The sequence below is a fragment of the Rhizobium indigoferae genome (genome assembly GCF_034554815.1).
Lineage (GTDB): Bacteria > Pseudomonadota > Alphaproteobacteria > Rhizobiales > Rhizobiaceae > Rhizobium > Rhizobium leguminosarum.
The window spans coordinates 172,452-229,740 of sequence record NZ_CP140636.1 but is presented as its reverse complement, the minus strand read 5'-3'; the positions used below and the strand labels follow the sequence as shown (position 1 = coordinate 229,740).

The following is a 57,289-nucleotide window of genomic DNA, read 5'->3' as shown; positions in this document are numbered from 1 at the left end:
TAATCCGAAAGCAAAACTGCCGCAAGACCGCTGGAACAACAAGTCTTAGCCTGAGTTTGCCCCCTGAACACAGGAGGTCATGATGCCAAATTACCCAACACCCCCTTTTCCATCCCAGAAACAGCCGATGCCTGGTTTCACCACGCAGATGGATCCTATTCCCGATCACGGCGAGGAGAGTTATCGCGGCGCCGACAGGTTGAAAGGCAAGCGGGCGATCATCACCGGCGGCGATAGCGGCATCGGTCGGGCGGTGGCAATCGCTTACGCCAGGGAGGGTGCCGATCTGGTGATCTCCTATCTCGACGAGGATGAGGATGCCGATGAGACGAAACGGCTCGTCGAGCAGGCCGGACGCAAGGCTATCCTCGTCAGCGGTGACATCCAGGATCCGGCCCACTGCCGGCAGATCGTCGAGACGGCGGTCAAGGAACTTGGCGGTATCGACATTCTGGTCAACAACGCCGCGCATCAGGCAAGCTTCAAGAGCATTGACGAGATCAGCGACGAGGAATGGGAGCTGACCTTCAAGGTCAACATCCATTCGATGTTCTACCTGACCAAGGCAGCCGTCGCCCATATGAAACCCGGCAGCGCCATCATCAACACGGCCTCGATCAATTCGGACAGTCCAAACCCGACGCTGCTTGCCTATGCGACGACCAAGGGCGCGATCCAGAATTTCACCGCCGGCCTTGCCCAGCTTCTGGCCGAGAAAGGCATTCGCGCCAATGCGGTGGCGCCGGGGCCGATCTGGACGCCGCTCATCCCTTCGACACTGCCTGAAGAAAGCGTCAGCAATTTCGGCAAGCAGGTGCCGATGAAACGGCCCGGCCAGCCGGCCGAGCTGGCGACAGCCTATGTGATGCTGGCCGATCCCTTGTCGAGCTACGTCTCCGGCACGACAATCGCGGTCACCGGCGGCAAGCCGATCCTCTAAAGCGGCAAGGGCCGCCGACAGGTTATGACGGCGGCCCTTGACGGGGGCAGGGAGAGATCCCCAAGCTTTTCAGGCGGCTTGTCAGCCGAAGCAGGGCATGGCGGGCAGATTGGCGCGGTTTGCGAGTGCTCCGATCATATTGCCCACCGAAGTCGAGCGCGGTTCGCGTTTGCGGGCGGCCGTCTCCAGGAGTTGCTTGAAGTCTTCAAGCTTCACGCCGTCGGCGCGCAACACCATGGCAATCAGGGGGTCGCGAAGGGCTTCGGATATCGTCAGGTCATCTCTGGTCTTTGTCATGGTTGTCCTCCTTTCGTGGGCGGTCGCCCGTGTTCCACTTTCCGCTGCCATGCCCTCGGCATTGACTTTCGCGTTAAGTGGTGTTACCGGTAAGTAACAATGCATTTGTTACCGATCGGTCACATTGATGTCAAGGACTACGTCCGCAAAAAAATCAGAAACTTCGAATGAAATCTCCGCAGCCGTTCCAGAAGATCGCATCCCGCCGCGGGAGCGTATCGTCTCGACCGCCTCGGAGCTTTTCCGCGAGCGCGGCATCCGCGGCATCGGCGTCGACGCCATTGCCGACGCGGCTCTGACCAACAAGATGACGCTGTATCGGCATTTCGGCTCTAAGGACGAACTCGTCTGCGAAACGCTGCGCCGCGCCTCCGAAAAGGCGGGTACCATCTGGCGCGATCTGGAAGCGGCCTATCCCGGCAATCCGCGCGCCCAACTGGACGCCTGGGTGGAACTGCGGGCGCAGTGTCTGAACGGCGAGCCCGCCGGCTGCGATCTCGCCAATGCCGCCATCGAGCTGAAGGGCGAGGGCCATCCCGCCCACGAAATGATCGAGCGGCACAAGGCCGAACAGCGTGATCGCTTGGCCGCGCTCTGTTCGGCGGCCGGCGCGCGCGAACCCCAGCTTCTTGCCGATACGTTGACGCTGCTGCTCGAGGGTGCCCGCGTCAGCCGCCAGGCCATGGGCGCTGCCGGCTGCTGCGGTCATTTCGCCAAGGCCTGCCACGCGGCGATCGCTTCTTTCGCCTGACCGCCCCCTCTACAGCGCCGCGCGTCTTTTCAGACGCGCAAAGGACGCAGTGCACTTTCAATCGCTGAATTATCAGCGGGGGAACCTTACCGCTTCCATGCCGTTTTCCCCTCACCGGGGCGATGTGGAGGCAGGGAGATGAACTACGTCTATCTCAAGCGCCTATATGACAAACGCGCCGAGCTTGAAGCCAAGCTGGAGCTTCATGATGCGCGCTATTGCTTCGGCGAGGAAGAGGTCGATGATGGCACCGACATCGATCTACGTCAGCGGTTGAGCGAGATCTCCGAGGAGATTGCTACGCTGGAGAGTAGGCCGGGCCGTTAATCCGCGCCAAGGATCTCTATCGTCCGCTCGTCGAATTTTCCCTGATAGAAATGCTCGATCGCCCGGTGGAAGGGCGAACCATGGTCGCTGATCGCGGCAAACAAGGTCATCGACGAGCGTAGCTTGAGGTCGTCGGGTGAGCCCAGAATTTCATGCGCCGAGCGGCCGCCGACGGACAGAATCGCCTCGACACAGCGCAGCAGCCGGCTTGAGAGAATGGGATCGGCGAGATAGGCGCCGGCTTCCTCGGCCGAGCGGATCGCATATTTCTCGGCCATCGCCGACGTGCCGAGGCCGGCGATTTGCGGGAAGATGAACCACATCCAATGGGAGGTCTTGCGCCCGGCTTTCAGCTCTGAAAGCGCCTGTTCATAGACGCCATTCTGAGCATCGATGAAGCGATCGAGATTATAATCGACATCACCGGCCATGGTTCTTTTCCCTTTCCCGCTGTCAATGCAGCCTGGGCTCAAGGTCTCCATGCCCGGCGATCTACAGCGCCGTGCGTCTTTTGAGACGCGCAAAGGACGCTGTAGCACTTTAAATTACCGCATAATTTTATCCTTAAATCGATTCCGATTTAAGGAATTATGCGGTGGCTTTCCTGTTAGCAGACCCTCTCAGCGTAGGGGCTGCTGTCGCGGCAATGGCCGTAGGCCGGATGCTGCGGCATGTTATCGCCGGCCGGGGCGGCAATGGCCGATGTCGTCATCGGGTCTGTATTGCCGGAAGAATATGCGGCAAAACCCGCAAAGCTCAAGAGAACCAGCGCTCCGACCACGACAATGCGTTCGAAGGCCGAAAGTTTCTGTGCGCGGACATGTTCCACATAATCGCGCTCGCCTAAACCGGCGGTTTGGTCCTCTTTTACATGAAGGGTCACCATATCCTGGCGACGGCTTAAAGTTTCACAATCTGTCATTTTAATTACTCCTGCAACACATGCGGCGCCGGTCTCTCTAGAGCAAACTCTCACCCTCGTGCCGAACCGCTTCCGCATGCGTGCAGCATGTGTGTCTTCGATCGTGGCAATTGAAGGGGCGATATTCAAACGCAGTGTTCAAAAAATCGTACCAATAAACGCAAAATATCGTGAAGCTCTGGTTCACCGGAATGATCCGGGGTAGTCCAGAGAGGAACATCTTTCTTCTGGATAGTCCCATGAGCAAATCCTTCGGCGCGATGTCGGTCGCGCAACTTTCGGTCCTCATTCAAGGTGGCGCGGCCGACCCGGTCGAGGTGGCCGAGGCGGTTTTCGATTCCATCGCAAACCATGCCGACAAGGCGGTTTTCACCACTCTGCTCGAAAGCCGCGGGATGGAGGAGGCGCGCGCTTCTTCGCGACGTCTGCGGGAAGGGCGCTCGCTTGGATTGCTGGACGGCATTCCGATCGCCTGGAAAGATCTTTTCGACATCGAAGGCTTGCCGACGACGGCGGGTTCCGTCGTTCTGGCAAAGGACATGCCGGCCAAGCGCGATGCGGCTGTTGTCGCTTTGCTCAAGCAGGCGGGCATGGTCGCCGTCGGGCGCACCAATATGAGCGAATTCGCCTTTTCCGGCCTCGGCATCAATCCGCATTACGGCACGCCGGTAAATCCGCGCGGCACCGATCTCCCACGGATTCCCGGCGGCTCGTCCTCGGGTGCCGGCGTCGTCGTCGCGGCCGGGTTGGTTCCGGTCGCCATGGGCACCGATACCGGCGGCTCGGTGCGTATTCCCGCCGCCTTCAACGGCATCGTCGGCTATAAGGCGACACGCGGCCGCCACGCGATGGCAGGCGTCTATCCGCTGGCAAAGAGCCTGGATTCGCTGGGACCGCTCTGCCGCAGCGTCAGGGACGCGGTCTGGATCGATGCGGCGATGCGCGGCTTGACGGCGCCTGATGTTGTTGCGCGTCCCCTGCAAGGGCTGGAACTCATCGTGCCTGAAAACGTCGTCTTCGACGGAGCGGAAGCCGGCGTCGTTGCCGCGTTCGAGGCAGCTTTGGAACGTCTTCAAAAGGCCGGCGCCCATGTTGCCCGCACCGTCATTCCCGCCTTTAACGAGATATTCGATCTGATGACGAGATATGGTCCGCTGGTGACGGCGGAGGCTTTCGCGCTTCACCGCGAACGCTTGGCCGGACCGGACGCGGACAGGATGGACCACCGTGTCGTCATGCGCACCCGTCTCGGAAGCAAGACGACACTGCCCGATTACCTGGCGATTCTCGAGGCGCGCAGTCGCCTGATCGCCGATGTCGAGCGCCTGGTCGGCGACCGGCTGCTCGCCTTTCCCACTGTTGCCCATGTCGCTCCACCGATCGGACCGCTGGAGCAGGATGACGAGCTGTTCTTCGCGACGAACAACAAGACGTTGCGCAACACTGCGCTCGGCAATTTCCTCGACTGGTGCGGCGTTTCCATTCCCTGCGGCACCGGCGAGGCTGGCATGCCGGTCGGTCTGCTGCTTTCGGCCACCGCCCATCGCGATGAAGCGCTGCTGGGGATTGCTCTTGCCGCCGAGCCGGTCATCCGCGACGATTTTGCCTGAATTGGCAATTGAACCGGCCGGATTTAGTTGCCATTGATGGCATGAGGAGATCCCGGAGGAAAGCAAGTGCAGGTTTTGCAAAACGGACGGTTCGCGGTTTCGACATGGTCGCTGCATCGGCTGCTCGGCGCCGTTTATGCCTATAGCCCCGATCCTGACAAAAGTGCTGCGGCGAAAGAACCCTATGGCCCCGGTGCGGCGGCGCTGATCGACGTGCCGGCGGCGCTCTCGGCACGCGGCGTCAACCGGCTGGAGGTCTGTTCCTTCCATCTACCGAGCCTCGATGCCGCCTATATAAGCGAATTGCGTGACGCAATGGCGGCCTCGAACGTGCTGTTCCAGACGCTGCTCGTCGAAGATGGCGACCCGAGCCATCCGGAGACGGCCGAACGCGACGTCAAATGGATGGAGGAGTGGATTGACATCGCCGCAGCCCTCGGGGCGCAGAGGATGCGCGTCATTGCCGGCAAGCAGAAGCCGACGGAAGAAAATCTTACCCGCGCCGCCCATCATCTGAACTGGCTGGCCGGAAAGGCGGAAGGCAGCGGCGTGCGCATCGTCGTCGAGAACTGGTTCGATCTGCTGCCGTCGCCGGTCGAAATGAACTGGCTGCTGGACCGGCTGGACGGCAAGGTCGGCCTCAACGGCGACCTCGGCAACTGGCCGGCGCCGGCCAAATATGAAGGCCTTGCCGACATCATGGGCCGGGCGGAAATCTGCCATGCCAAGGCCGATTACGGCGCTACCGGCCTCGATGCCGACGATTACCGCACGTGCCTGGAGATGTGCGAGAGGGCCGGTTACGCCGGTCCCTTCACGCTGATCTACGACTCGCCCTTCTTCCCGGATGAATGGGATGGCATCCTGCTGCAGAAGGCGTTCATCGAGGATTTCCTGGGCGAGGCGCGGGCGCGCAAGACGGCTTAAATCAGAAGCGATTCTTGCTCATTCCTGGCGAGGGAACCTTTGGTTTTCCTCCAGCACGTTCAGATCCATGTGGTTGCGCATATAGCGCTCCGAGGCTTTCTGCAGCGGCTGATGGTCCCAGGGATAATAGGCGCCGTTGCGCAGCGCCGCGTAGACCACCCAGCGGCGCGCCTGGCTTTCGCGCACGGCGGCGTCGAAATCAGCAAGGTTCCAGCGCCGACGTGCCTGTTCGACAAGCCGTGCCAGGGTGTCGGCGTGCGCCGGCTTTCCTGCCAGATTGTCGAGCTCCCGGGGATCGGCCTCGAGATCGAACAGCATCGGCGGATCCTTGTCGCAGAGCGAGAGCTTATAGCGTCCGTCCCGGATGCAGACGAGCGGCGCTTCCGAACCCTCCGCGGCATATTCCATCGGCACCGGGCTGCGGCTGCCGGCGCCCACGGCAAGGGCAGCGAGATCCTCGCCCTCGGTCCATGGTTTCAGCGAGGCGATATCGATGCCGGCAAGAGCCGCCAGCGTCGGCGTCACGTCGAGCGTGGAGACGGGCTGATCGATACGTCCCGGCTTCCAGCCGGGCACCGACATCATCAGCGGAACGCGGGCCGATCCTTCGAAGAAGTTCATCTTGAACCAGAGGCCGCGATCGCCGAGCATGTCGCCATGGTCGGACGCGAACAGGATGATCGTGTTTTCGGCCATGCGGATCCGTTCCAGGACGCTGAGAATATCGCCGATCTTCTCGTCGACATAGGAGATATTGGCGAAATAGCCGCGCCTTGCCCGCCTGATTTGCTCATCGCTGATGTCGAAAGCATCGTGATCGCAGGCTTTCATCAAACGCTGCGAGTGCGGGTCCTGCTGCCCGAAGGCAATCGGAGCAACCGTAGGGTCAAGTGCCGGGCAATCCTCATAGAGGTCCCAGAATTTGCGGCGCGCGACATAAGGGTCATGCGGATGGGTGAAGCTGACGGTCAGGCACCAGGGACGCTCGTCGTGTCCGCGCGCGAGATCGAACAGCTTGCGGGCGGCGTGGTAAGCGACCTCGTCGTCATACTCCATCTGGTTGGTGATCTCGGCAATCCCGGCGCCGGTGACTGAACCCAGATTGTGATACCACCAGTCTATGCGTTCGCCGGGCTTGCTATAGTCGGGCGTCCAGCCGAAATCGGCGGGGTAGATGTCGGTCGTCAGGCGCTCCTCGAAGCCATGCAACTGGTCGGGGCCGACGAAATGCATCTTGCCGGAAAGCGCCGTCTGGTATCCGGCAGCGCGCAGATGATGCGCATAGGTCGGAATGTCAGAGGCGAATTCGGCGGCATTGTCATAGACGCGGGTTCGGCTCGGCAATTGTCCGGACATGAAGGAGGCCCGCGCCGGTGCGCAGAGCGGGCTTGCCGTATAGGCGTTGGTGAAACGCACGGAACGTTCCGCCAATGATTTCAGATGCGGCGCATGAAGAAAATCGGCCGGGCCATCGGGAAAGAAAGTGCCATTCAACTGATCGACCATCAGGATGAGGATATTCGGACGCGCCATGTGACATTGTCTCCTGGGATCTCAAAGGTCGGGGAAGGTCCTGCTGAAGGGGCACCCCTTGCTATTTGCAGATCTTATCAAAGCCAGTATCATCATGCTTGTAAAGCTGGCTTTTTTCGATCGTTGCCTAAAGGAATTTTAATGTCAGACCGCCGGCCTGAGCTTGGGTGGATGCGCATCTTCGCGGAGGTCGCAAGGCTCGGCAGCTTCTCGGCCGCGGCGGCAGCTCTCGGCCTTACGCAGCCTGCCGTCAGCTATCAGATCCGGCGGTTGGAAGAGCAGTTCGGCGTCAGTCTGCTGCGCCGTCAGCATCGCGGCGTGGAACTGACCGGGGAGGGCGAGCGGCTTTTCCAGGTCGCGGCCAAGGCGGTCGGTGACATCGATGCCCTGGCGCGCAGCTTCCGCACTGAGGCTCAAAGGCCGGTCGTCAGACTGAGAACCGACTATGCCTTTTCAGCGCTATGGCTGATTCCGCGCATGCATGGCTTTCGCCAGCTTCACCCGGAAACGGATATACAGATCGTCGCGACCCAGAGGCTTGAGCCCGGCTTTCGTGACGATGGAGATGTGGTGGTGGTTTTCGGGAGGCGGGCCGAATTCGGTGCCGTCGGATCGCTTCTGCTGCAGGAAAAGGTCGTGCCCGTCTGCACCCGAGGATTTCTCGATCGCAACGGCCCGTTCGATGATCCGCAGCAGCTTGCCAGGGCGATCCTGATCCACCTCGATTCGCCGACGCCATCGCCCTGGTTCGATTGGCGAAGTTATCTTGCCGAATTCTCCGTTACACGCGATCTCCATGCCGGCCGCGGTGATGTCAGCTTCAACACCTACTCGCTGGTCGTCCAGGCCGCTCTCAGCGAGCAGGGCGTGGCGATCGGCTGGATGGGGCTGGTCGATACACTTCTCTCCACACATATGCTGGTGGAAGCCGGGCCGCCGCTGGAAGCAAGCGACCGCGGTTACTGGCTGATACCGCCGCGATCGGCAAATATTCATAGCGAGAGGCTCAGCACCTGGCTGGTGGATGAAGTCGGCAGGACCTGACATTCAGACCGAGGCCGGCCCGTCATTGCATCCGGAATATGTTCGCGTTCAGGAGAGAAGTCTTGTCATGACCGACGCCGATCGACATTGTGGCATCGATTCATAGGGAAGGGCCGAAGCATGTCGCGAACCGTCGGATACGTCGTTGGATTGCTCATGATCCTCTTGGGACTGATCTGGATCGCACAGGGAAGCGGTTATTTTCCCTATCCCTCATCCAGCTTCATGATCAACCAAAGCATCTGGGTTCTCTGGGGAAGCATCATGGCTGTCGCGGGGCTCGCCGTGACGGTCATCATTTCACGGCTGCGCCGGAGAGGATGAGCCGGCAACCCGTGCCTGGCTTTGAGGGAATTCGACATCGAAGAGTTCCCCGAGGTGAAATATCTGGCCGCTGGCGGCCTGTCGACTTGAGGAGAATGGCATGAGCGCAGGTGAAATCGACGGCTTTGCGGACCGGATCAGGCAACACCAGGGCGGGATGATCTCCGCCTGGATTGGTATTCCCGACGCCACGCTCGCCAATCATCTGGCGCAAGAGGCCTTCGACACCATCGTGCTGGATATGCAGCACGGCATGTGGGACATGCCCTCGGCAGCCAATGCCGTCGCCCAGGTGCGGCTTGCCGGCAAACCAGCGCTGGCGCGCATACCGGTCGGTGATTTCGCTTCCGCCTCGCGCCTGCTCGATGCCGGAGCCTCCGGCATCATCGCCCCGATGATCAATTCGGCCGAAGACGCGCAAGCCTTTGTCAAGACCACGAAATACCCGCCTCTTGGTGACCGCAGTTGGGGACCGTCGCTGGCACTCAACCATACCGGCCTGTCGGCCGATGATTATCTGAAAAACGCCAACGCGCTCACCGTCGCCATCGCCATGGTCGAGACCCGAGCAGCACTCGAGGCGATCGACGACATTCTCGGCGTTGCCGGCATCGATGGCATCTTCATCGGTCCCTCCGATCTTTCGATCGCCCTGTCGAACGGCGACCAGGTTGCGCCGAACGCCGCCGAGATCGACAGCGCCATGCAGCATGCGGTTTCGCGCTGCCGCGCCCACGGCAAATTCGCCTGCGCCTTCGCCGGGGACGGCGAGCGGGCCGGCGAGCTGCTGAAATTCGGCTTCGATCTGGTCATTGCCGGTGCCGAGACAGCGCAGCTGCGCTCCGGCGCTCGCCGTGCCATCAATGCCGCCCGGAGGATTGCTTCTTCTTGAACTTCATTTCGCCGGTTTGACGGCCAGCCAGATGACGTGGCGGGCGCCGCCGCGTTTGCCGTTGGCACGTGTGTTGACCGCATCGACGGAAAAACCGCTGTCCTTGAGACGCCGCGTGAAATCGGGGTCCGGACCGGACGACCAGACGGCGAGCACGCCGCCGGCGCGCAACGCCTCGCGGGCGGCGCGAAGGCCGGCGAAATCGTAAAGCCGGTCGTTGGATTTGCGGGTCAGGCCATCAGGGCCGTTGTCGACATCGAGCAGGATCGCATCATAGGCGCCTTTACCGGAACGGATCGCCTCGCCGACATCGCCCTGATGGATGCCGACGCGCGGGTCGTCGAGGCAGCCCTGGAAAACCTCGGCCATCGGTCCGCGTGCCCAGGCGATCACGGCAGGCACCAGTTCGGCGACGGTGACGCCGGCATCTTCGGGAAGGACGGTGAGGGCGGCGCGCAGGGTAAAGCCCATGCCGAGCCCGCCGATCAATATCCTTGGCTTCGGGTGCGCCTTGATTCGTTCCCAGGAAAGCGTCGCCAGCGCTTCTTCCGAGCCGCTGAGACGACTGTTCATCAGCTCGTTGGCGCCGAGCATGATCGAAAATTCGCTGCCGCGCTGCTTCAGCCTGAGTTCGCCGCTTTCACCGGGAATGGTCGCAGAATCGAGCTGGATCCAGGGCAGCATGACGGTTTTGCCTCATATGAAAGAGACCGTCCCCTAGCATAGGGCGCTAGATGAGGCCAGCAAGCCGGCCTCAGATCATCCGCATGAAATGATCCTGCTCGAATTCGACGATGTCGTCCTGCGGCACGGCCGAACGGCGGCGGATGTCCTCCACCTCGTCGGGCCTCAGCCGGGCCTTCGGGTCGTCGAAGCGGACATCCGGATCGGGTACGGCCGAGAGCAGCAGACGGGTATAGGGGTGCAGCGGATTATCGATCACCTTGGCGACGCTGCCCCATTCGACAATCTGGCCGGCATACATCACGGCGATGTCCTCGGCGACGTAACGGGCGGTGGCGATATCATGGGTGATGTAGAGCAGACCGAGATTCATCTCCTGCTTCATCTCGTTCAATAGGTTCAGCACGCCGAGGCGCACCGAGACGTCGAGCATCGAGGTCGGTTCGTCGGCGACGATCACCTCCGGCTTGACGGCCAAGGCGCGAGCGATGTTGACGCGCTGGCGCTGGCCGCCGGAGAGTTCATGCGGATATTTTGGCGCGACGAGATCGGGATCGAGCCTGACGCGCTGCAGCAGTTCGCGGACCGCGACGTCGATCTCGGCCCCCTTGATCTCCGGACGATGCAGCTTCAGTGGCCGCCGGAGATGATGGGCGATGGTGTGGGCAGGGTTCAGCGAGGCGAAGGGGTCCTGGAAGATCATTTGCACCGAGCGGCGGTAACGGGCGATCTCAGCGGATTTCGCCGCCTCGACAGGCCGGCCCTTGTAGAGAATCCGGCCGGATGTTGGCAGATATTCGCGCATCGCCATGCGGGCGCAGGTGGTCTTGCCGCTGCCGGATTCGCCGACGAGCGCCAGCGCCCGCCCGGCATGCAGCGAAAACGAGATGGCGCGCGCCGCATGCACGGCTCCGGAACCATGGCCGAAGGTCTTCGTCACCCGGTCGAGTGCGAGAATGGCGTCTGTCATAGCAGCACTCCTCCGTGCAGTGAGGGGAAGGAGGCCCAGAGCTTTTTCGTGTAGTCATGCTTGGGCGTCCTGTAGATCGCCTCGGCCGTGTTCTGCTCCACCAGCTTGCCGGCGAGCATGATACCGATGCGGTCGCAGAACTGCACCATCAGCCCGAGATCATGGGTGATGAACAGCACGGAAAAGCCGAAGCTGCGACGCAGTTCGTTGATGCGCTGCAGGATTTCGCGCTGGACGACGACGTCGAGCGCCGTCGTCGGCTCATCCATGACGACGAGCTTCGGATCGAGCGCCATGCAGATGGCGATGACGATGCGCTGGCGCATGCCGCCGGAAAACTGGTGCGGATAGTCTCGCATGCGATCCGGCGCGATATCGACGAGCGTCAGCATCTCGGCGGTGCGCTCGCGGGCTTCCGCGCGGCTCATGTTCTTGTGAGTGCGTAGCATGTCGTAGAATTGCGTCTCGATGCGCAGCACCGGGTTCAGCGAGTTCATGGCGCTCTGGAAGACCATGGCGACCTCGCGCCAGCGGAACGCACTGAGCGCCTGCCGGTCAAGGCTGAGCACGTCGCGGCCATCGAGCAGGATGCGGCTTTCCTTGCGGATCAGCGCCGGTGGCTTGTGCAGGCGGCTGATGGCAAAAGCGATGGTGCTCTTGCCGCAGCCGGATTCGCCGGCAAGGCCGAAAACCTCGCCGGGTGCGACATCGAAGCTGACATCCTTGACGGCGCGGAAATCCTTTTCCTCGCCGATATAATCGATGGTGAGATTTCTCACCGAGAGCAGCGGCTGCGTCACAGGCGGCCCTCCCCGGAACGGACGAGCAGGGACCAGCGCTTCAGATGATTGCCGGTGCGCAGCCGTGGATTGGCGATCTCGTCAACGGCGAAGTTCAGCAATGACATGCCGATGCCGAGGAAGGCGAGCGCGAAGCAGGGGGTGAGAATATCCCACCAGGCGCCGACCGAAAGGGCCGAGGCCTTCTGTGCGTTGTAGAGCATGGTGCCCCAGGAGATCGCTCTCGGGTCGCCGAGGCCGAGGAATTCCAACGTCGCTTCGGTGATGATCGCGAAGATGACGCTGCCGATGAAATTGATGCCGACGATCGAAATCACGTTGGGAAAGATCTCGAATGTCATGATGCGCCATTGCGGCTCACCCATCATCTCGGCCGATTTGACGAAATCCTTCTGCTTGACGGAGAGCGTTTCGGCACGGGTGACGCGTGCGCCCCAGGCCCAGGAGGTGGCGCCGAGGATGAGGGCGATGACGAGGGGGCTTGCCTGGCCGATGAAGGCGGCAAGCACCAAGAGCAGCGGCAGGTTCGGAACGACCAGCACCATATTGGTGAAGAAGCTGATGATCTCGTCAGTCTTGCCGCCGCGATAGCCGGAGATGATGCCGAGTGCCGTGCCGACGAGAGTGATCAGCAGGCCGGCGCCGAAGCCGACGGCAAGCGAGGTGCGGGCGCCGTAGATCAGCCGGGCAAAGACATCCTGGCCGATGCGCGTGGTGCCGAGAATATGGTCGAGTGACGGCGCCTGGTGAGGTCGTCCGGTGCGGGCGGCCGGGTCGTATTGCGTCAGGAGGGGCGCTGCGATCGCGACGAGGACGATGAAAGCGATGATGACGAGGCCGATCAGCGCCTTGCGGTTTTGAAGCAGGGTCTTCATCTCATGCTCCCTTCAGCCGCGGGTCGAGCAGCACATAGCTGACGTCGACGATAAAATTGGCGATCAGCATGGTCGCGGTCATGATGAGGAGCTGGCCCTGGATGACGGGATAGTCGCGGGCGAGGATCGCCTGATAGAGAATATTGCCGAGGCCGGGATAGTTATAGACGACCTCCGTCACCAGCGAACCGCCGAGGATGGTGCCGATGGCGATGGCAAGGCTGGAGACGGTCGGCAGCAGGGCGTTGCGCGCCGCATACCAGAGCATCACATGCCGGTCGGAAAGGCCCTTGGCGCGGGCCATGACGATATAGTCCTCACCGAGCAGGTTGATCATGTTGTTGCGCATGGTGACGGTGAAGCCGCCGATCAGCACGGTGCAGAGCGTCACCATCGGCAGGATGCCATGATAGGCGAGGCTGCCGATATATTGCAGGCTGAGGGCCGGATCGAGTGATGGGTCGGCGGCATAACCGTTCGGAAACCAGCCGAGCGTGAAGCCGAAGATGAAGAGCACGATGAGCGAGGTGACGACGGCCGGCACCGAGGTGGCAAAGATCGCGCCGACGGAGACGATGACATCGAACTTGCTGCCGCGACGCCAGGCGGCGACGATGCCGAGGAAGGTGCCGAGCGCGAAGCTCACGATGGTGGCCGTGCCCATCAGCCCGACGGTCCAGATGAGCGCATGGCCGAGCACCGAGGTGACGGGCAGCGGGAAATACTTGATCGAGCGGCCGAGATCGCCGGTGAAGATGCTGCCGAGATAGGTGAGATATTGTCGCCAGAGCGGACCGTCGACGAAGCCGAAGGTGAGCTTCAACGCCTGCAGGCTTTCCGGCGGCAATTCGGTGCCGGCGCTGGAGAACATGATCTGCACCGGATCGCCCGGCATCAGCCGCGGCAGGAAGAAATTGATCGTCGCTGCCGCGATGAAGGCTGCCATGTAGAAGACGAGGCGGCGAAGCAGGAAAGCCATGGGGACTCCGTCGTGACGGAAGCGGCATTTTCTACGCCGCTTCCGGAGATCGTGATGCTTACTTGACCGGCTCGAGAGCGAGCAGATTCAGCAGGCGTGCCGGATTGGTCCGCGAGATCGACGGATTGACGAAGGGGTTTTCCTTGGTCGACCAGCCGGTGAAGCGCTTGGTGTTGTACTGATACCAGTTCGGATTGTTGAACACCGGAATCATCGGCATGTTTTCGGCGACGATGCGTTGCGCCTTGTTCATCGCGTCCTTCTGCTTGGCAAGATCGGCGGTCTGGGTGAACTCGGTGACGAGTTTCTCGACCTCCGGGTTGAACCAGCGCTGCGCGGTGAAGCGGGTCTTGCCCTTATCCGAAGCGCTGAAGGCGCGCTTGTAGGGGTAATAGGGCGAGGCCGATGCCGGCAGGCTGTTGATCGCCGCATCGAAGGTGCCGTTGATGAGGTTGCCGGTCCAGACGGCTTCCTCCGGCGTTTCGATCTTGGCGTCGATGCCGACCGCCTGCATGCCTTCAACGGCGAGGTTGACGGTATCGATCCAGTCGGTCCAGGCGCTGGGGACGATGATCGAGAAGGAGATCTTGGTACCGTCGGGATTGTCGCGGAAACCGTCGCCGTCCTTGTCCTTGTAGCCCGCCTCGTCGAGCAGGGCCTTGGCGGCGTCGGCATTATAGGTTGCGAACTTGCCGAAGTCGGCCTTGACGGATGGGTCCGCCCAGCTCTTGTAGAGCTCGCCCATCAGGCCGGGGTCTTCGTTCAGCGTCGGATAGCCGTAGCCGGCGACGTCGATCATCGTCTTGCGGTCGAGCGCCATCGAGACGGCGCGGCGGAACTTCAGGTCGTTGAAGGCCTTCTTGTTGTTCTCGTTCGCCGTTTCCAAGTTGAACAGGAAGGCGACCATGCTGCTTGGCGAATACCAGTAGTGGAAATGCGCCGGATCTTTGGACACGTAGACATTGTCGATATCGGGAATGAAGGAGACACCCCAGTCGAGCGTGCCGTCGGCCGTTGCGGTCAGCATCTGGTTGTTGTCGGCAAGCTGCGGGAAGCGCATGCAATCGACCTTCAGATGCTCGTTATCCCAATAGTTCGGGTTGCGGCACTGGTCGTAGGTCTGGCCGGTGAAACGCGGCACTTCCGTCAGCGGGCCGCTGCCAACAGGGGTCTCGTTGGCGAAGGTGACCGGATCGGCGACATCCTTCCAGACATGTTCCGGAACGATCGGCAGCTGCGAGATCTGCTCGGCGGCAAGCGAGCTCGGGTTGGCGAGCGTGAAGCGCACCGTCTGGGCGTCGACCGCCTTGATATCGGTGATGAAGGTCCAGATGCTGACGAAGTCGAGCGCCGGAAACTTCTTCAGGTAATCATAGGTGAACTTGACGTCGGCTGCGGTCAACGGCTTGCCGTCCGACCATTTCAGGTTCGGGCGCAGCTTGAAATCGATGCTCTTCAGGTCGTCGGAGAGTTTGAAGCTTTCGGCCAGGCGATAGACCGGCTTGTTGCTGTCGAAGCGGTTGAAGATGACCAACGGCTCGTAGATGAAGTCGAGCGTGGACTGGCGCGACGAGGTCTGGTTGAACGGATTGAAGTTGCGAACCCAGGTCGTCGCCGGCTCGATATTCGCCGTCAGGATCGTCTGCGCCACGGCAGATCCCGAAAGCAGCGTCAGGGCAGCGGCGGCGAGAAGATATTTTTTCATGTGTTATTCCCCTTTTCTTATGTGGTGAGAGATGACGTGCCGGTCAGGAGACCAGCGCGCTTGCAAACATGTCTTCGACGTCTGCGTGGGCGGCGCGGACATCGACCTTGAGATTGCCGAGGCGGGCCTTGCCGGCGGCGATCCGCTGCAGGGCGGCTTCCGTCAGCGGACGGGCGGCTTTGGCGGCGGCTTCGCTTTCCGGAATGTCGCCATGGCTGTGGAGCGCAATGTCGAAGCCTGCGTCGAGCACCTGCTTGACGCGTTCCGGCAAGGTACCGGAGAGCGACTCCATGAAGATGCAGTCTGATATCAGCACGCCCTCATAGTCCATCTCCTTGCGGATCACGTCGTGCATAACAGGCGAGACGGACGCCGGCAGCTCGGCGTCATAGGCCGAATAGACGACATGGGCGACCATGGCCCAGGGCGTATCCTTCAGCGCCACGAAGGGCTTGAAATCGGTCGCGGTGAGCGTCTCGCGGCTGGCGTCGACCACCGGACGCTCCTTGTGGGAGTCGAGCGTCGCGCGGCCATGGCCGGGAATATGCTTGATGACGGGCATGTTGCCGGTCTCGAGCAGGCCATCGACCACCTCGCGGCCGAGGGCAGCGATGAAATCGGGATCTGGGCCGAAGGAGCGGGCGCCGATGACCGCACTCGTCGTCTCGAAGACGAGGTCGAGAACGGGCGAGCAGCCGCTGGAAAGGCCGAGTTCCGTCATCATCGCGCCCATGGCCTGGGAGGAAAGGCGCAGTGCTTTTTTGCCGAGATCGAAATCGCGGCGCGCAAGTTCGGCAAACTGGCCGAAACTGCGGAAGAGCGGCCAGGGGCCGGCATCGAGATGCTGAACGCGGCCGCCTTCCTGGTCGGTGAAGACAGGCGCGTCGTCGCGGCCGACGGCCTCGCGGAAGCGGTCGATCAGCCGCTTCGTCTGTTCCGGCTCGCGCTGATTGCGCCGGCCGACGAACAGGCCGAGCGGATTGGTTTCGCGAAAGAGGGCGAATTCATCATCCGAAATAGTGGGATTCGGGAGGCCGACGAAAAGGGCGAGCGGGGTCGAGGACAATTCTGTAACTCCGGGATCAGATGGTCATTTCGGCGTGCTTCTCAGCATGCCTTCGTAGATGCCCTTGTCGGGGGCGGGGATGACGATTGCGCCTGCGGTCTTGGCGTAGAAATCGACCGGGCCGGCGTCGCCGATGAAGGCATAGGCGTGACCGAGCGTCTTCATGGCCTGAAGGCAGGCGGAAAAGAGGGCGAGCCCGATGCCCCTGCCACGCGCTTCGGGGTCGACGCCGGTCGGGCCGAAGAAGCCGCGCGCCGTCGTGTCATAGCAGGCAAAGCCCAGCAGCTTGCCGCCGTCGACGGCGATCAGGCAGGCAACGGGCTGACGGGAGAAGGCGACTGTGACTTCGCTTGCCCAGTTCTCGCTGAACTGTTCGCGAACCCAGCTGACGATAAGATGCAGTTCCGGGGGGAGGGCCGGGCGGATGGAGACGCCGACATCGCCGGCCTTCTGTCTCAGGTCGGCGAGCTCAGTGGAATACAAGCTCACAAGCAGGTCTGGCACCTGTCATTCCTCCAGTTATTCCGTTATTGCGGAATGTATCCCCTTTTAGTGTCATAGATTTGGCCATCTGGCAGGGCTTGTCAACAAGGTTTTTCAACGAGAGAAAGGGACGCCCCGCCGCAGTCGCCGCGGTTTCAACGCAAAGTAGGTGCCGAACGAAAAAACGGCCCGGGAGGCCGGGCCGTTTTCAATTGGCGGCATGTTCGCTGAGCGAGTGCTTATATATCGTCTTTCCAGAGCGCATGAAAATGCTGCACCGGACCGTGGCCGGAGCCGACGGTGAGGTGTCCGGCAGCCGCGACCGCGCCGGCAAGGTATTCCTTCGCGATGGCGACCGCCTCCCGCGCCGAGGCGCCCTTGGCGAGCTCGGCCGCCAGGGCGCTGGAGAGCGTGCAGCCGGTGCCGTGGGTGTTCTTGGTCGGCACGCGCCTGGCTTCGAACCAGTGCAGGCCGGCGGCGGTGGCAAGCACGTCAGGGCTCTCGTCGCTGTCGAGATGGCCGCCCTTGACCAGCACTGCGGCGGGGCCAAGCGCGCGCAGGCGTTCGGCCTGCACCGCCATGTCAGCCCGGTTTGTCGCCACCGGCTGGTGCAGCAGCGCGGCGGCTTCGGGCAGGTTCGGGGTCAGCAGCGTGGCAAGCGGCAGCAGCCGATGGGTCAGCACGTCGACCGCTTCAGGCGCGAGCAGGGCGGCTCCACCCTTGGCGATCATGACAGGATCGATGACGATCGGAATGTCGCGGTGGTCAGTCAGCGCACCGGCAACGGCGTCGGCGATGCCGGCATTGGCGATCATGCCGATCTTGACGGCATCGACGCGGACATCGGCAAAGACGGCATTGATCTGGTCGGCGACGAATTGCGGCGGCACCAGATGCACACCGCTGACACCTTGCGTGTTCTGCGCCGTCAACGCGGTCAGCACCGCCATGCCGTAGACGCCGCGGGCGGAAAAGGCCTTGAGATCGGCCTGGATGCCGGCGCCACCGGAGGGATCGGAGCCGGCGATCGAGAGAACGTTGCGGATCATGCACGGGCCTTTCGGATTTCTGCGGCGATGCGGCGCGTGGCAGCTTCAGGGTCTGGCGTGCCGCAGATGGCGGAAACGACGGCAAGCCCTTTCGCGCCCGCGGCGAAGACTTGGGCGACATGATCCGCCTTGAGCCCGCCGATCGCGACCGATGGCACCGGCGAGGCCTTCACCAGCTTGGCAAGACCGTCAAAACCGATCGGCTGCTTGTGGTCGGCCTTGGTCGGTGTCGCAAACACCGGTCCGACGCCGGTATAATCGACCAGACCAGGATCAACGGCGGCGGCGAGCGGCGCGGTCTCGACCGAGAGGCCAAGGATCATGTCGGGGCCGATCATCGTCCGCGCTTTGTGTGCATCCATGTCTTCCTGGCCGATATGCAGACCGTCGGCGCCGATGGCGATTGCCGCCTCGACATCGTCGTTGACGATGAGCAGGGCGCCGGTCCCGTCCAATGCCTGTTTCAAGGCGCGGCCGGTCTCGATCATCCCGATGGTGCCGGCATGTTTGTCACGCAGTTGCACCATCGTCGCGCCGCCGGCAACGGCAAGTCGCGCCGTTTCGACCATGCCGATCCCGGCGCACAGATCGGGGTCGAGGACGAGATAGAGCGAAAGGTCGAAAGCCTTCATGCCGCCGATATCCTCGCCCTGGCGTCAAGCGTTTCGGGGTCGAGCGCAGCTAACGCATCGAGGAAACGCCATGAGAAGGAACCGGGGCCGGCCGCCCCAAGTGCGGCCTCTTCGCCGGCGATGGCGAAGGTTGCAAGTGCCGCAACCGTCGCGCCGAAGGTGTCTTCGGGTGCCGTCGCGGCAAAGGCGCCGACGAGGCAGGTGAGCGAGCAACCGAGCGCGGTGACTTGCGGCATCAGCGCCGATCCGCCTTCGATGCGCACGGCCTTCTCGCCGTCGGTGACGAAATCCACCGCACCGGTGACGGCGACGACCGCCCGCTGACGTTCAGCCAGCCATCGCGCCGAACCTTCCGCCTGTTCGACCGGGTCGCGGCTGTCGACGCCCTGGCCGCGGCTCTCTCCGCCGGCCAGCGCGATGATTTCGGAGGCGTTGCCGCGGATGATGGTCGGACGCAGCGCCAGGAGGTCGGCGACCGCGTTGCGGCGGAAAGCCGTCGCATAATGGGCGACCGGATCGAGCACCCAGGGTTTGCCGGCTGATGTCGCGGCCTTCGCCGCCGCCTGCATGCCGTCGATCCATTGCGTCGACAGCGTGCCGATATTGATTGTCAGCGCACTGGCGATCCCGGCGAATTCGCCGGCTTCCTCAGCGGCATGCACCATGGCGGGCGAGGCGCCTGATGCAAGCAGAACATTTGCGGCGATGTTCATGGCGACGTAATTGGTGATGCACTGAACGAGCGGCGGCTTCTCGCGCATCGCCTTCAGCATCGCTCCTGGTGTGGTCCCGGTCTGCATGTGGCCCCTTTCAGGCGGGGGCGGGCACGGGGCGGTTCGTGCGGGCTAAGCCGCGACCCCGAGCGACTCCCTCCGCCGGCATTATCCGGTTCAGGTTCGAAGGGTGCTTCTCAGCCCGTCTGTCGACGAACGCCCCTGTCTCTCATCGCGCTCTTTTTCGCAGAGAACGAGGCTGATGTCATCCTGAAAATGACAATTCTGCGATCGACGCGGCGCGACGATGGCTATGGATGATTTATGGGTCTGGATTGCCCTTCATGAAGGACGAGAGATCGCCGCCGATTCGTGTCTTGACCAGGTTTTCCCGAATGTCGTCTGCGGGTTCTGTTCCGGGCTGCCCTCGTCGTTGCCGTTTTGCCATGCGGCTGTCCTCTCCTTTTCGAGAAGAATAACAGTAGCAACCGTGGGTGCAATGAATTTCTAAAATACATCTCTGTATTTCTGAGGAGCATCGAGAAAAACACAGATGCCGGAGAGGCTCTTTTCTTCGAAGGAACGAGGCTCATCTTTTCAAGACTTCGCAGCAGTGTGGATGGTGCGGAATTATTCATCCTATCCGTTCATCTGTAGAATTTTCAATGCAAGCGGGCAGGTGGACAGCTTCGCGTAAGTTGCGCGTCGTCTCATGGTCTTCGCCAATCGGTTTTATTCGAGTGTTGAAATCTCTTGGCGAATTCGTTGAGGGCGAGTCTCAGCCAAGGCAAGACTTAATCTCCCAGAACGTGAAGTAAATATCTAACGGAAACTTTACCGTGCTGACACGCTTAGGTTGACTAAATGATGGATTGTAGCGATACGGCTTTACACGCGAATAAAATCTTCCTGAAGTTGTATTTTCAATGAGAACATTTTTGAGAATCGGCATGAAGCGGACTCGTCCGACTATCGCCCCTGTTTTGATATTCATTGCTTGTGCCAACCCGGCTTTTTCGCAATCACCTGTTCCGGCCGATCAAGGACCGGAACAGGTGCAGGCGCCCGCTCAACCGGCGCCGGCCATGAAATCCCAGAAATTCGACGACTGGTATTATCGCTGCACCGGTTCGGCAGGCGCTGAGGCCTGCGAAGTCGCCCAGGTCGCGCAAGTCACTAAAGACGGCAAACCCGTCAATATCCTGACGTTGGCGATCGCAGCTTCGCCGGCCGGTTCCCAGGGCAAGGGCGAAAAGGGCAAGGGCGACAAGGGCAAGCCGCGGCTGATGCTGACCGCCCTTCTGCCGCTCAACGTCTTCCTGCCCTCCGGCCTGTCGATCAAGGCCGATGGTAAGCCGGTCGCCAAACTCGACTATCGCAATTGCAACCAGTCCGGATGCTGGGCGCAGCAGGCGCTGGATACGAAGACGGCCGCGGCGCTGAAGAAAGGCTCGAGTGCTGAAGGGCTGGTGCGGCTGATGAACGGCCAGGACGTCAATATCCGTTTCTCGCTGAAAGGGCTGAAGCCGGCCCTCGACGAACTCCAGCCCACTGCCGTGAAGTAGCCGAATTTCAAAATGACGACAGACATTCGATCTTCCCTGGTTGTCGGCGCCGTCCTCATGATCGGTATCGCTTCCGCCCACGCGCAGTCGCCGGCCGACGATTTTAACCGCCGCCAGGAAGAGCAGACGCAGTCGCAGCGGCTGGATGCGCTTCGCCGTGCCACACCGGGCGGCAGCGCGGATGGGGAAAACGGATCTTTGCCCGCGGGCCCCGGAAATGGCGCCTGTTTCGACATCACGCGCGTCGAGATCGATGGGGCAAACCTGCTATCGGCACAGGAGATCGGCAAGGTGACCGCACCTTACGGCAACCGATGCGTCGGCCTTGCGGAGATCAATGCGGTGCTGCGCGATGTCACGCACCTCTATATCGATCATGGCTATGTGACCTCGCGGGCTTACGTGCCGCAGCAGGATATCGCCAAGACCAGGATCCTCCGCCTGCTCGTCGTCGAAGGCACGCTCTCGGACATCTATCTCAATGGCCAGAAAGTCGCCGGCAGCGGTTCGCTTGCGACAGCCTTTCCGGGCCTGATCGGCCGGGTCGTCAATATCCGCGATATTGAGCAGGGCCTCGACCAGATGAACCGGCTGCAGGCCAACGACGCCAAATCCGCCATGCTGCCCGGTCCCAAGGACGGAACGTCGATCCTCAATATCGAAAACCGCCCGGGCCGACCCTGGCATGCCTCCCTCGGCAACAACAATATGGGGCAGGAAAGCACCGGTTTTTCCCGGAGCTCGGCATCGCTGGGCTTGGATGACCTGCTTGATATCAACGATCAGTGGTCCTTCTCCTACGAGCATAGTGGTCCCGACTATCCGTGGCGCAATGACGGAAAGGGATATGGCAACAGCTATTCCGGCAGCGTCAGCGTCCCCTACGGTTACTCCACTGTCTCGCTGAACGGCTCCTGGTACCAATATGAAAGTGCGGTCGAAGGAAATTTCTCATCGCTCGAAACCTCGGGCAATTCCGGGCAGGCAGGTCTCGGCATTGATCGCGTCGTCTTGCGCGACAAGGATTCGATTACGACTGTCCGCAGCAGCCTGACCTATAAACAGACGAACAACTTCCTGCTCGGCAACCTCATCGAGGTCGGCAGCCGCCGCTATACGGTCGGCGAGATCGGTATTTCCCATTCCCGCCGCATGTTCGGCGGCATCTGGGTGTTCGATGCCAGCTACGACAAGGGGCTCGGCCTCTTCGATGCCGTGGAACCAGGCGATCCCGGCGCCGGCAACGCCGATCCGCGATTTTCAAAGTTCAACGCTACGATCAGCGTGACGCAGCCGTTCACGCTGGCCGGTAGGCAGCTCGAGCTAACCTCGCTGCTCAGCGGTCAATATTCCCCCGACAATCTCCTTGGCGCGGAGCAGATCTCGCTTGGCAGCTACAGCAATGTCCGCGGCACGCGCGAAAGCGTGCTGTTCGGCAATAACGGCATGTTCAGCCACAACGAGATCGTCTGGAGAACGAAATCCAACGAAAGCGGCGATGCAGTCGCGAAGGTCCTCGGCGAGCTGCGCCCTTACCTCGGCCTGGACTACGGCCATGTCTATTCGCAAAAACGCTTCGACATGACGGGGGGCGATCTCGCCAGCTGGACGGCCGGTATCCGCGCTGTCGGCGGCAATATCAGCGCTGACCTCGGCTATTCCGACATCGTTGCAAGCAGCCTCGACCAGGTCGACGGCGGGCTCTTTTATTTCAGCGCATCCACTCATTGGTAACGGAAGCAAAAATGACCACCGGCAATATTTCGAAGAACAAACTCACTCAGACCTTTTCAACATCGACAGCGCTGATCCTTGCCCTTTCCATCTCGCTTGCCGGCTGCGCCGGCCGGGAGGCCCGGCCGGTCGCTTCGACCAACCCGACCGACAGCGCCTTCGATTGCGCCGGCATCGCGCGTGAATTCGAGGCGAACGAACGGCAGATCACGTCGACAGTGAAGGAGCGGACGGACGCGCAAGGCAAGAATATCGTCCTCGGCGCGACCGGCGTCCTGCTGTTTCTGCCTGCGCTGTTTTTCATGGATCCGAAATCCCCCGAAAAGGTCGAGATCGATGCGTTGCGCAACAGGAACAATGTCCTGACCAGCATTGCCAAATCGAAAGGGTGCCCCGCGCCCAAGTCCCAGTTGACCGAGCTCTACAAGCATCTCGACGCCAAGGCCAAGCCTGCATCGTCGTCGGACAACAGGAACTGAATTTCGCTGACACTCGAACCCTATGCCTGAATCCCGGAGTTTCTCTATGCGTATCGTGCGTTTTCTAACCCTTCTCCTTCTGGCGGCGACACTTGCGTCCTGCGTCACCACCGACCCTCGGCTTGTCGCCGCGCTCAAGCAGACCTCGGTCTCGCAGATCCGGGTCGAGACGGCTCCGGATGTCACGATGGGCGGGTTCTTCGATCGCACGAAGCCGGACCCGCAGCTGCCGGCAGTCGTTCGCACATTGCAGAGCACCATGGCGCGCGAGATGACCGGCTTGCCCGGCGGACCCGTCAAAGGTCGTCTGGTTGTGACCCTGCATACGGTCAACGTGTCGAGCAAGCCAGGACGCGTCATTGCCGGGACCGATAGCTACATCCAGGGAACGGTGCGGCTCGAAGATGTCAAGACAGGCCAGTTGATCGCCGAAGCCCAAAGCATTCGCGGCGACGATAAAGGCGTAAAGGGAGGTGGCGAAATCGGCATCGTCATTGCGATGGCCATTAACGCTGCGCAGTCCCAGGGAGAGGACGCGCTCGCCCAAAGGCTCTCCAATTCTTTCACCCGCAATGTGAAGACCTGGCTCAGCCAGAAATAAATCCTGCGATGAGGCCCAGCGCCGCCGCAGTGACGGCGGCGCCGAGCCACGATTGATATCGAGACACAAAACCAGTTGTGCGTTTGGGAAGACAAAACGATGCGTGAGAAAACCGGCCTTGGTTCTGAAGCAAGGGGTCTTGGCTGCCGGCTCGGCAGATTTGGCAATCGCTCGCTTGCCATCGTGCTCAGCACGCTCTTGGTCTTTCAGCCGATGCTTGCCAATGCGCAGTCGGTCTCTGCGAGCACCACGGCGGCCGCCGCCAACCAGCCGGGCGTCGGCGCCGCCCCGAACGGCGTGCCGCTGATCGACATCGTCACCCCGAATGCAGCCGGCCTGTCGCATAACAAATACGACAATTTCAACGTCGGCACGCCGGGCCTCATCCTCAACAACTACAAGGGCGAGATCGGCAATTCCAATCTCGGCGGCGTCACGCCGGGCAATCCTAATCTGAATAATTCTGCTCCGGCATCGGTCATCCTCAACGAGGTGACCAGCGGCAATCGCTCGGCTTTGAACGGCCCGACCGAGGTGTTCGGCGGCCGCGCCGATGTCGTCATCGCCAATCCGAACGGCATCACCTGCGACGGCTGCGGCTTCATCAACACGCCGCATGCGACGCTGACCACAGGCGCGCCGCAGATTGGGGCCGATGGCAAGCTCAACGGCTTTATCGTCAATGGCGGGGATGTCACCATTGGACCGAACGGCGGCAACTTCGCTGCCGGGCCCGGCGCGGTCGATCTCTTCGACATCGTCTCGCGCGCGGTCCACGTCAACGGCCCGGTCTATGGCAAGGACCTGCGCGTGACGGCGGGTGCCGCCAATTTCGACTACGCGACGGGCAATTCCCAGGCGCTCGCTCCGATCTCCGGCACACCGGAATATGCGATCGACGGCACAGCACTTGGCGCCATGCAGGCCGACCGCATCAAGATCGTCGTCACCGAAAAGGGCGCCGGCGTGCGCATGAGCGGCAATCTTGCGGCCAACACCAACGAACTGTCGCTGTCGGCCGACGGCAAGATCTCGCTCGGCAACGTCTCCGGCCAGCAGGGCGTTTCGATCTCCTCGAAGGCGAAGGTGACGGCCGCCAAAGTAGCCTCGAAAGCAAAGCTCGCCGTTCAGGCGGATCAGGGAATTACCCTCGATACGGTAGCCGCCGACGGCGACATCCTGCTTTCGAGCGGCAGCGGCCTGTTGAGTGTCGGCGGAGAGGCAAACAGTGCCGCCAACCTCGATATGTTGTCGGCGGCCGGGATCGCGGCCGGCAGCGTCGTGGCCGGCAATGCGCTTACCTTGTCCAGCACGTCGGGCGACATCCAGGTCGGTGGCGCCGCAAAGGGCGGCGGTGCGCTGACAATCACCGCGACATCAGGCTCGATCGCCGCAGCCTCGCTTGTCAGCGGCAATGACATCACACTTGCCGCCGGCGCCGATATCGGCATCTCCGGCGATATGCTGGCGCAGGGCAACGTCACGGCTTCAGGCCGTTCGATCTCGGCCGATACGGTCGTCTCGGGCCTCGACATCGCTGCGACGAATGCGGCGGCAAATGGCAGCACGGTTCTATCGGGCGCCGGCGACATCCAGCTTGCCGCCGGCAGCGGCGCCGTCGACGTCGACGCGCTCCTGTCGGCCGGCGATACGTCGGTCACATCAGCGGCGCTGACGGCCCAGAGCGTCATCGCGCATGGCGCCATCGCGATCAACGCGGCCACTGACATCAGCGGTCAGATCCTCAGTGCCGGCAACATCGACCTCACCGGCTCGGCCATCGCTGCTGACGCCATCATCGCCGGCATCGATTTTGCGGGAACGGAAGCGGCCGGCGGCAATATCGTGTTGACGCAGAGCGGCGATCTCTCCCTTGCCGCGAGTGGCGACATCGATACCGGCACCCTGCTTGCGGCAGGCAATCTCTCGGCTTCCGCCGCCAACCTCAGTGCCGCCGCCATCACCAGCCATGGCGCGATCGCGCTTTCCGGCAACACTGATATCACCGGCCAACTCCTCGGCGCCGGCGATGTATCGATCAGCGGCGGCTCGATTGCGGCGGACACGATTGTCGCCGGTATGGACTTTGCCGCCACCGCCGCCTCGCCGGGCGGCGCCATCGCCGTCGGCACGGCCGGCGACCTGACGCTCGATGCCGGCAGCAGCGGGAGCGTCGATATCGACACGCTGCTTGCCGCAGGCGCGCTCCTCATCGATGCCGGTCGTTTCCAGGCCGACAATGTCAGCGGCCACGGAGCCGTTACCATCACCGCCGATACATCGGTCACCGGCCAGCTCCTTGGCGCCGGCGACGTCTCGGTCACGGGTTCGGCCATTCAGGCCGGCGCCATCGTCTCTGGTGTCGATTTTGCCGCCACCGCACAGTCGGCCAATGGCGACATCGCGCTGGGGCAGACCGGCGCTCTCACGCTCAAGGCGACGGCCACCGATATCAGCGCCGGCAACCTGCTTGCCGCCGGAAACGTCGACGCCAGCGCAGCGGGTGATGTCAGCGCCAATGTCGTCGCCCATCAGGACATGACGATCGTTGCCGGCGGCACGATCGATCTTACCGGCCAGTCGCTTGCCGCCGGCAACGCCAGCCTCTCGGCGCGGGATATCACCGTCGATACTCTCGTTTCCGGCCTGGACTTCGCGGCCACCGCTGCATCCGCCGGCACGCTGAAGCTCCAGCAGACCGGCAGCATGAGCCTTGCGGCCACAAGCGGTTCGATCACGGCCGGCAACGCCCTACTGAGCAGCGGCGCTCTTTCGGCCAGCGCAAGCCAGAATATTGCCTATAACAAGCTCCAGAGCCTCAGCAACGCTGCGCTCACGGCGTCGGGCGGCCAGATCAGCTACGGCAATCCCACCCGCACCGCCGGCAACCTGACGCTCAACACGACCAATATCGATCTCTCCAATGGCCGGGCGAGCAACATTGCTGCCGGCGGTACGCTGACGCTCAATGCCGCAAGCGCCAACCTTGCCAACAGCAGCCTCACTCTCGGCGGCCTGGCTCTCGATCTCTCCGGCACGGCCGATCTCAGTGGCGCCCGGGTCAATGCCATTACCACTGCCGGTGGTTCGGGCGATATCGCCATCAAAGCGGCCGGTCTTACGACGACGGCCGGCACCGCGCTGCTCGCCGCCAACGACCTGACGCTGACGCTGCCGTCGCTGATCAATGCCGGGCAATTGGCCGCCGGCAACGATCTCACCTTCAATGTTTCCGGCAACCTCACCAACAACGCCACGGGCCTCGCCTATGCCGGCAAAGACGCCAGCCTCTTCGTCGGCGGCGTGCTCACCAACAATCAGGGCGCCATCCTCGCCAACCATGACCTGCAGATCGCCGGGGTGGCGGCCGGGCTGAGAAACACTGAAGTCACCAATATTTCCGGGCTGATTCAAGCCGGCAACGACATGTCGATCCTGACCAGCAACCTGGCCAACAGGCGGGTTGCCACGCCGCAATGGACGACCGGGACGCTGGTGTCTTCAGGCGTCGTCAGCGGTTTCACGCTGAATCCCGTTGCCGCCGGCCTGCCGTTCGGTTACCTCGAGACCGCAGATCAGAACATGTACCAGCTCTATGCGGGCGTGGATCCGGGGCTGTGGCAGGATTATCAGCCGCTGCTCTGGTCGAAGGCGACGCTTGCCGACGGCACGACGTACCGCGCCTGGACCTGGATCTCAGCCGACGGACCGGAGAAGGTCGGGCCGATCATCGACTGGATCAGGGACCGGGTGCCGAGGGACGCGAACGGCAATCCGGTTGTCGATCCCAACAATCCGTCGCGCTATTTCATCGTCGACGAGGTGAATTTCAGCGGCTCGGACGAAAGCACCACCTACACATGGGATTGGTCGTCCCATCTCAGCCAGTCAGTCTATGAGGACCGCTTGGTTGGCACGCTCAGCCCGGAAGCGACGATCCGGGCGAGCCGCAACCTTTCGATCGACGCCGCGAATCTCACCAATGCCTACAGCTCGATCGAGGCCGGCGGCAACGCGACGCTGAAGGGCTCAACGCTGACCAATACCGGCGTGAGCCTGTTTCGCACGACGACGACGACCTGCCAGGCGCAGGGCGCCTGCACGGCCTATGATGCCAACGGCAACGCCAATCCCTCGAAGAACATCGCCAACGGCACGACGATCGTCAGCTCTGTCCAGGCGATCGGCGGCGTCTCGGCCAACATCAAGGCCGGCGGTGCGCTCTCCGTCAATTTCGGCAGCGTCAACAACACGTCCGCAGCCGGCTCGATGGCAGGCGGCGCCAGCCTGGCGGCATCAAGCAATCCCGGCGATCCGCTTTCAGCGCTCACCGGCCTGACCGCCGGCGGTGCGTTGTTCAATGTCAACTCGGCGCTCGGCGGCGTCACCGCCAATGGCGGCAGCCTGCTTACCGGGCTCGGCAATATCGCCGACCGCATCCGCGTCGACGGCAAAGCCCTTGAGGCCGCCGCCAAACCGCAATCGGGTGGCGTCGACGGGAACATACCCCACCAGATATTCCTGTTCGAAACCCGCGGCGACTTCCTCGATGTCGGCAAGTTCTACGGCTCCGGCTATTTCATGCGCGAGATCGGCTACGTGCCGGAGACGACGGTTCCGTTCCTGGGCGATGCCTATTTCGAGAACCAGTTGATCGACACGCAGTTGCGGCAGCTCGTCGGCGAGGGATTGGGACGTAGCACCTTCCTCGCCGGCAGTGACGCCATCGAGCAGATGAAGACGCTGCTCGAGAAGGGCGCCGACTATGCCAAGGACCACCACCTGACCATCGGCCAGGGCCTCACGCCTGAGCAGGCGGCAGCCCTCACCGAGTCGATTGTCCTCTACCAGTGGCAGACCGTCGACGGCGTTCAGGTGCTCGCGCCCGTTGTCTACGTCGCCGCCGCCGACCGGCAGAAGCTGACCGGCGCCGGCGCCGCCATGGCGGGCGGCTCGGTCAATATGAATGTCGGCAATCTCGACAATTCCGGCCTGATCGCATCCAATGGCAGTCTTACCGTCTCCGGCAGCTCCATCCAGGGCAGCGGCACGTTCCTGTCGCGCGGCGACACGGCGCTCAATGCCACCAACGGCATCACGCTTGCCGCCCAGACGATGACGATCGGCGGCCAGAACGTCGTCAATACCAATGCAGGCGTGACGGCGGGCGGCACTCTGCAGCTTGCCGGCGGCAGCGGCGATCTGGCGCTGAAGGGCGTCAAGGTCAATGCCACAGGCGATGCCACGCTCTCCGGCAAAAACGTGACGCTGGATGCCGCTAAGGTCGACAATGCAGGCCAGCAAAATGCCACCGGCAGCCAGGTGGCCAGCGGCAAGGCCCTGACGATCAAGGCCACCGACAACGTCAACGTCATCGGCAGCTCCGCCAAGGCGGGAACGACGCTCGATGTGATCGCCGACAAGGGTTCGGTAGCCGTGGTGTCGACCGATGTCGCCCGCAACAACCAATCCGGCTACACCAGGACGCTCTCCACGGACCAGCAGCAATCGCAGCTTTCCGCCGGCACGGATGCGACGATCAAATCAGGCGACGACATCCTGCTTTCCGGCTCCTCCGTCAAGGCCGAAGGCAACGTCGCGCTGAATGCCGGCGACGATATCAACATCACCGCCGCACAGGAGCATTCCGCATCCACCTTCGGCAAGAAGTCCTCCTCGTCGATCACCCATGTCGACTCGGAGATATCCGCCGGCGGCGACCTCTCTGTGACGGCGGGCAACGGCATCGGCGATCACGACCTCAACATCGTCGGCAGCAAGCTTGCCGCCGACGGCAAGGTCGCTCTCGATGCCGACGGCGACGTGACGATCGCCGAAGCCACCGACACCGCGACCCTTGACACCAAGCTCAGCATTAAGGGCGGTTTCCTCGGCAAGAGCGAGAAGACGACCACCCATCGGGAAACGACGACGGCCGTCGGTTCCGCCATATCAGGCGGTGGAGGCGTCGATATCACCTCGGGCAAGGACACGGTCATCTCAACCTCGAAGATCGAGGCCGGCAACGAGACCGCCGCCGCGGACCTGAACATCACCACCGGCGGCGACCTCGTCATCGCCTCCGGCAAGGACACCAGCGCCAAGGATGACAAGGGCTCGCGCAGCGGCTTCCTCTCCAAGAGCTCGTCCAGCTACAAGAGCTACGACGAGACGACGGTCGGCTCGCAACTGAGCGCCACCGGTGATATCAATCTCGACGCAGGCAAGGCAGCAGTCATTGCCGGTTCAAAGATCGATGCCGACGGCTCGATCGAGGTCGCGGCCGACAGTATTTCGATCATCGGGGCGCAGGAGGCGCACGAGCTCGAGGAGCAGCGCAAGAAATCCGGCATCGGCGTCGGTTCCGGCGGTGGCTTCCTGGCAATCTACGGCAGCCACGAGAAAAACGGTGCGCAGTCCTCTACGCTCAATGTCGGCTCAGCGCTTTCCGCGGGCGAGGATGTCACCCTCACCGCGCGCAAGACCGATCTCAACATCATGGGCTCGTCGGTCGAGGCTGAGAACGACATCAACCTGTCGGCGGCACGCGACGTCAACGTGACGCCGGGCGCCGAGAGCTTCTCGGAATCGAAAGAGGACAAGCGATCCGGCTTCGGCCTGTCCTTCTCGGCCGGCAATGGCGGTTTCTCGGTCGGCATCGGCGCGCAAAAGACCAAGGACGGAAGCGCAGCGCAGTCGGACACCAATGCCACGTCCATGCTCTCGGCCGGTCGCGACCTCAACATCTCCGCCGGCAACAATGTCAACCTGCAGGCCGCGCAGGCGTCGGCCGAGCGCGACGTCAGTCTCTTCGCCGCTAAGGACATCAATCTTCTCGCGGCCAACGACCTCACCAATTACCAGGAGGTGCATGAGAAGACATTCGCCGGCGTGACTCTCTCCGTCTCGAGCCAGTTGGGAAGTGCAGCCCAGAGCATCATGAACGGAGCTCAGCGCCTGTCGGATCCAGGTGGCGTCAACGGGCTGACCAACAGTGCGATCGCGGGCCTCAGCTTCTATGAGGGTATCAAGGGCCTGAAGGGCGTCTCTGACAATCTCACCGACGGCAAGGGGCTTTCCTTCAACATCGGTTTGAATGCGGGTATCAGCCATCAGGAGAGCGCATCCTCATCGACGACATCCACGCCCGTCGTTACGGATATCCGTGCTGGTCGCTCGATCATCATGGACGCGCAGAACGGATCCATTACGAGCGATGGCGCGCAGATAGTGGCCGGCTACGACAAGTTCGGCCTGCCGACCGTCTCCGACGACCCGCTGTCCGGCGATATCGTTCTGTCGGCGAAGAATGGCAACATCAATCTCAATGCTGCCACCGGCACGTCTGAAGCGACTGACACGAACAGCTCATGGAGCGCCGGCGTCGGCGTTAATTTCGGCTGTAGTACAGCGAAGAAAAACTGCGAGACCAGTGTCGGCGTCAGCGGTTCCTATGGCAAGGGCGGCTCCAGCACGACCGGCACCAGCCACACCAACACCCATGTCAATGGGACCGGCGATGTCACGATCGTCACCAACGATCTCGCCTTGAAAGGTGCGACGATCGCAGGCACGTCCATTGCGGCCGACGTGAGAAACCTGACGGTCGAGAGCATGGTGGATCCCTCCAAGGCAAAGGCCGACCAGCTCAGCATCTCAGGCCAGATTGGCTTCGGCTCCTCCGGCATCTCCGGCGTCACGCAGAAAGCCAAGGGCGATGCCGTCGTCGTCGCCGAGCAGTCCGGCATCCATGCGGGCATTGGGGGTCTCAACCTCAACGTCGAAAAGCAGACGACGCTGGTCGGAGGTCTGATCACCAGCGAGGCGCCTTCCGACCGCAATTCGATCGACACCGGCACGCTGACGGTAACCGATATCGACACCCATTCGTCCTGGAAGGCGGACACCTACGGCGGCTCGATCGGCACCAGCGGCCTCTCGCTTGCGCCGCCGGTCAACGCTGGGGAGAAGGAAACCGGCAAGGCCTATTCGGCCATCGGGCCGAACATCGGCATTGCCATCACCGACCCGGAACACCAAACGCAGGATCTCAGCACGATCCGCCGGGACACGGAAAACACCAACACTTCGCTGCCCGGCTTGCCGGACCTGCAGAACATCCTGCGCGACCAGTACAGGACCCAGGCGGATCTTCAAGCCGCTCAGAAGACTATGGCGGGACTCGTAGCGACCATCGCCAATGAGTTTGCTGATCAGGCTGACACTCCGGAAGAACTTGCTATTTGGGGTGAGAGTGGACCCGGACGAGCATTGCTACATGCCATTGGCGCTGGCATCCTTGGTGGGGTCAATGATTGGGAAGGCGCCCTGAGAGGTGCGCTTGGTGGAGCAACGTCGACATTGCTTGCTTCAGCGATCGACAAGCTTGTCAGCGGCATGCTCAAGGGCACAAAATACGAAGGAACGCTGGAAGGCCAGCAGCTTGCTACGCTGATTGGCCAAAGCCTCGCCGCGGCGGCTGGAGCTGTCGGTGGTGGGGAAGGCGCTGCTTACGGCGCTGCCAACTACCAGTTCAACTTCATGAACGATAAGCAGTACTTCAGGCTCAGGAGCATGGAGATGGCCTGCAAGGCCGGCGTTGGCGGTGCTTGTGACATTGCACAGGAGCTGCAGACACTCGACCAGATCACCACTGGACTATTGGTGAGCGCCTGTACGGCGGATATCGGTTCTGACGAGTGTATCGCAGCAAGAGTAGAGCTTGGCGCAGCCATCCACTCGATCGGTGAGCAAGGGCTGGGTTTATCGGATACAGAACGAAGGCTGCTGGAGGGCTATTATGCCGAGCTGCAGTCCCTTCAGAGAGATCCCACGGGCACAAAACAGATTCTCGACGCGATCGCCGGGATCGTTCTCAGCTCTCCACGCGCAACCGCAGCCCTAGCCGAACTTAACGCCGGCGGCGGACGTTTGTCCAATACCGGGTCGGGTGCCGGTTGCTCGTTTGACGGCTCGACGTTGGTTAAGACAGCTGGTGGCTTTACGGCTATCAGCGAAATCCGCCCGGACGAGACATTAGTGTGGTCGCGTGACGAGCAAGGGCGTGAAGGCTACAAGCTGGTGCTTGCAAAGATTCGTGAGGAGCATGCTCAAACTGCCTATTTGACTCTAAAATCCGAAGCGACCGGTCGACAGCAGACAATCATAACCACGACGAACCATCCGTTCTTCGCTGTCCTATCCGGAGGGCGAGCGGTCCCCGTAGCGCTGCCTGAAGGTCAGTTTTATAGGGGGCCAATAAAAGATGGCGCCTGGATCGCTGCGGGTGACCTTCGGTCGGGTGAGAAGCTGCTTGACGCCGATGGAAGCTGGAGTTCAGTTGTCGACATCCGCGTCGAAGACAAGCCGCTCAATGCGTATAATTTGACGATCGCCGATTTCCACACCTATTTTGTCAAGCAGGCCGGTAATGACGCTCAGGAAACAGTCTGGGTACACAATAGTTGTCTGCCTAGCGTGGAAAAGGCAGTAAATTCCAATATCGATCACGCAGCCAATCGGGCGGTCGAAAGAGGCGTTTTCGAAAGTGCTGCAGAGGCACGCGCTGCCTACAAGCAGCTCTCCGCGGATATCTCCAAAAACGGTTGGCCAAGCGGGACAATTAAGGATCCCAGCTATACCGATCGCTACTTGGTTCCCATTGGAAATAACGGATACGCGTCTTATCAGCTTGCGAAGAACGGCACCGCCAAGTTAAAAACAACATTGATTAGAAGGTGAGGAAATAAATGAGAGACAATTATGTTCACCTGGATGGCGATGAACAGGACGTTTTCTACGTTTATCTACCTAATCACCCCGGTAAAGAGATTCCCGGCGTGGTCCGCAGTTCTATGAGGCTGAGAGATTTGTTTGCCGAGCTCGATCGAGCGGATTTACTTCAGCTGTTCGGAGAGACTGACGTTGTCCTTGATTGCGGAGAAGATGGCAGGCTGATCGGCATAGAAATTGTCACGTAGCACTGCGGTTGTGGGCGGCAAGTTCGATGAATGAAGCTCCTTTTTCTGGCATCCGTAAAGGATGACAAAATGAAGAATTTGGAAAAAGACGATCTGTTCGAAGTCTGGCTCATACTGACCTGCCACGGAAGTTTCATCCGGCTGCGATTAGAGCCTCGGCGGCTTTGATCTGAACCCTTCAAACTGGACCAGTTTTGGTTAGAGTTTTCCGGTGCATTTTCCTGGCTTGGAAAGGAACGGAAGACGATGAAGGCATCGCAGTTTTCAGACGCACAAAAGGCGTTCATTTTGAAACAGGGTGATGAAGGTGTGTCTGTCGCGGAGATCTGCCGCAAGGCGGGGATCAGCCAGGCGAGCTACTTCAATTGGAAGAAAAAATACGCCGGCATGTTGCCGCCGGAGATGAAGAAGCTGAAGCAACTCGAGGATGAGAATGCGCGGTTGAAGAAGATCGTCGCGGATCTGACGCTGGACCGGGAGATGCTGCAGGACGTCATTCGGCGAAAGCTCTAAGGCCTGCTCGCAAGCGGGAGGTGGTGAAGGGCATGTGCCGCGATTGGGCGATCTCGATCCGGCGTGCCTGTGAGGCGCTGAACTTTGATCGTTCGACCTACCACTACACCTCTCGCCGTGCCGATCAGGCCGGTCTGGAACGTCGTATTCGAGAGATCTGCGAGACGCGTGTCCGTTACGGCTATCGTCGTGTGCATGTGCTGTTGGAACGCGAGGGTTGGGGCGCCAACATCAAGCGAACCTATCGCATTTACAAGGACTTGGGTCTTCAACTGCGCAACAAGACGCCGAAGCGGAGAGTCAAAGCCAAGCTGCGGGAGGATCGGCAAATGGCAGTCGGTCCGAACGATGTCTGGGCTATGGACTTTGTTCACGACCAACTCGCGACTGGGAAGAAGCTGCGCGTCTTGACGGTGGTCGATACCTTCTCGCGTTACGTACCGGTGGTTGATCCACGTCACAGCTATCGCGGTGAAGATGTCGTGCAAACCCTGGAACGAGTATGCCGGAAAGTTGGCTATCCGAAGACGATCAGGGTGGATCAGGGGACTGAGTTCGTGTCTCGCGATCTTGACCTTTGGGCCTATGCCAAAGGCGTCACCTTGGACTTCTCACGCCCCGGCAAACCGACCGACAATGCGTTCATTGAAGCGTTCAATGGCCGCTTCCGCGCCGAATGTCTGAACCAGCACTGGTTCCTGACCCTTGCGGATGCCCGCGAAAAGATGGAGGATTGGCGTAGAGAGTATAATGAGTTTCGGCCACATGGTGCGATCGGCAATAAGGTGCCGATCTCGCTGATGAAATCAGGAGGCGCAACCAGCCCGCCTCCCTGAATGAAGCCGGAAACTCAAGCCTCAGCTGGTCCAGAAACCTGGGGCGGTTCAATAACAGGCCGGACTCTAATCCATTCTGGAGGAAATTCTCAGTGGCATGTATGGACGGCCTCCGCGTGGCAAGGGCTTTTTGGCATTTCTGACGATTGGTCGGGTGCAGGCATGTATACGGCCTTTGATCGCGGCCTGTTCATGCCGCTGGCCCTGATGTAGTCCGCTGATCAGATCCCAGACAGGTCAACGCGCTTTCAAGCGGCACCCACTGATCGGGTTTGTCCGATCCCGGCTCGACCGTTCGCCATCACACCATTAGCACCTCACCAATTTCTGCATCCTCTGTGAGCTCTCAAAGTTTCAAAGGGAGGCGGTAGCCTCAAAGCGCCTGCCCGTCGTCATCAACGCCCAGACGATACGCGCCATCTTGTTCGCCAAGGCAACAGCGACGACATTGTACGGCTTCTTCACCAGAAGCCCGGCGGCCCAACGCGTCGGCGCCACTTTGGCCTTGCGGCTGAAACGAAGCACCGCATGCGCCCCGACAACGAGAAGCCGGCGGAGATAGGGATCGCCTTGTTTGCTGATCCTTCCGAGGCGGTCCTTGCCACCCGATGAGTTCTGCCGCGGCACTAGGCCTATCCATGCCGCCAATTGTCGGCCGGATTTGAAGAGCGACGCGTCGGTCACCGTCGCGGCAATTGCGCTGGCAGTGATCGGGCCAATTCCAGGGATCGTCTCAAGGCGCCGGCTCAGCTCGTTCGAGCGATGCCACGCATGAATCTGGCGATCCATCGCGTTGACCTTCTCGTGCACCTCCTGCAGCTGCTCGATCAGCGGAAGAAGTGCGGACCGCGCAAGCGGCGGGATGAGATCGTGATCATCGTCTTCGATCAACGCGATCAGCGTTCCGACCCCGGCAACCCCCTGTCGCGTTACGATGCCGAACTCCGCCAAGTGGCCGCGCAAGGCGTTCACCAGCATTGTCCGTTGCCGGATCAAAAGCTCGCGGACCCGATGTAGCATCAGCACACTCTGTTGCTCCTCGCTCTTCACTGGAACGAAGCGCATCGTCGGCCGCGTCACCGCCTCGCAAATCGCCTCGGCATCCATCGCGTCATTCTTCTGCCGCTTCACGTATGGCTTGACGTAAGACGCCGGCATCAGCCGAACCTCGTGACCCAGCGCCATAAGAACCCGAGCCCAGTGGTGTCCAGTCGCGCATGCCTCGATTCCGATCAGGCATGGCGGCAATGCCTTGAAGAATTCAACGACATCGTCGCGGCGCAGCTTGCGGCGGCTCACCGTCGCGCCGGCACCATTGATCCCGTGAACCTGAAATACATGCTTGGCGATATCCAGGCCAATTGTGGTAATCTTCTCCATGGACGGCTCTCCCTTATGTGACTTTCGACAGCCACACTTTGGCACATTGCGATGCCGGGAGCGGAGGCCGTCCACCACATCAGGTCAAAAACTCTTCTCATAAGATACTACCTCGAGCGCGAGCCAACTGAGTTTGATGTCGAGAGTGTGGAGATATTATCTACAAAAATGTCTGCCTCGGCGGGATCGGAATTAATCGAACGTATTAATGTCGAATGCTTCTACGCAACTCGGCCCTTCAAAGACTTGGATGCATTATCTGGATTTGTATATTGCCGTCGAGAATACGACATTGAGGCACCGACTAATCTGCTGCGGGAAAAGTAAAAATGCCCGTCGGTCGAACTCGTCTACCCGTGAAGTCAACACCAGGTTTACGCAAAAAGTATGCTTGATGGCGAAGGGCGGCCTCGCCGGGAGAGCCCACCTCACGCATGCGCTTCCCTGCCGCGATAGACCTCCGGATCGGGGATCGGAACTGCGGCGATTAGTGCGCGGGTGTAGTCATCCCTCGGGTTCTCGAAGATATCCCGCCGCGTGCCGGTTTCGATGATGCGGCCGGCGCGCATGACGGCGACGTTGTGCGACATGCGCTCGACCACCGCCATGTCGTGGGAGATGAAGAGATAGGCGAGCTCCATCGTTTCCTGCAGTTCGAGGAGCAGGTCGAGCACCCGGGCGCGGACGGAGACGTCAAGCGCTGCGACGCTTTCGTCGGCGACGATCAGCTTCGGCTCCAGTGCTAGCGCCCGGGCAATGCAGATGCGCTGGCGCTGGCCGCCTGAAAATTCGTGCGGATAGCGCGTTGCCGCATCAGGCGTCAGGCCGACCCGGCGCAGCAGTTCGGCGACGCGGTCCTGCCGTTCACTGCGGTTGCCGATGCCGTGGATGACCATCGGTTCGCCGATCGTCTTGCCGACGGCCATGCGCGGGTCGAGCGAGGCATAGGGATCCTGGAAGATCATCTGCGCCGAGCGGCGCACGGGCCGCATCTCGCGCTGGCTGAGGCCGGCGATATTGCGGCCGTCGATCAGCACGTTGCCCTTGAAGGGGATGAGGCCGAGCGCGGCCTTGCCCGTCGTCGATTTGCCGGAGCCGCTTTCGCCAACGAGGCCGAGCGTTTCCCCCGGCAGGATATCGAAGGAAACGCCGTCGACGGCTGCAACCGGCGGCTTGCCCCGGAAAATCCGGCTTGCGGCGTTGCCGTAGGTAACGGTGAGGTCGCGCACGTTCAGCACCGGCGTGCGGTCCGGATGCAGCGTCTCGACGGCGCGCTGGGTGATGCGCGGCGGGCGGTCGGTGCCGGCAAGTGCGCCGAGTCTCGGGACGGCGGCTAGCAATTGCTGGGTATAGGCCTCCTTCGGCCGCTGGAAGACGGCGAGCGCTGTTCCCTGCTCGACGATCCGGCCATTCTGCATGATGACGACACGGTCGGCCATTTCGGCGACGACGCCCATATCGTGGGTGATGAGGATGATCGAAGCGCCGAATTCGCGCTTCAACTCGCGCATCAGCCTCAGGATCTGCGCCTGCACGGTGACGTCGAGTGCTGTCGTCGGCTCGTCGGCGATCAGCACCTTCGGCCGGCAGGAGAGCGCCATGGCGATCATCACCCGCTGGCGCATGCCGCCGGAAAGCTCGTGCGGATATTGCTTCAACCGCCGGGCCGGCTCGCTGATCTGCACGGCATCGAGCATCTTCAGCGCCACCGCCTCGGCATTCTCGCTGCCCTGGTGCGCGCGGATTGCCTCCGTTAACTGGTTGCCGACCGACATGACCGGGTTCAGCGAGGTCATCGGTTCCTGGAACACCATGGCGATATCGCCACCGCGCACGCTACACATCGCCCGGTCGGAAAGCTTGAGCAGGTCGCGCTCGCCAAGCAGCACGCTGCCGGAGGCGACCTTCAGCGATGCTTTCGGCAAGAGCCCCATGATCGACAGCGAGGTGACCGACTTGCCGGAGCCGGATTCGCCGGCAATACAGAGCGTTTCGCCGCTTGAAAGCTCGAAGCTGATATCCTGGAGCACCGGCTTGCGGCCTTCGGGTGTGCGGGCATCGACGTTCAGATTGCGAAGGCTGAGCACCGGCGCTGCGGCTGGCATGGCTTCGTTCACGCGAACACGATCCTCGGGAAGTAGAAGGAAACCACCCAGTTCGGCTGGTCGACGATCTCGCTGATCCGGAGATCGCCGCAGACCGAGCAGAGCAGATAGGCATCGATGGCGCTCATGCCGTGTTCGGCGCCGAGAAGATCGATCATCCGCATGACGCTTTCGCGCGCCCCGGTCATCAAATCAGGGCCGATGCCTGTCGTGACCTCGTAGCCGGCGCCGTCGAGGTGGCGGGTCACCGGTTCGGTCGTGGTGAAGCGCGGCGTCTGCAGCTTGGCGTCTTTGACGAGCTCGATCGTCGCTTCGACGTTCATCTGGCTTTCGATCGCCGTGCCGCAGACTTCGCCATCGCCCTGGGCGGCATGGGTATCGCCGATCGAAAACAGCGCGCCGTCGACCTCGACGGGCAGGTAGAGCGTCACCCCCGCCGTCAGGTCGCGGATATCCATGTTGCCGCCGACGCGACGTGGGGGAACGACGGAATGGGTGCCGGGCTCGGCGGGTGCGACGCCGATCGTGCCGGCGAAGGGCTTCAGCGGTACGCGGCCGCCCGGACCGTATAGAGCGGGCACCATGCTGTTGGCGTCATAGGACCAGACGTGCAGCGCCGGATCCGTGAACTGATCGGCGAGCAGGCCGAAGCCTGGGATATTGGCCGTCCAGCCGACGCCCGAGGGAATGAACTTGCGCAGCGTCACCTTCAGCGCATCGCCGGGCTTGGCGCCTTCGATATAGACCGGGCCGGAGACCGGATTGATCTTGCCGAAATCGAGCGCGTTCAGCGTTTCCAGGGTCGCGTCGCTTCCGAGCTGGCCACCTGATGAATCCATGCATTCGAAGTGGATCGTCTCGCCGGGTTTGGCGACGACAGCGGGGGCGAAATCCTTGTTCCAGCCGAAATTATGCTGGGCGCGGTGAATGGTGTGGGTGCAGGCGATGCACATGTCGTGTCTCCCTCAATTTTATGATGCCTTCCCGGCAGGAACCGGGAAGGCTTTGTTTCTTCAGGGCTTATTGCTTCACGAAGATCGCGTCGTAATTGATGACGCGGGTCGGATCGATGTAGATGTTGTCAGCACCGCCCATGCGCAGCGACTTGGCGACGACGCGGCGTTCGTTGATGACAGGGATCCACGGCGCATCGGCCATGATGTCGGTGAAGATCTTGCCCCAGGCGGCAGTTCGCTCGGCCGCCTTTGCCGGATCGGACATCGAGTCGGCGGCAACGGCGCGCTTGTCGAGATCGGCGTTGCAGTACCATGACCAGTTCCAGCCGCCCGGAACTGCGCCGGCGCAACCGAGGATCGGGCCATAGAAGTTGGACGGATCCGGGAAGTCGGCGATCCAGGCCATGCCGCCCGACCAGATCATCGGCGCTTCGCCTTCCGTGCCGCCGGCCGAGATGACGTTTGCCTGGGCCAGCGCCCGGACTTCGGCCTTGACGCCGATGGCGGCCAGATCCTGCTGGATCGCCTGGGCGATACGCGGCTGCGGATCGGTATTGGTGGAGTAGAGCACGGTCTCGAAGCCGTCGGGATAACCGGCTTCGGCCAGCAGCGCCTTGGCTTTCGCCACGTCATAGGCATAGCCGGTGAAGGCCTTGTCGTAGCCCGGCATCAGCGGCGGCAGCGGCTGGTTGGCAGGCGTTGCGCGGCCGTTGAGGATTCGGGTGATGCGCTCCTTGTTGATCGCCATGTTCAACGCCTGGCGAACCTTGACGTTGTCGAAGGGCTTCACCTTGGTGTTCAACGTGATGTAGCCGGTGTGCAGCTGTTCGCCGTCGACGATCATCTGCGCGCCATCGGCCGAATTCTTGATTTCGAGGAATTTTGCCGGCGGAATGCCGTCGCCGGCAATATCGACCTCGCCCTTCTGCAGGCGCAAGAGCGCTACCAGCGGCTCCTGGCCGACCTCGACCTTGAAACTGTCGATATAGGGAACGCCCTTGACGAAATAATCCTTGTTGCGCTCGAAAACGAGCTGCTGGCCGATCGTCCAGTCCTTCAGGATGAAGGTGCCGGAGCCGACCGGCTTCTTGCCGAAGTCGCCGGCGGCTGCCTCGACGGCTTCCTTCGGCACGACTGAGGCGAAGTTGATGGCGAGCACGTGCAGGAAGGTGGCGTCGGGACGCGAGAGGTTGAAGATGACCGTGCTGTCATCCGGGGTCTCGATGCCGGAGAGCGTCGTCGTCTTGCCGCCGGTTTCATCCTCGAAGCCCTTGATGGCGCCGAAGAAACCGGCGCCAGGCCCTTGCGTCTTCGGGTCGACGGCGCGTTCGATCGAATATTTCACGTCGGAGGCGACGACCTCGCGGCCGTTCGAGAACTTCACGCCCTTGTGCAGCTTGAAGGTATAGGTCAAGCCGTCGGGCGAAACGGTGAAGCTTTCGGCAAGCGAGGGAACCGGGTTCGGCGTGCCTGGCGCATAGTCCATCAGGCGGGAGTAGAGGCTCTTGATCATCGACCAGTTGACCCAGTCGTAGCCGATCGCCGGGTCGAGCGTGGTGATGTCGTCCTTGTAGGTGACGACGATATCGCCGCCCTGCTTGGGCGTTTCCTCAGCCATGACGGACAATGGGGCGAGCGCCACCATCGTTGCCATGGTCGTCTGTTGCAGCCAGCGTTTGAACATCTTGGTTCCCCTTCTTTGGTTGCTGTCAGCGTGTGCGGATGCGCGGATCGATGACCGGCGCGATGAGGTCGGCAAGCAGGTTGCCGATGATGATGGCAAGCGCCGAGGTCAGCGTGACGCCCATGATGATCGGGATGTCGACCTGCTGGATCGCCTGCCAGGCGAGCTGGCCGATGCCGGGCCAGCCGTAGACCGCCTCGACGACCACCACGCCGCCCATGAACTGGCCGATATCGATGCCGATCATGGCGATGATCGGCAGCACGGCATTGGGCAGTGCATGCCGCAGGATGACTCGCTTCGAGGAAAGACCCTTGGCGCGCGCCGTGCGGACATAATCCTGGTTCAGCACGTCGATCATCGACGAGCGCACCATGCGGGCGTACCAGCCGGCGCCGCAGATGCCGAGTGTTACGGCCGGCAGGACGAGATGCGAGAAGCTGCCGTAGCCACTCATCGGAAACCAGCCGAGCGTTGCCGCCAGCAGGTAGAGCAGCAGCAGGGCAACAAGGAACTGCGGCGCCGAGGTGCCGACGAAGGAGGCCATCATCACCAGCCGGTCGACGAAGCCGCCGCGGCGCACGGCGGCGATGGTGCCGAGTGTCAGGCCGAGCACCACCTCGACGAAGATGCCGGCAAGCATCAGCGTCAGCGTCGCCGGCAGGCGGGCGGCGATCAGCGTCCAGACATCGGTCTTCTGCGCATAGGAGCGGCCGAGATTGCCATGCAGCAGATTGCCGAGATAGGTGCCGAACTGGACCAGCAGCGGCTGGTCGAGGCCGAGCTCATGGCGGATGTTGGCGACCGTCTGGGCGGTGGCGCTTCGGCCGGCGATCATCCGGGCCGGGTCTGCCGGAAGGGCGTAGAGCAGCACGAAGGTGATTGCCGCGACACCGAGCAGGATGAGAGCCGCCTGCGCCAGCCGGCGCAGCATGAGTGACGCCATCAGCCCCTCCCGCGCTGGGTCGGGTCGAGAATGTCGCGCAGCGCGTCGCCCACCAGATTGAAGGAAAGCGCCGTCAGAAGGATGATCGCGCCCGGAATGAAGACCAGCCAGGGGGCGGCCTGGAAATAGCTTTGGCTCTCGAAGATGATGTTGCCCCAGGAGGGCTGCGGCGGCTGGACGCCGACGCCGAGGAAGGAGAGCGTGGCCTCGAGCAGCACGGTGGTGGCGATGCCGAGCGTTCCCCAGACGATTGCCGTCGGCATGAGATGCGGCAGGATATGCATGAAGAGCACGCGCATATGGCTGGCGCCGAGCGAGCGTTCGGCCATGATGAAATCGCGCTCCACCAGGCCGCGCGTCTCGGTATAGACGATGCGTGCGACCTGCACCCAGTTGACCAGCGCGATCACCATGGCGACGATCCACAGGCTCGGCTTCAGCAATGCGGCGAGCACGATGGCGAGCAGCAGCGCCGGAAAGGCCATCATCAGATCGGTGAAGCGCATCAGGATGTTGCCCGGCAGTCCGCGGAGATAGCCGGCGACGATGCCGACGAAGAGGCCGATCGCCACCGCGATGCCATTGGCGACAAGGCCGATGATCAGCGAGGTGCGGGCGCCAAAGAGCAGGCGCGAGAAGAGGTCGCGGCCGAGCGTGTCGGTGCCGAGAAGATAGGGACCGCCCGGCGGCAGCGGCGCGCCTTCGAGCGAGAGGCCGTCAAACATCTGCTCGTCGGGACTGAACGGCGCGATCCACGGCGCTGCGATGGCGAGCGCGATGACGAGTGTGACGACGATCAGGCCAAAGAGCGCCGTCGGCTGGCGGATCATCTGTTTCAAGACATGCATCAGCCGGCCTCCGGCAGGGGTTCGGCACCCGCCAAGATGAAAGCTGATATCTGCTCCATCGGCAGGCGGCGGCGCATGGCGCAATTGCGCAGGATCGCGTAAGCGCTCTCCTCGTCGATGCCGTGTGCGGCCTGAAGCTTTTCGACGGCGGCGTGCACGAGCGGCCGCAGCCGGACGCGCTCTTCGAGATATTGCAGCTTCTCCGCCGTCGCTTTGCGCTCCTGATGAAGGGAGACTGCCATGACGAGCGCCGGATAGACGGCCGATGTGGCGATCGGCTTGGCGATGATCGCGCCGGCACCCTGTCCGAGCGCCCAGGCGATACGGCCGGGCGCTTCCGAGCCAAGCAAGGCGACAACGGGACAGGCCGGCGTTTCGCCGTTCCAGGGCAGGAGATCGTCCCAGCCCTGGTCGGCATCGACGATGACGAGATCAGGCAGTACCGCGGCCGAAAGCGGCGCCCATTGCAGCGTTGCATGAATGCCGAGCAGGCGAAGCTGGCGGATCAGCTTTTCGGTGTTGCCGTCCTCGCGATGCAGGACCATCGCCTGCCAGCCGGTGAAATTGGGTGTCTCTCTCATGACACCACCCTCAGCCGTGGAAAGGCCGGGCGGTTGCGGCCGGTCAGATAGGGGTCGGCAGCGAGCGGCGGCCGCGAGGCGACGACATCGAAGCCGTTGTCGGCGTTGATCCGGCCGAGATGGAAGGGCAGGGCGGCATGATTGGTCTCGCGGTCGATCGAAAGCGTGCCGAACGGGGTCGGCCAGGATCGATTGTAGAGCTCACGCCGGACGGCGTCGGGCTCGTCGCCGCCGGCAGCGACGATCGCGTCGACACAGAGCCGGACGGCCGTATAGGCGCTGGCAAAGACGCTGGAGACACGCCGCTCCGCGCCGTGACGCTCAGTGACGCGGGCCTTGAAGGCGACATTCTCGGGGGTCGCGATACTGTCGAAATAGGAAGCGGCGCAAAGCTGGCCGGCGGCCGCACCGGCGGCGATATCGTCGAGTTCGCATTCCATCAGGTCGCAGCTGACCACGGGGCAGTTTTCCGCGCGGAAGGCCGGGTCGCGATCACCGAGAGCCTTGATTGCCTCCAGGAAGGCATAGCTCGACGGGCCGATCAGATTGTTGAGGATGAAGCTCGGGCGGCGTTGGGCGATCTCGGCGACGATGCGCTCGACGGCGGTTTCCTCGAGCGGAAGATAGCGTTCGCCAAGCACCTCGCCACCGGCATTGGTAATGAGTTCGCGGGCGAGCCGGTTCATCTCCCAGCCCCAGACATAGTTGGCGCCGACGAGATAGGGCCTTGCGCCGTAACGCGGGATCAGGTGCTCGAAAAGCGGCAGCAGATGCTGGTTCGGGCAGCCGCCGACATAGATGACGTTCTCGTTGGCCTCGAAGCCTTCATAGGGGCACATGTACCAGAGCAGGCCGTCATGTTTTTCGACGAGCGGGATGACTTCCTTGCGTGCCGCCGAGGTAATCGTTCCGACAATATGGCGGCAGCCGGCGCGCAGAAGATGGCGCGCACCGTCGAGATAGGCGGCAAGATCGGCATGCGGATCGAAGAAGACGGGTTCGATCGCCACCCATTCGACGCCGGCATATTCGGCCATCGCGAAATCGGCGCCGTCGCGCGCGTCGCGACCCATCGAGCCGTAGGGGCCGGTGGTCGAAAAGAGGATGCCGATTTTCAGCGCGTCATTCATGAAGTGACCACATCAAAAACCCCACGACGCTGGTCCCATCGAGCGATGAGGCGTCATGGGGCGAAACTGCCCAGAGACTATCGGAGTCATGTCAACGCGGCAGGCCTTCTGCCTAATCCACAGGCTTGAGTAAAATACAGGCAGCTTATCTTTGTCAAGTGTGCTGCGCTGCACTCGCAGTCATTTGATCTTGTTCGTTCGGTAGAGCCACAAAAGGACGCTGTTCTAGCTCAAATCATGCAGATCCCTGGTGATCGCCGGCCCGATCGAGAATTCGGAAAAGCGCACCGTCAGTCCGCTACGCTCCGGTGTGCAGGCCGTGGGTCCGACCTCGTAGTGATCGGCGGCCGGGAAGGGGGCGAGCCGCAGCAGCGGCCAGAAACTCCCATCGCGCGAAGCCTGGATGCGCAGCGCGCCGTTTGCGAGGGTGACGCGGATGCGAAAATCCTCCAATTCCTTGAAGGGCTGCGCCACGGACCAGTCGGACTTGCCGTCGGTGACGACGGTGCTGAGGAAGGCTTCGCCGTCGGTGAACTCGACGCCTGTTTTCACCCAGCGTGTCTCGTCGATGCGCACCATCAGTCCGGCCTGGTCGTAGAGCGTGCGGAATTCGCCTTGGACGCGGATCTGCGCGGTGAAGCCGTCGCCGGTGGGAAAGGCGAGGAAATGGCCGCTGTCGCGGGTGAAGCCATAATGGGTCTCGCGCCAGAAATCGGTTTTCTCGTCGGTCGTCAGGGTGAGACCGGCTTCGTTCGCCAGCCAGTCTGCCGGCTCGTTCAACCATTTGCCGTCGTTGAAATCGATGTTCATCCTGTTCTCCCGTTCCGTCAAAGCCTTGCCACAGGGCGATCGCCTCACCTTGGCATAATGCCCGGCTGTCGTGCAGAGGGCGAGCCGCAGCCGAAGATGGTGTTTCTTCGGAGTCGCGCTACTCGTGAGGGCATAATCCGTCGCTCGTGCTTGACAGGATCGATCCATCTCCTATTCTGTTACAAAAAGATGAATTACATAATTGTGGAACTAAACGGGAGCCCTCACATGAAAACATTGGTCGCATTCCTTCTCGGCACTGCGCTCGTCGCCCTGCCTTCGACGCTCCTTGCCCAGGAAAAGGGCGGCGTCATCAACGTTGCGACGATCGGTGAGCCGCCGACGCTCGATCCGATGTCGTCGACGGCCGATCTCGTCGGCATCGTCACGCAGCACATTTTCGAAACGCTCTACACCTTTGACAAGAGCTGGAACGTCACGCCGCTTCTGGCCGAAAGCCTGCCTGAGATCAGCGCCGACGGCAAAACCTATACGATCAAGCTCAGGACCGGCATCAAGTTCCACGACAATACCGACATGACCTCGGAAGATGTCGTCGCCTCGCTTGGCCGCTGGATGAAGATTGCCTCGCGCGGCAAGCAGGTGGCCGGCTTCATCGACAAGGTCACCGCGGTCGATCCGGCGACCGTCACGATCACGCTGAAGCAGCCCTATGCGCCGCTGACCTCGCTGCTTGCCTTCAACAATTCGGCGGCGATCATCATCCCGTCCGAAAAGCAGGACGAGCCGATGAAGGAATTCGTCGGTACCGGTCCCTATATGCTGAAGGAGCGCAAGGCCGACCAGTATATCCAGCTCGTCCGCTTCGACGGCTATAAGTCCCGCGAAGGCGACAGCAACGGTTATGGCGGCGCCCGCCATCAATATCTCGATGAGATCCGCTTCGTGCCGGTGCCGGATCCGAACACCCGCGTTGAGGCCGCTATTTCCGGCCAGTATGATTATGTCGACTCGATCCCGGTGGAATCCTACGACAAGCTGAAGGCCTCCACCGCCTCGCAGCCGATCATCCTCAAGCCCTTCGGTTATCCGGTCTTCGTCTTCAACACGGCCGATGGCATCAACAAGAATGTCGAAGTCCGCAAGGCGATCCGCCAGGCGCTCAGCATGGAAGACATGCTGGCCGCGGCTTTCGGCAGCAAGGATTTCTACGCGCTCGACGGCGCCATCTATCCGAAGACCTTTGCCTGGTCGACGGATGCTGGCGTCGAGGGCGCCTATAACGTCGCCGATCCGGAAGGGGCGGCCGCTGCCGCCAAGAAGGCCGGTTACAACGGCGAACCGATCCGGATTCTGACCAGCCGCCAATACGAGTTCCATTACAAGATGGCGCAGGTCGCCGCCGAATATCTGAAGCTTGCCGGCTTCACCGTCGATATGCAGGTTGTGGACTGGGCGACGCTGACGCAGCGCCGCACCGATCCGAAGCTCTGGGATATCTACATCACCCATAGCCCGTTCCTGCCGGAGCCGGCCCTCATCGGCTCGCTCTCGACCAGCTCGCCGGGCTGGTGGGATACGCCGGCCCGCAAGGCCGCCGTCGATGCCTTCACTTCGGAAGTCGATCCGAAGAAGCGTGTGGCGCTCTGGGCCGATGTCCAGAAGGCCGTCTATGCCGACGCACCCTTCATGAAGATCGGCGACTTCAACGCCGTTTCGGCAGAATCGACCAAGCTCGAAGGCGTCGATCCGGCTCCGTGGCCGTATTTCTGGAATGCTTCGATCAAGAAGTAAACATCGCCGCCGGTACCGGCCTTCCCTGGCCGGTACCGGTCTTCTTTTTTGCAGCATCTGCAAAGGTTTGCCAGGCATTCATGATACGCTACATCCTCCAGCGCCTGTTCGGCATGATCGTCGTGATGTTTCTCGTCGTCACGATCGTCTTCATCATCGTGCGCGTGACGCCGGGAGATCCGGCCGCCGTCATGCTCGGGCCGGATGCAACGCCGCAGGATATTGCCGACCTCAGGTCCCGGCTCGGCCTCGATCAGTCGCTCGGCCTGCAATATGTCTATTATATCGCTCAGCTGCTAAAGGGCGATCTCGGCCAGTCGATCTTCCTCAACATGCCTGTCACCTCGGCCTTGCTCGACCGCGCCGAGCCGACCTTCTTCCTGACGCTGTTCTCGCTTGCGATTGCCAGCATCATCGCCTTGCCGATCGGCATCTATGCCGCCTATCGGCGCGGCTCCTTCGTCGACCAGGCGGCAACGACGCTGGCGATGTTTGCCGCCAGCATTCCGAGCTTCTGGCTCGGCCTCATCCTGATGCAGTTCTTCGCGGTCAGGCTCAATCTCTTTCCGGTCTCAGGCTATGGCGGTCCCGGCTCGACCTTCTTCGAGCGGATGTATCACCTGACGCTGCCCGCCTTTGCGCTCGGCATCGTCTCCTCGGCGCTGATCCTGCGTTTCACCCGCGCTTCAATGCTCGATGTGCTCGGCGACGACTATATCCGCACGGCCCGCGCCAAGGGGTTGATCGAGCGCCGGGTGATCCTCAAGCACGCGCTGAAGAATGCGCTGATCCCGATCCTGACAGTGATCGGCCTGACGGCAGCGGTGCTGATTTCGGGCGCCGTCGTCACCGAAACCGTCTTCGGCCTGCCGGGCGTCGGCAATCTCGTCGTCTCGGCGGTTCTGCGCCGCGACTATCCGGTCATCCAAGGGGCGCTGCTCGTCATCGCCGCGCTCTACGTGCTGATCAATTTTGCGATCGACATGCTTTATCTGTTGATCGATCCGAGGGTGCGCTACTGATGGCCGATATCGCAATCAAGTCAGTCGAGGGCGAGGGCAGCAAATTCGCTAAGCGCCTGCTCAAACGCAAGACGGTCGCCTGCGGCCTGCTGATCCTGACGATCTTCGTGCTTCTGGCGGTCTTCGCGCCTGTTGTCGCACCCTATTCGCCGTCGAAGCTTTCCATCGTCAACCGGCTGAAGCCGCCGGGCGGCACCTTTTTCTTTGGCACCGACGAGTTCGGCCGCGACGTCTTTTCGCGCACGATCTTCGCCGGCCGCCTGTCGCTGCTCGTCGGTGTTGCGGTCGTGACCCTGTCGGCCGTGATCGGCGTGACGCTTGGCCTGCTTGCCGGCTTCTTCCAGAAGCTCGATACGCCGATCGCCCGGCTGATCGACGCGATGATGGCGTTTCCGGATATTCTGCTGGCGATCGCGCTCGTCGCCGCCCTCGGCCCGTCGCTGACGACTGTCATCATCGCGCTGTCGATCGTCTATGCGCCGCGCCTTGCCCGCATCGTCCGCGCGTCGACACTGGTCATTCGCGAACTGCCCTATGTCGAGGCGGCAAGGGCGCTCGGCATTTCCACCTTCCATATCATGACGCGGCATGTGCTGCGCAATCTGCTGTCGCCGATCCTGGTGCAGGCCACCTTCCTTTTCGCCAGCGCGATGCTTGCCGAAGCCGGCCTGTCTTTCCTCGGCCTCGGCGTCAGCCCCGAAATCCCGACCTGGGGAACGATGATCGCCGCCGGCCGCCAGTATATCGGCCAGGCCGACTGGATGACGCTGTTTCCCGGCGTCGCCATTATTCTCTCCGTGCTGTCGCTGCAGATGGTCGGCGACGGCCTCAGGGACATGCTCGATCCAAGACTTCGCAAGGATCTTTAATCTGCCGACCAAGCGTCGGCCCAATCGAAATTCGCATGACAGGAGTTTGCGTGAATCAGTTTCCTACCGCCGCCGGCAAGGTCGAGAACTCGCCTTACGAACGGCTTGCCGCCCTCGGCATTACGCTTCCGCCGCCACCGCCGCCGATCGCCAATTTCGTGACGCACGTAGTCGAAGGCAACATGCTCTACCTCTCCGGCCAGGGACCGCGCGAGGCCGACGGCTTCATGCATGCCGGCAAGGTCGGCGCCGGCGTCAGTGTCGAGGAGGCCTACGGTCATGCGCGGCTGACCGGCATCAACCTGCTTGCAGTCATGCATGACGCGCTCGGCGATCTCACCCGGGTCAAGCGGGTGGTGAAACTGCTCGGCATGGTCAATGCCGTGCCTGAGTTCGAGGATCATCCGAGCGTCATCAACGGCTGCTCGGATCTGCTGATCGCAGTCTTCGGTCCGGCCGGCGAACATGCTCGCTCGGCTGTCGGCTTCGGCTCGCTGCCCGGCAACATCACCGTCGAGATCGAGGCGATCGTCGCCTTGCACGGCTGATGGGAGCTCGACACACTTGATCGACCGCCCCATGTTTCGTTTTTCGACCCAGAATCCTGGAGATCTCCATGTCCACTGATATCCGCCCGTCGCTCGGCCTGCGCCCTGTCATCAATGTATCGGGCACGATGACCAGCCTCGGCGCATCGATCGTCGTTCCCGAAGCGATCGAGGCGATGGCATCGATCCTGCCTCACTTCGTCGAGATCAACGATCTGCAGCGCAAGGCAAGTGGCGTCATCGCCCGGCTGACCGGCGGCGAGGCGGGCTTCGTCACCGCCTCTTGCTCGGCCGGCATTTCGCTCGCCGTCGCCGGCGCGATCACCGGCAACAATCTGCTGGCGATCGAGAGGCTGCCGGATGTCGTGCCGGAGAAGAACGAAGTGCTGGTGCAGATGGGCCATGTCGTCAGTTACGGCGCTCCTGTCGACCAGGCGATCCGGCTTGCCGGCGGCAAGGTCGTGCTTGTGGGGCAGGCGACCTCGACGCATCGCTTCCACATGGAAAATGCCATCACCGACAAGACGGCAGCTGCCGTCTATGTCGTCTCCCACCATGTCGTCGACTACGGCCTGTTGAACCTCAAGGAATTCGTCGAGATCGCCCATGCCAAGGGCGTGCCCGTCATCGTCGATGCGGCCTCGGAATATGACCTGCGGATCTTCCTGGAGCAGGGGGCCGATATCGCACTCTACTCCGGCCACAAATTCCTCGGCGGCCCGACTTCGGGCATCGTTGCCGGCAGCAAGGAGCTGGTGCGCCACGCCTTCCTGCAGAATATGGGCATCGGTCGCGGCATGAAAGTCGGCAAGGAGAGCATCTTCGGTGTCATGGCGGCACTCGAAGCCTGGGAAAATCGCGACCATGCCGGCATCCGGGAACGCGAGACCAGCTATCTCAACCTGTGGAAGCGCACGCTCGACGGCCGCCCTGGCCTCACTGCGCTGATCGAGCCTGACCCGACCAACAATCCGCTCGATCGGCTGCGCCTGATCGTCGATCCCGAGCAAGCCCATATCACCGCCTGGGATCTGGCGGATGCGCTTGCCAAGGGCAGCCCGCCGATCATCGTGCGCGATCACGAGGTGGAGCACCGCTATTTCTACCTCGACCCGTGCAATCTGCACCCGGGCGAGGAGACGATCGTCGCGGAGCGCCTGGCGCAGGAACTCGACAAGGCGCGCGCCTCCAACGAGATCATCGCAACGCCGATCGAGAACCGCAGCAGGCACCGCTTCGACGGTGCGCTGCGCTGGCCGGATTGATCCGCCGCTTACCCGTCGCAAAAGGAACCGACATGGCCAGTGCCCAAATGCAACCGATCCAGACGACGACCGACGTTCTTTCCGTCGAAAGGCTGACGACGTCCTTCCTGGTGGACGGCGTCTGGAAACCGGTCGTGCGCGATGTTTCCTTCACGGTGGCGCCAGCGGAGACGGTGGCGATCGTCGGCGAATCCGGCTCGGGCAAGAGCGTCACCTCTCTCTCGATCATGCGGCTGCTGCAGGCGGACACAAGCCGTGTCGAGGGCCGCGTCATGCTCGGCGGACGCGACCTGCTGGCATTGCCGGAAAATGCCATGCGGCAGGTGCGCGGCAACGAGGTGGCGATGATCTTCCAGGAGCCGATGACATCGCTCAATCCGCTCTTCACCATCGGCGGGCAGATTTCCGAAGCACTGCTCTGCCATTCCGACATGAGCAGGGCCGATGCCAAAGCCGAGACGATAAGGCTGCTGGAAAAGGTCCGCATCCCCTCGGCCGCTTCGCGCTTCGGCGAATATCCGCATCGTTTCTCCGGCGGCATGCGCCAGCGGGTGATGATCGCCATGGCGCTCGCCAGCCGACCGAAGCTATTGATTGCCGACGAGCCGACGACGGCGCTCGACGTGACCATCCAGGGCCAGATCCTCGATCTCATCAAGATGCTGCAGGACGAGGAGGGGACCTCCGTTCTCTTCATCACCCATGACATGGGCGTCGTTGCCGAGATCGCCGACAGGACGGTGGTGATGTATCGCGGCGAACAGGTGGAAAGCGGCGCCACCGCCGATATCTTCCACCGTGGCAAACATCCCTATACGAGAGCGCTACTATCAGCCGTGCCTGTGCTCGGTTCGATGCAGGGCCGGCGAAGGCCGCTGCGCTTCCCGGTGGTGAATACGGCAACGGGTGAATCCGACATTCCCGCCGAGGCCGCCGATACCGTCGCTGCGACGCCGGTCCTGCAGGTGAAGAACCTTACGAAGCGCTTCGACATTCATTCCGGTCTCTTCGGCCGGCTGACCAGCCGCGTGCACGCGGTCGAAAACGTCTCCTTCGATCTTCATGCCGGCGAGACGCTGTCGCTGGTCGGCGAATCCGGCTGTGGCAAATCGACGACCGGCCGCGCCATCATGCGCCTCATCGAGCCACAGGCCGGTTCCGTTCTGGTCGAGGGCAGGGAGGTGCTCGGCCTCGACAGAAAGGATCTGCGCGAGATGCGCAAATCCGTGCAGATGATCTTCCAGGATCCCTTTGCCAGCCTCAATCCGCGCATGACGGTCGGCGCAGCGATCGCCGAACCCTATCTCGAACACAGGATGGGCAATTCAAAACAGGCAAAGGACGTCGTCGCCGACCTGCTGGTGAAGGTCGGTCTATCGGCGGATATGGCCGCGCGTTATCCGCATGAATTTTCCGGCGGCCAGCGCCAGCGCATCTGCATCGCCCGCGCGCTTGCCTTGCAGCCGAAGGTCATCGTCGCCGATGAAAGCGTCTCGGCGCTCGACGTTTCGATCAAGGCGCAGGTCATCAACCTGATGCTGGATCTGCAGCAGAGCCTCAACCTTGCCTTCCTGTTCATCTCGCACGACATGGCGGTGGTCGAACGCGTCAGCCACCGGGTGGCGGTGATGTATCTCGGCGAGATCGTCGAGATCGGCCCACGGGCCGCGGTTTTCGAAAATCCGCAGCATCCCTATACGAAGAAACTCATTGCGGCAGTGCCCGTGCCCGATCCAGACCGCCGCCATGAAAAGCGGATGGTGGCGAACGACGAGATCAAGAGCCCGATGCGATCAGTCGACTATCAGCCCGCGAGCACTTCTTATCGCGAGGTCGGGCCGGGCCATCTGGTCATGGCCGATCGGTAGACTTGCCATCGCGTTTCGGATTTGGCGGGCACTATTCCATCGCCAGGATCATGTTGCGCACGACGGGGTAGATTTCGCCTTCCCAGCGGCGGCCGTTGAAGACGCCGTAATGTCCGACATTGGCCTGAAGATGATGGCGCTTCAGATGCGGGCGCAGCCCCCGACAGAGATCGTGCGCGGCCGAGGTCTGGCCGAGGGCGCAGATATCGTCGCGCCCGCCCTCGACGGTCAAAAGCGCGGTGTTGCGGATCTGGCCCGGATCGACCTTGCGGCCATGGTGGGTCAAGTCGCCGGTTGCGAGTTCCGCTTTCTGGAAGACGCGTTCGATGGTCTCGATGTAGAATTCCTCGGTGAGGTCGAGCACGGCGAAATATTCGTCATAGAAATTCTTGATCTTGCCGGCCTCGGCGGTCTCGCCCTTCGCCAGATGGTCGTAAAGCTTGCGATGAGCGTCCTGGTGGCGCTCCATGTTCATCGACATGAAGGCGACGAGCTGGAGGAAGCCGGGATAGACGCGCCGTCCGGCGCCCCGATAGCGCCAGGGAACAGCTGCGATCAACGAATTCTCGAACCAGGCGAGCGACTTCGACACCGCGAGTTCGTTGACCTTCGTCGGGCTTTCGCGCGGGTCGATCGGCCCGGCCATCAGCGTCATGGTGCGCGGGGTGGCGGGATGCCGCTCTTCCGACATCACGGCAACGGCGGCCAGCGCCTGCACGCAGGGTTGGCAGACGGCGAGGATATGAGCACCCGGACCGATCTCCTCCAGGAAGCGGATGATATAGTCCACATAATCGTCCATGCCGAAACGCCCTGCCGACAGCGGCACGTCGCGGGCATTGGCCCAGTCGGTGATATAGACGTCGTGATCGCGCAGCAGGGTCTGCACGGTGCCGCGCAGGAGTGTGGCGAAATGACCGGAGAGCGGCGCGACGACCAGCACCCGCGGTCGCGGCGCGTCTGTTTCCGCTGCAAAGCGCAGCAGCGTGCCGAAGGGCATGTCGAGCACGGTCTCGACGGTGACGGGTGCCATGCGGTTGCCGATCATCGCCGAGGTGATGGCGAAGTCTGGACGTTCGTGGGTGATCTCGAAGCGTGAGATCATCTCCAGCGCAGCAGTGAAGTGCCGGCCCATACTGCCGACAGGTTCCCAGAACGCTGTCGCGGAGAAGATCTGCAGGCGCCGTGCCAGATCGCGCAGGGGCGCGATGAGATCATCCTGGAACTGATAGGCCTGATAGAGCATGGCCGAAATCTCCCGCACTGCCGCATCGATGCGGCGGTGCAAAAAATGCTAGTGGAATATGTCCTGCCATGCGAGAAGATTATCGAGGAAGAAGCAACATTGTCCGACAAGGATAGAGCCCGATGTCGCAGGCGGCACTGACGATTTCCTCGAAGAACTACTCCTCATGGTCTCTGCGCGGCTGGCTGCTTTGCCGGATGGCGGGGCTAGACTTCGCCGAAGTCCTTGTGGAGCTGGATGACGAGGCGCGCCAGGAACTGCTTCTGCTTTCACCGTCGGTTCTGGTGCCGAGGCTGACCCATGACGACGTGACGGTCTGGGACACGCTGGCGATCGCGGAATATCTCCACGAGGTGGCGCCCACTGCCGGGCTCTGGCCCGCCGAGCGCGCGGCGCGCGCCCGCTGCCGGTCGGTCTCGGGCGAGATGCATTCGGGTTTCCACAATCTGCGCTCGGCATTGCCGATGAACCTCAAGGCGCGGCATGCAAGCTTCAAGATATTCTCGGGCGCGCGGCCCGATGTCGAGCGCGTCAAGGCGATCTGGACCGAATGCCTCGAGGCAAACGGCGGGCCTTGGCTGTTCGGGACCGCGCCGACCGTGGCCGATGCGATGTACGCGCCGGTCTGCACCCGCTTTCGCACCTATGCGGTGGAGTTGGAGCCGCGGCTTGCAGCCTATGTCGGGACGGTGCTGTCTTGGCCGCTGATGGGCGAATGGACCGAAGGGGCGTTGGTCGAGCCGGACGAGATCGTCGAGCTGGAAGTCGAGTTCTGACGGAAACGCTGCCAGGCGGCTCCGCATCGATTTTCACGGTCGAATTAAGAGTTGCCTGGAAGGTGAGCCGCGCATAAAGCAGATGCAGTGCCAAATGCCGCGAAGCCTGGACCGATGAACAGAGATTATTATTCCAAACTCGGCGGATTGCCGCCGCAAACCGAACTGCTTTCCAGCAAGGCCGTTTTCACCACCGCCTATGCGGTCATCCCGCGCAGCGTCATGACCGACATCGTCACCAGCGTCCTTCCGCATTGGACGGGGACACGGGCATGGGTTCTCTCCAGGCCGCTCTCCGGTTTTTCCGAGACCTTCTCGCAATATGTGATGGAAGTTCAGCCGGGCGGCGGAAGCGACCGGCCGGAGCCCGACAAGCGGGCCGAAGCGGTTCTGTTCGTCGTCGAAGGCGAGATGACAGTGGAACTCGAAGGCGTCAGCCATGCGCTCCGGGCCGGTTCGTTCGCCTATCTTCCGGCGGGTTCGCTCTGGCGCCTGAAAAACGGCGGCTCGACGGCGGCAAAATTCCACTGGATTCGAAAGGCCTTTCAGGAGGTCGAGGGGCTGGAGCCACCACCGGCGATCGTCACGCATGAGGACGAACATGCCATCTCGGCGATGCCGGATACCGATGGACGCTGGGGGACGACCCGGTTCATCGATCCGGCCGATGTCCGCTACGACATGCACGTGAATATCGTGACTCTGGAGCCGGGCGCCGTGATCCCCTTCATGGAAACCCATGTCATGGAGCATGGTCTCTATGTGCTGGAGGGCAAGGCGGTTTATCGGCTGAACCAGGATTGGGTCGAGGTCGAGGCCGGCGACTTCATGTGGCTGCGCTCTTTCTGCCCGCAGGCATGTTACGCGGGCGGCCCGGGCCGGTTCCGCTATCTGCTCTATAAGGACGTCAACCGTCACATGACGCTCTGGTAGGATCTATCGCAGAGGGACGATGAAGCTCGAAAGCGAACGTCTGATTTTGAGGCCCTGGCGACAGGATGATCGCAAACCCTTCGCTGCGATCAATGCCGAACCCGACGTCGTCAGATATCTCAATCCTCTGACCGACGAACAGTCGGATGCGATGCTCGACCGCATCGACCTTCACTTCGAGGATCATGGCTGGGGGTTCTGGGCGCTGGAGGAGAAGGCAAGCGGCGCGTTGATCGGCCTCTGCGGCCTCAACAATGTTTCGCCGGCTTTGCCGTTCGCCCCGGCAGTCGAAATCGGTTGGCGGCTTTCAGCGTCTCGCCACGGCGCCGGGTATGCGCGCGAGGCCGCGGAACGGTCTCTCGACTTTGCGTTCAACGCGCTGAAGCTTGACCGCATCGTCAGTTTCACAGTGCCCGCAAACAGCAATTCCTGGGGTTTGATGAGACGGCTGGGGATGAGCCGGATCGGTGAGTTCGATCATCCCAATTTGGCCGAAGGGCATCCGTTGCGCCGTCACGTGCTCTACGAACTGCGATCATCAAACGATATGTGACCAACCCACGCGTCGACATCAACCGCGGGGATCGCGCTCATATTTACGCAACTTATAATTGTAAAAGTGGCGTAAGATATCTTATGGAACTTCTGCTTGGTTCTGGGTTGTACGTGACCAATGATCCTTTTCGTTGGTCCGGATTGCAAGGCCGGATCCAGAAAGAAGGATGCGGCAGGACAAATCGACATTAGAAAATGGCCTGTCGCCCTTTCAAATCAACCAGTTTTCGACCTGCAAAGCGCGGATACGCATGAACTCGCCCATGTTCGCCGTCACCAGAACTGCTCCGAGGGCAGAGGCGTGGGCGGCGATGAATAAGTCATTTGGACCGATAGGCTTGCCAGCAGCCTCCAGTTCAGCCCGGATGCCACCGTATTCAGCATTGGCGGGCAGATCCAGCGCAAGCACCGGTACGCTGCCAAGGATGGCTTCGATCTGTGCTAGAAGTTTCGGTGATCCCTTCTTGGCGCACCCGTAGCGCAACTCCGACGCCGTGATAATGCTGACGCAAATTGCATCGGGCCCAACCTCGGCGATGCGTCGGGTGATTATGCCCATCGGGTTTCGAGCAAGCTCCGAGACGATATTGGTGTCCAGCATATAAAGCCTGCTCACAGGTCGATTGCCTTCACAGGAAGCAGGGTATCGTCGACATCGGGAAACTGATCTTCAGGACCAAGCGGCTCCAAACCAGCCAGAACTTCCAGGAGGTTCTTCCGGTGCACAGGCTCTATAATGAGCCGATCGCCGTCGCGGTGGATCATCACTCGGTCACCGGGT

Annotated in this window: 51 protein-coding genes and 1 riboswitch (1 of these 52 running past the window's edge); of the genes, 24 read left to right on the top strand and 27 right to left on the bottom strand. The window is 61.8% G+C overall.

The window, feature by feature from the left end; genetic code table 11:
* The first annotated feature begins 82 nt into the window (after positions 1-82).
* A complete protein-coding gene (locus tag U5G49_RS24905) occupies positions 83-940 on the top strand; it encodes an SDR family oxidoreductase (RefSeq protein WP_131607157.1) in 858 nt (285 codons plus the stop codon).
* Between the two features lie 81 nt (positions 941-1,021).
* Here the strand turns inward: U5G49_RS24905 and U5G49_RS24900 are convergent, their stop codons facing one another.
* Positions 1,022-1,237 (bottom strand): hypothetical protein, encoded by a 216-nt coding sequence (locus U5G49_RS24900; protein WP_018448558.1) that lies wholly within the window; start codon positions 1,235-1,237, stop codon positions 1,022-1,024.
* A 127-nt stretch (positions 1,238-1,364) separates the two neighbouring features.
* Here U5G49_RS24900 and U5G49_RS24895 point away from each other — a divergent pair, with 127 nt between their 5' ends.
* Together U5G49_RS24895 and U5G49_RS24890 are read left to right on the top strand one after the other, a co-directional pair.
* Entirely contained in the window at positions 1,365-1,988 is a 624-nt protein-coding gene (locus U5G49_RS24895) for a TetR/AcrR family transcriptional regulator (RefSeq protein ID WP_017968388.1), read from the top strand.
* A 138-nt stretch (positions 1,989-2,126) separates the two neighbouring features.
* A complete protein-coding gene (locus U5G49_RS24890) occupies positions 2,127-2,315 on the top strand; it encodes a hypothetical protein (protein WP_018246545.1) in 189 nt (62 codons plus the stop codon).
* On the opposite strand, the gene U5G49_RS24885 is transcribed toward U5G49_RS24890, so the two are convergent.
* Positions 2,312-2,746: a DUF1810 domain-containing protein gene (locus tag U5G49_RS24885; protein WP_018246546.1), complete on the bottom strand. Its 435-nt coding sequence runs from the start codon at positions 2,744-2,746 to the stop codon at positions 2,312-2,314. The genes U5G49_RS24890 and U5G49_RS24885 overlap by 4 nt on opposite strands.
* Before the next feature lie 176 nt (positions 2,747-2,922).
* The gene (locus tag U5G49_RS24880) at positions 2,923-3,201 is read right to left on the bottom strand and encodes a hypothetical protein (RefSeq protein WP_193446910.1); all 279 of its coding nucleotides are present in this window, start codon (positions 3,199-3,201) and stop codon (positions 2,923-2,925) included.
* A gap of 275 nt (positions 3,202-3,476) precedes the next feature.
* Here U5G49_RS24880 and U5G49_RS24875 point away from each other — a divergent pair, with 275 nt between their 5' ends.
* Positions 3,477-4,847 (top strand): amidase, encoded by a 1,371-nt coding sequence (locus U5G49_RS24875; RefSeq protein WP_193446900.1) that lies wholly within the window; start codon positions 3,477-3,479, stop codon positions 4,845-4,847.
* Positions 4,848-4,913: 66 nt separating this feature from the next.
* Entirely contained in the window at positions 4,914-5,774 is an 861-nt protein-coding gene (locus U5G49_RS24870; RefSeq protein ID WP_193446901.1) for a sugar phosphate isomerase/epimerase family protein, read from the top strand.
* Positions 5,775-5,792: 18 nt separating this feature from the next.
* Here U5G49_RS24870 and betC read toward each other — a convergent pair whose 3' ends face one another.
* Positions 5,793-7,307 (bottom strand): choline-sulfatase, encoded by a 1,515-nt coding sequence (betC, locus tag U5G49_RS24865; protein WP_193446902.1) that lies wholly within the window; start codon positions 7,305-7,307, stop codon positions 5,793-5,795.
* A gap of 141 nt (positions 7,308-7,448) precedes the next feature.
* Between betC and U5G49_RS24860 the strand changes: the two genes are divergently transcribed.
* From U5G49_RS24860 to U5G49_RS24850, 3 genes are all read left to right on the top strand, one after another.
* A complete protein-coding gene (locus U5G49_RS24860) occupies positions 7,449-8,351 on the top strand; it encodes a choline sulfate utilization transcriptional regulator (protein ID WP_193446903.1) in 903 nt (300 codons plus the stop codon).
* Positions 8,352-8,471: 120 nt separating this feature from the next.
* Positions 8,472-8,675: a hypothetical protein gene (locus U5G49_RS24855; RefSeq protein ID WP_018448564.1), complete on the top strand. Its 204-nt coding sequence runs from the start codon at positions 8,472-8,474 to the stop codon at positions 8,673-8,675.
* A gap of 100 nt (positions 8,676-8,775) precedes the next feature.
* Positions 8,776-9,567 (top strand): HpcH/HpaI aldolase family protein, encoded by a 792-nt coding sequence (locus U5G49_RS24850; RefSeq protein ID WP_193446904.1) that lies wholly within the window; start codon positions 8,776-8,778, stop codon positions 9,565-9,567.
* 3 nt (positions 9,568-9,570) lie between these two features.
* Here U5G49_RS24850 and U5G49_RS24845 read toward each other — a convergent pair whose 3' ends face one another.
* The 11 genes from U5G49_RS24845 to thiM all read right to left on the bottom strand — a co-directional run bounded on the left by U5G49_RS24845 (position 9,571) and on the right by thiM (position 19,610).
* Complete coding sequence (locus tag U5G49_RS24845) at positions 9,571-10,251, bottom strand: spermidine synthase (RefSeq protein WP_113544389.1); 681 nt, start codon at positions 10,249-10,251, stop codon at positions 9,571-9,573.
* A gap of 70 nt (positions 10,252-10,321) precedes the next feature.
* Positions 10,322-11,221, bottom strand: a complete 900-nt coding sequence (locus U5G49_RS24840; RefSeq protein ID WP_018246555.1) for an ABC transporter ATP-binding protein — start codon at positions 11,219-11,221, stop codon at positions 10,322-10,324.
* Complete coding sequence (locus tag U5G49_RS24835; protein ID WP_018246556.1) at positions 11,218-12,021, bottom strand: ABC transporter ATP-binding protein; 804 nt, start codon at positions 12,019-12,021, stop codon at positions 11,218-11,220. The genes U5G49_RS24840 and U5G49_RS24835 overlap by 4 nt, the downstream gene beginning before the upstream one ends.
* Complete coding sequence (locus U5G49_RS24830) at positions 12,018-12,896, bottom strand: ABC transporter permease (protein WP_018246557.1); 879 nt, start codon at positions 12,894-12,896, stop codon at positions 12,018-12,020. The genes U5G49_RS24835 and U5G49_RS24830 overlap by 4 nt, the downstream gene beginning before the upstream one ends.
* A gap of 1 nt (position 12,897) precedes the next feature.
* Entirely contained in the window at positions 12,898-13,875 is a 978-nt protein-coding gene (locus U5G49_RS24825; RefSeq protein ID WP_193446905.1) for an ABC transporter permease, read from the bottom strand.
* 58 nt (positions 13,876-13,933) lie between these two features.
* Positions 13,934-15,580 carry an ABC transporter substrate-binding protein gene (locus U5G49_RS24820; RefSeq protein ID WP_018246559.1) on the bottom strand — a complete coding sequence of 549 codons (1,647 nt, stop codon included), beginning with the start codon at positions 15,578-15,580 and terminating at the stop codon, positions 13,934-13,936.
* A gap of 43 nt (positions 15,581-15,623) precedes the next feature.
* Entirely contained in the window at positions 15,624-16,646 is a 1,023-nt protein-coding gene (locus U5G49_RS24815; protein WP_018246560.1) for a glycoside hydrolase family 3 N-terminal domain-containing protein, read from the bottom strand.
* Positions 16,647-16,670: 24 nt separating this feature from the next.
* Complete coding sequence (locus U5G49_RS24810; RefSeq protein ID WP_026231012.1) at positions 16,671-17,150, bottom strand: GNAT family N-acetyltransferase; 480 nt, start codon at positions 17,148-17,150, stop codon at positions 16,671-16,673.
* A 218-nt stretch (positions 17,151-17,368) separates the two neighbouring features.
* Positions 17,369-18,178 carry a bifunctional hydroxymethylpyrimidine kinase/phosphomethylpyrimidine kinase gene (thiD, locus tag U5G49_RS24805; protein ID WP_131607139.1) on the bottom strand — a complete coding sequence of 270 codons (810 nt, stop codon included), beginning with the start codon at positions 18,176-18,178 and terminating at the stop codon, positions 17,369-17,371.
* Positions 18,175-18,810 carry a thiamine phosphate synthase gene (gene thiE, locus U5G49_RS24800; RefSeq protein WP_113544382.1) on the bottom strand — a complete coding sequence of 212 codons (636 nt, stop codon included), beginning with the start codon at positions 18,808-18,810 and terminating at the stop codon, positions 18,175-18,177. Before thiE ends, thiD begins: the two co-directional genes overlap by 4 nt.
* The gene (gene thiM / locus U5G49_RS24795; protein ID WP_113544381.1) at positions 18,807-19,610 is read right to left on the bottom strand and encodes a hydroxyethylthiazole kinase; all 804 of its coding nucleotides are present in this window, start codon (positions 19,608-19,610) and stop codon (positions 18,807-18,809) included. Before thiM ends, thiE begins: the two co-directional genes overlap by 4 nt.
* A 50-nt stretch (positions 19,611-19,660) precedes the next feature.
* Positions 19,661-19,757: riboswitch (TPP riboswitch) on the bottom strand.
* A gap of 692 nt (positions 19,758-20,449) precedes the next feature.
* Between thiM and U5G49_RS24790 the strand changes: the two genes are divergently transcribed.
* The 7 genes from U5G49_RS24790 (at position 20,450) to U5G49_RS24760 (ending at position 35,231) form a co-directional block, all read left to right on the top strand.
* Positions 20,450-21,088, top strand: a complete 639-nt coding sequence (locus U5G49_RS24790) for an invasion associated locus B family protein (RefSeq protein WP_193446906.1) — start codon at positions 20,450-20,452, stop codon at positions 21,086-21,088.
* 12 nt (positions 21,089-21,100) lie between these two features.
* A complete protein-coding gene (locus U5G49_RS24785; RefSeq protein WP_193446907.1) occupies positions 21,101-22,822 on the top strand; it encodes a ShlB/FhaC/HecB family hemolysin secretion/activation protein in 1,722 nt (573 codons plus the stop codon).
* Between the two features lie 11 nt (positions 22,823-22,833).
* Positions 22,834-23,301 carry a hypothetical protein gene (locus tag U5G49_RS24780; RefSeq protein ID WP_018448578.1) on the top strand — a complete coding sequence of 156 codons (468 nt, stop codon included), beginning with the start codon at positions 22,834-22,836 and terminating at the stop codon, positions 23,299-23,301.
* A 46-nt stretch (positions 23,302-23,347) separates the two neighbouring features.
* The gene (locus U5G49_RS24775; protein ID WP_193446908.1) at positions 23,348-23,902 is read left to right on the top strand and encodes a hypothetical protein; all 555 of its coding nucleotides are present in this window, start codon (positions 23,348-23,350) and stop codon (positions 23,900-23,902) included.
* A gap of 99 nt (positions 23,903-24,001) precedes the next feature.
* Positions 24,002-33,643: a hemagglutinin repeat-containing protein gene (locus U5G49_RS24770; RefSeq protein WP_246289457.1), complete on the top strand. Its 9,642-nt coding sequence runs from the start codon at positions 24,002-24,004 to the stop codon at positions 33,641-33,643.
* 8 nt (positions 33,644-33,651) lie between these two features.
* Complete coding sequence (locus U5G49_RS24765; protein WP_193446909.1) at positions 33,652-33,882, top strand: DUF2283 domain-containing protein; 231 nt, start codon at positions 33,652-33,654, stop codon at positions 33,880-33,882.
* A gap of 246 nt (positions 33,883-34,128) precedes the next feature.
* A protein-coding gene (locus U5G49_RS24760) for an IS3 family transposase (protein ID WP_284200501.1) occupies positions 34,129-35,231 on the top strand; the annotation gives its coding sequence in 2 pieces (ribosomal slippage) (positions 34,129-34,390 and positions 34,390-35,231; 1,104 coding nt in all).
* A 354-nt stretch (positions 35,232-35,585) separates the two neighbouring features.
* On the opposite strand, the gene U5G49_RS24755 is transcribed toward U5G49_RS24760, so the two are convergent.
* The 9 genes from U5G49_RS24755 to U5G49_RS24715 form a co-directional block, all read right to left on the bottom strand.
* Positions 35,586-36,611, bottom strand: coding sequence for an IS110 family RNA-guided transposase (locus U5G49_RS24755; RefSeq protein ID WP_284200639.1), 1,026 nt, complete (start codon positions 36,609-36,611; stop codon positions 35,586-35,588).
* Between the two features lie 428 nt (positions 36,612-37,039).
* Positions 37,040-38,728 (bottom strand): ABC transporter ATP-binding protein, encoded by a 1,689-nt coding sequence (locus U5G49_RS24750; protein ID WP_193444134.1) that lies wholly within the window; start codon positions 38,726-38,728, stop codon positions 37,040-37,042.
* Positions 38,725-39,669, bottom strand: coding sequence for an acetamidase/formamidase family protein (locus tag U5G49_RS24745; protein WP_113543839.1), 945 nt, complete (start codon positions 39,667-39,669; stop codon positions 38,725-38,727). Before U5G49_RS24745 ends, U5G49_RS24750 begins: the two co-directional genes overlap by 4 nt.
* Positions 39,670-39,736: 67 nt before the next feature.
* Positions 39,737-41,356: an ABC transporter substrate-binding protein gene (locus U5G49_RS24740; RefSeq protein ID WP_193444133.1), complete on the bottom strand. Its 1,620-nt coding sequence runs from the start codon at positions 41,354-41,356 to the stop codon at positions 39,737-39,739.
* 25 nt (positions 41,357-41,381) lie between these two features.
* Positions 41,382-42,302: an ABC transporter permease gene (locus tag U5G49_RS24735; protein WP_018495195.1), complete on the bottom strand. Its 921-nt coding sequence runs from the start codon at positions 42,300-42,302 to the stop codon at positions 41,382-41,384.
* On the bottom strand, positions 42,302-43,150 hold the full coding sequence (locus U5G49_RS24730; protein ID WP_193444132.1) for an ABC transporter permease: 849 nt from the start codon (positions 43,148-43,150) through the stop codon (positions 42,302-42,304). Before U5G49_RS24730 ends, U5G49_RS24735 begins: the two co-directional genes overlap by 1 nt.
* A complete protein-coding gene (locus tag U5G49_RS24725) occupies positions 43,150-43,731 on the bottom strand; it encodes an ANTAR domain-containing response regulator (RefSeq protein ID WP_193444131.1) in 582 nt (193 codons plus the stop codon). The genes U5G49_RS24730 and U5G49_RS24725 overlap by 1 nt, the downstream gene beginning before the upstream one ends.
* Complete coding sequence (locus U5G49_RS24720; RefSeq protein ID WP_193444130.1) at positions 43,728-44,861, bottom strand: transporter substrate-binding protein; 1,134 nt, start codon at positions 44,859-44,861, stop codon at positions 43,728-43,730. Before U5G49_RS24720 ends, U5G49_RS24725 begins: the two co-directional genes overlap by 4 nt.
* A 225-nt stretch (positions 44,862-45,086) precedes the next feature.
* Positions 45,087-45,671 carry a DUF1349 domain-containing protein gene (locus U5G49_RS24715; protein ID WP_193444129.1) on the bottom strand — a complete coding sequence of 195 codons (585 nt, stop codon included), beginning with the start codon at positions 45,669-45,671 and terminating at the stop codon, positions 45,087-45,089.
* A 228-nt stretch (positions 45,672-45,899) separates the two neighbouring features.
* Between U5G49_RS24715 and U5G49_RS24710 the strand changes: the two genes are divergently transcribed.
* The 6 genes from U5G49_RS24710 (at position 45,900) to U5G49_RS24685 (ending at position 52,998) form a co-directional block, all read left to right on the top strand.
* Positions 45,900-47,426, top strand: a complete 1,527-nt coding sequence (locus U5G49_RS24710) for an ABC transporter substrate-binding protein (protein WP_193444127.1) — start codon at positions 45,900-45,902, stop codon at positions 47,424-47,426.
* Between the two features lie 80 nt (positions 47,427-47,506).
* Positions 47,507-48,448 (top strand): ABC transporter permease, encoded by a 942-nt coding sequence (locus U5G49_RS24705; RefSeq protein ID WP_193444125.1) that lies wholly within the window; start codon positions 47,507-47,509, stop codon positions 48,446-48,448.
* Positions 48,448-49,317 carry an ABC transporter permease gene (locus tag U5G49_RS24700; RefSeq protein ID WP_131605524.1) on the top strand — a complete coding sequence of 290 codons (870 nt, stop codon included), beginning with the start codon at positions 48,448-48,450 and terminating at the stop codon, positions 49,315-49,317. The genes U5G49_RS24705 and U5G49_RS24700 overlap by 1 nt, the downstream gene beginning before the upstream one ends.
* 35 nt (positions 49,318-49,352) lie before the next feature.
* Positions 49,353-49,865, top strand: coding sequence for a RidA family protein (locus tag U5G49_RS24695; protein ID WP_131605525.1), 513 nt, complete (start codon positions 49,353-49,355; stop codon positions 49,863-49,865).
* A 68-nt stretch (positions 49,866-49,933) separates the two neighbouring features.
* Positions 49,934-51,130, top strand: a complete 1,197-nt coding sequence (locus U5G49_RS24690) for an aminotransferase class V-fold PLP-dependent enzyme (RefSeq protein ID WP_028732590.1) — start codon at positions 49,934-49,936, stop codon at positions 51,128-51,130.
* Positions 51,131-51,162: 32 nt separating this feature from the next.
* Positions 51,163-52,998, top strand: a complete 1,836-nt coding sequence (locus U5G49_RS24685) for an ABC transporter ATP-binding protein (RefSeq protein ID WP_193444123.1) — start codon at positions 51,163-51,165, stop codon at positions 52,996-52,998.
* 31 nt (positions 52,999-53,029) lie between these two features.
* Here U5G49_RS24685 and U5G49_RS24680 read toward each other — a convergent pair whose 3' ends face one another.
* Entirely contained in the window at positions 53,030-54,244 is a 1,215-nt protein-coding gene (locus tag U5G49_RS24680) for a polyhydroxyalkanoate depolymerase (protein WP_193444121.1), read from the bottom strand.
* Between the two features lie 122 nt (positions 54,245-54,366).
* Between U5G49_RS24680 and U5G49_RS24675 the strand changes: the two genes are divergently transcribed.
* The 3 genes from U5G49_RS24675 to U5G49_RS24665 all read left to right on the top strand — a co-directional run bounded on the left by U5G49_RS24675 (position 54,367) and on the right by U5G49_RS24665 (position 56,506).
* The gene (locus tag U5G49_RS24675; RefSeq protein ID WP_193444118.1) at positions 54,367-55,020 is read left to right on the top strand and encodes a glutathione S-transferase; all 654 of its coding nucleotides are present in this window, start codon (positions 54,367-54,369) and stop codon (positions 55,018-55,020) included.
* Between the two features lie 114 nt (positions 55,021-55,134).
* Positions 55,135-55,953, top strand: a complete 819-nt coding sequence (locus tag U5G49_RS24670; protein WP_028732586.1) for a bifunctional allantoicase/(S)-ureidoglycine aminohydrolase — start codon at positions 55,135-55,137, stop codon at positions 55,951-55,953.
* 19 nt (positions 55,954-55,972) lie between these two features.
* Positions 55,973-56,506 (top strand): GNAT family N-acetyltransferase, encoded by a 534-nt coding sequence (locus U5G49_RS24665; protein ID WP_193444116.1) that lies wholly within the window; start codon positions 55,973-55,975, stop codon positions 56,504-56,506.
* Between the two features lie 213 nt (positions 56,507-56,719).
* Here the strand turns inward: U5G49_RS24665 and U5G49_RS24660 are convergent, their stop codons facing one another.
* A complete protein-coding gene (locus U5G49_RS24660; RefSeq protein ID WP_193444114.1) occupies positions 56,720-57,124 on the bottom strand; it encodes a type II toxin-antitoxin system VapC family toxin in 405 nt (134 codons plus the stop codon).
* Positions 57,121-57,289 carry the 3' portion of an antitoxin gene (locus tag U5G49_RS24655; protein ID WP_193444112.1) on the bottom strand. It continues 101 nt past the right edge of the window, so 169 of the gene's 270 nt are visible here — the last part of the coding sequence; the start codon falls outside the window, past its right edge; the stop codon is at positions 57,121-57,123. Before U5G49_RS24655 ends, U5G49_RS24660 begins: the two co-directional genes overlap by 4 nt.

Excerpts from the sequence above, each read along its gene's own strand:
- U5G49_RS24905 (WP_131607157.1), top strand. The coding sequence starts at position 83 with ATGCCAAATTACCCAACACCCCCTTTTCCATCCCAGAAACAGCCGATG.
- U5G49_RS24900 (WP_018448558.1), bottom strand. The coding sequence starts at position 1,237 with ATGACAAAGACCAGAGATGACCTGACGATATCCGAAGCCCTTCGCGAC.
- U5G49_RS24895 (WP_017968388.1), top strand. The coding sequence starts at position 1,365 with ATGTCAAGGACTACGTCCGCAAAAAAATCAGAAACTTCGAATGAAATC.
- U5G49_RS24890 (WP_018246545.1), top strand. The coding sequence starts at position 2,127 with ATGAACTACGTCTATCTCAAGCGCCTATATGACAAACGCGCCGAGCTT.
- U5G49_RS24885 (WP_018246546.1), bottom strand. The coding sequence starts at position 2,746 with ATGGCCGGTGATGTCGATTATAATCTCGATCGCTTCATCGATGCTCAG.
- U5G49_RS24880 (WP_193446910.1), bottom strand. The coding sequence starts at position 3,201 with ATGGTGACCCTTCATGTAAAAGAGGACCAAACCGCCGGTTTAGGCGAG.
- U5G49_RS24875 (WP_193446900.1), top strand. The coding sequence starts at position 3,477 with ATGAGCAAATCCTTCGGCGCGATGTCGGTCGCGCAACTTTCGGTCCTC.
- betC (WP_193446902.1), bottom strand. The coding sequence starts at position 7,307 with ATGGCGCGTCCGAATATCCTCATCCTGATGGTCGATCAGTTGAATGGC.
- U5G49_RS24860 (WP_193446903.1), top strand. The coding sequence starts at position 7,449 with ATGTCAGACCGCCGGCCTGAGCTTGGGTGGATGCGCATCTTCGCGGAG.
- U5G49_RS24855 (WP_018448564.1), top strand. The coding sequence starts at position 8,472 with ATGTCGCGAACCGTCGGATACGTCGTTGGATTGCTCATGATCCTCTTG.
- U5G49_RS24850 (WP_193446904.1), top strand. The coding sequence starts at position 8,776 with ATGAGCGCAGGTGAAATCGACGGCTTTGCGGACCGGATCAGGCAACAC.
- U5G49_RS24845 (WP_113544389.1), bottom strand. The coding sequence starts at position 10,251 with ATGCTGCCCTGGATCCAGCTCGATTCTGCGACCATTCCCGGTGAAAGC.
- U5G49_RS24840 (WP_018246555.1), bottom strand. The coding sequence starts at position 11,221 with ATGACAGACGCCATTCTCGCACTCGACCGGGTGACGAAGACCTTCGGC.
- U5G49_RS24830 (WP_018246557.1), bottom strand. The coding sequence starts at position 12,896 with ATGAAGACCCTGCTTCAAAACCGCAAGGCGCTGATCGGCCTCGTCATC.
- U5G49_RS24825 (WP_193446905.1), bottom strand. The coding sequence starts at position 13,875 with ATGGCTTTCCTGCTTCGCCGCCTCGTCTTCTACATGGCAGCCTTCATC.
- U5G49_RS24820 (WP_018246559.1), bottom strand. The coding sequence starts at position 15,580 with ATGAAAAAATATCTTCTCGCCGCCGCTGCCCTGACGCTGCTTTCGGGA.
- thiD (WP_131607139.1), bottom strand. The coding sequence starts at position 18,178 with ATGATCCGCAACGTTCTCTCGATCGCCGGCTCCGATCCCTCCGGTGGC.
- thiE (WP_113544382.1), bottom strand. The coding sequence starts at position 18,810 with ATGAAGGCTTTCGACCTTTCGCTCTATCTCGTCCTCGACCCCGATCTG.
- thiM (WP_113544381.1), bottom strand. The coding sequence starts at position 19,610 with ATGCAGACCGGGACCACACCAGGAGCGATGCTGAAGGCGATGCGCGAG.
- U5G49_RS24790 (WP_193446906.1), top strand. The coding sequence starts at position 20,450 with ATGAGAACATTTTTGAGAATCGGCATGAAGCGGACTCGTCCGACTATC.
- U5G49_RS24785 (WP_193446907.1), top strand. The coding sequence starts at position 21,101 with ATGACGACAGACATTCGATCTTCCCTGGTTGTCGGCGCCGTCCTCATG.
- U5G49_RS24780 (WP_018448578.1), top strand. The coding sequence starts at position 22,834 with ATGACCACCGGCAATATTTCGAAGAACAAACTCACTCAGACCTTTTCA.
- U5G49_RS24775 (WP_193446908.1), top strand. The coding sequence starts at position 23,348 with ATGCGTATCGTGCGTTTTCTAACCCTTCTCCTTCTGGCGGCGACACTT.
- U5G49_RS24770 (WP_246289457.1), top strand. The coding sequence starts at position 24,002 with ATGCGTGAGAAAACCGGCCTTGGTTCTGAAGCAAGGGGTCTTGGCTGC.
- U5G49_RS24765 (WP_193446909.1), top strand. The coding sequence starts at position 33,652 with ATGAGAGACAATTATGTTCACCTGGATGGCGATGAACAGGACGTTTTC.
- U5G49_RS24755 (WP_284200639.1), bottom strand. The coding sequence starts at position 36,611 with ATGGAGAAGATTACCACAATTGGCCTGGATATCGCCAAGCATGTATTT.
- U5G49_RS24745 (WP_113543839.1), bottom strand. The coding sequence starts at position 39,669 with ATGTGCATCGCCTGCACCCACACCATTCACCGCGCCCAGCATAATTTC.
- U5G49_RS24740 (WP_193444133.1), bottom strand. The coding sequence starts at position 41,356 with ATGTTCAAACGCTGGCTGCAACAGACGACCATGGCAACGATGGTGGCG.
- U5G49_RS24735 (WP_018495195.1), bottom strand. The coding sequence starts at position 42,302 with ATGGCGTCACTCATGCTGCGCCGGCTGGCGCAGGCGGCTCTCATCCTG.
- U5G49_RS24730 (WP_193444132.1), bottom strand. The coding sequence starts at position 43,150 with ATGCATGTCTTGAAACAGATGATCCGCCAGCCGACGGCGCTCTTTGGC.
- U5G49_RS24725 (WP_193444131.1), bottom strand. The coding sequence starts at position 43,731 with ATGAGAGAGACACCCAATTTCACCGGCTGGCAGGCGATGGTCCTGCAT.
- U5G49_RS24720 (WP_193444130.1), bottom strand. The coding sequence starts at position 44,861 with ATGAATGACGCGCTGAAAATCGGCATCCTCTTTTCGACCACCGGCCCC.
- U5G49_RS24715 (WP_193444129.1), bottom strand. The coding sequence starts at position 45,671 with ATGAACATCGATTTCAACGACGGCAAATGGTTGAACGAGCCGGCAGAC.
- U5G49_RS24710 (WP_193444127.1), top strand. The coding sequence starts at position 45,900 with ATGAAAACATTGGTCGCATTCCTTCTCGGCACTGCGCTCGTCGCCCTG.
- U5G49_RS24705 (WP_193444125.1), top strand. The coding sequence starts at position 47,507 with ATGATACGCTACATCCTCCAGCGCCTGTTCGGCATGATCGTCGTGATG.
- U5G49_RS24700 (WP_131605524.1), top strand. The coding sequence starts at position 48,448 with ATGGCCGATATCGCAATCAAGTCAGTCGAGGGCGAGGGCAGCAAATTC.
- U5G49_RS24695 (WP_131605525.1), top strand. The coding sequence starts at position 49,353 with ATGACAGGAGTTTGCGTGAATCAGTTTCCTACCGCCGCCGGCAAGGTC.
- U5G49_RS24690 (WP_028732590.1), top strand. The coding sequence starts at position 49,934 with ATGTCCACTGATATCCGCCCGTCGCTCGGCCTGCGCCCTGTCATCAAT.
- U5G49_RS24685 (WP_193444123.1), top strand. The coding sequence starts at position 51,163 with ATGGCCAGTGCCCAAATGCAACCGATCCAGACGACGACCGACGTTCTT.
- U5G49_RS24680 (WP_193444121.1), bottom strand. The coding sequence starts at position 54,244 with ATGCTCTATCAGGCCTATCAGTTCCAGGATGATCTCATCGCGCCCCTG.
- U5G49_RS24675 (WP_193444118.1), top strand. The coding sequence starts at position 54,367 with ATGTCGCAGGCGGCACTGACGATTTCCTCGAAGAACTACTCCTCATGG.
- U5G49_RS24670 (WP_028732586.1), top strand. The coding sequence starts at position 55,135 with ATGAACAGAGATTATTATTCCAAACTCGGCGGATTGCCGCCGCAAACC.
- U5G49_RS24665 (WP_193444116.1), top strand. The coding sequence starts at position 55,973 with ATGAAGCTCGAAAGCGAACGTCTGATTTTGAGGCCCTGGCGACAGGAT.